This window comes from Sphingomonas dokdonensis (assembly GCF_002197685.1).
GTDB lineage: Bacteria > Pseudomonadota > Alphaproteobacteria > Sphingomonadales > Sphingomonadaceae > Sphingomonas > Sphingomonas dokdonensis.
Genome location: NZ_NBBI01000009.1, coordinates 1 through 52396, shown reverse-complemented (window position 1 = coordinate 52396; position 52396 = coordinate 1). Strand labels below are relative to the sequence as shown.

Genomic DNA, 52396 nt, shown 5'->3' with positions numbered 1-52396 from the left:
TCCCGCGCACGCCTGCTGGACGTTTCGCGGTGCGATGTCGTGGGGCAGCTTCGGCCGCTATCTGCTTGGCTCGCTGTCGGGCGTCGTGATCGCGAGCCTGATGGTGGCGCTGTTGTGCGGGCCGCTGGGGCTGGCAATGCCGATCGCCGCGCCGACCGCCACGGCGGCGATGCTGGTCTATAATTTCCTGATGACGCGCTGGGCAGTGCGCCGGCGGGTCGCCGCGGTTTAAAGTCTGATCCAGCAACGCTGGATCAGAGGCGGGCCGGCGCAGCTTCCACGTACGTGGATCAAACTAACGCGCCGGCGCACGCAGGCACGCGCGCCCGGCGATCGGGGCGGTGCGGCGGGCGAAGAGCGTCGCGTCGGCCGGCGTGCCGGGGGCAAAGCCGACATGTGGGAAATGCGCGCGGCCGAGCAGCGTCACCGTGCTGCGCGCGCATAGTGCCGCGACCTGTTCGGGCGACAGATGCACGCTGGAGACCACCAGCGGGCGGTTCGAAAGATCCGCGCGGTTGCGCACCTGGTCGATCGCGCTGAACGGCGCCTCGGTATCGAGGATCACCACGTCGCTGCGCTGCCGCTCGATCAGCTGGGTGAGCTGCGCATAGGGCATGACGAAACGGTGCGCGGTGACGACCTGCCAGACAAGGATCGGCAGCGTACCGAGCGCGAGCAGCAGGGCGAGCCCCTCCGCTTCGCGCGGCGCGCGGCGCGCGATCTCGCGATAGCCATAGCCCGCGAGCAGGATCGCATTGCCGAGCAGCCCGTGGAGGTAGCGATAGCCCCAGCCATGCCCCTGATACGGCAGCAGCACCGTCATCGCGAGCAGGGTCAGCAGCACGCCCGCCACCAATGGCCGCGCCAGCCCCTCGCCGCGCCGGATCGCGGGCAGCGCGAGGATCGCGAAGGGCACCACGAAGGCGGCGTTCCAGGTGGTGGCGCGCAGCAGATTGTAGAGCATCAGCGGGATCGTGCGCGGATCGCGATTGCGCAGCAGCGGCAGCACGCGATCGTGGAGGAAGCTCGCCCCGCCTGCGGTTCCGGCGCCGGCCGCAGGGTCGATCGCGATGCCGCTCGTCGCCACCACGATCTGCGGCCAGCCGATCCAGAACAGCAGCACCGCGGCATAGGCCAGCGCATAGACGCCGAACAGGCGCCAGCGGCGCTGAGGCAGCAGCGTCAGGATGAACGGCCCGGCGAACAGGGGATGGAACACCACCTGGTGCAGCCCGATCGCAGCCACGCCGACCAGCAGCGCCGCGCCATGCGACCACCAGCGATCGCGCAGGAACAGCGACAGCCAGAGGAGATTGAACGCGAGATGCGCGGTCATCGCGTAAGGCGTCATCGCGGTGACGAGGATCTGCGCCGACAGCAGATAGCCCGCCAGCACGACCCAGCGTGCGCCGGTACAATCGCGAAACAGCCGGCGCGCCTGGCCATGCAGCAGGACCAGCCCGCCCGCTGCGAGCAGCGGATTCAGCAGCGCCGGATCGGCCACCTGCGCGACGCCCGCGCGCAGTGCTGCGTTCACCGGCATATAGTTCGACACGAGCAAGGCGTGGCCCGGCACGTCGAGCAGGAAATCGGGCACCAGCGCCAGCGCATAGCCGCTCCACAGCGCCGGCAGCGGCAGTGCCAGCGCGCCGGCAGCGAAGATCGCGCCGTCGAACCCGACCATCAGCTCGTCGCGCGTGAGCGGATAATCGCGCATGACCGCATAGGTGCCCCACCACAGGGCGAGCGCGAGCAGCAGCGCGATCGCCAGCACGAGGCGCATGGAAGGTGCTGCGGTCGGCAAGCGCCACCCCGGTGTCCAGCGCATCGCCAGCACGAACAGGCCGATCATCGCGATGGCGGCCGGCGCGTCCTGATGGAGGAAATACCAGCGCGTGACGATCATCGCCTTGGGCACCGCCAGCGCCACCAGCGCGGCCGCCAGGTACAGCACCATCCGACCCAGCGTGCCGGACGGCGAGATCATGCGGGCATCATCCATGCCGGCGTTCTAGAAGCGCGATACGGAAAACTGGTTAATGGCGCGGGCGTGCAGGCAACGCCGCAGATGCGATTAACAGAGATTGATAAAGGACATTATCATAGATGTGATAGTTTGTTGACGGCCTGATTGGAACAGCTTCTACACTAGCTTTGCGTCAGCGCTGCGGGCGGCCCAAGGTGCGAGTTTCCTCATCGGCAACAGCGAATGGCGACAACGTGGTGGCACGCGGATTTTGGTTTCGATCAATCCGGCTTTGAATACGGGTCTGAATGCGATTTTGCAGACGGTTGGAGATGCGGCGCATCGGTTCAATGCTGGGCGCGGCCTGATCGCGTGTTTGCCGCTGCCCGATTTGGCCAACGGACGATTGCGCGGTCTGCCCGACAGGCGCCTCTTGCGCCATTGCAGCGCTGCTTGGGAGGTACAGTGGCACCACAAGCAACGTCACATATACTGCCGGGCCAAAAAGAAATGCCAGCTTGTTCATCTTATTGCCCAGCCTGCTTGCTGGATCGAGCGACTGGACGCAATTCAACCCGCTCAATCCGGCCGCTAACTCCAGATACGGCATCCGACGGCCGAACGATCAATTCAAGCATCTGCACAGGGCAATCGCGCGGAACTGCAAGGATGCCTGAAAAGGCACCTCTCTTCTGCGACGAAGGCGGCAGCGTCACGCGGCCGAGTTCGCGCCCGTCACTGCAACTAAGAGCCCAATAAGGGCGACTATTTTCTGGCTGGTCGATGTCGCTGCTATGCCCGGCTAGCGAATAGGATCCCGATGGCAGTAACTGCTGCTGGCGCAGCACCGTACCGCCGACGCTTGATGGTGCCGCGAACTCAAAAACGCCGCCCCTTTCGCCTCGCTGCATCGACGCGCTGACACCATTGTCATTGATCGGCATCCAATCAAAGGGTGTGGCCTCGGCAAACATCGCGCGGAACGCCGGATCGCGCGATGAACGGCGATCCGCACCTTGGCGAACCGAAGCATAATAGCGCCAAGCGTCCTCGAACGCGCCGTCTCGGATCAACTTCGTCGTTACCGCCGCCGTTGCCTCGTCGGACAATTGATGTCCGCGCTGATGCAGCATCTGAAAAAGCAGCGCGGTTGCCCGGGGAATGGGGCCATTTACCGAGACATAGCTGATGAAACTGTCCTGCCACGCCGGCTTACGCGCTAGTGTCCGCACCAATGCGGTTCGCACCACGGGATCGCTGATTGCGGTGCCCAACACGGGGTACAGAAGATCGGTCGCTCGCCGCGTGGTTCGAAGTGCGATATCATAATGCCGCAGCGCTCCCGCAACGTCATCGCGACTAACCGCATCTTCAATAGCCCATAATTGCGTCTGTATGTCCCGTCGCGACAGGCGCTCAGCATAAGCGAAGATGGTACGCGCCGCAGCGGAATCGCCGTTTACCTGCGCAACAAGGCCCAGTGTCGCCGCAGCGGCAACGCTGGTCGGATCCTGTCGCAATGCCGCCTGCGCCATCCGGCGCGCTTTTAGCCGTTCCGATGGCGTGGTTGCCGTACTAAGCAGCTTTCGCCCCAACAGGGCCGACGCCCGACCATCGTAGGGCGCAAGTCGATGCGCGCGTTCGGGATGGCTCGCTCTCAGCGATGCCGCCAGGGTTTGGCACACCCCTAAATAGCCGGCCACCAGCACCATCAACGCCAGCAATCCACGAATTGCCCATTCGCGTCGTGACCAGCGCGCACCGGCACGCTCGCCCATCAGCTACGCGCCGCCTTGTCGTCTCGGCCATAGCCATAGCCATATTCATAGCCATAGCCGTGATGCGCCTTGCCAGTCTCGAATTTGGTCAGGACGCCGCCGATAACCCGTGCATTGGCGCTGGCGAGCCGGCTTAGAGCGGTTTTAACCATGGTCGAACGAATGCCGTGCGATTCCACAGCATAAATTACCCCTTCCACACGGCTGGCAATAAGCGGCGCATCGGCCAGGCCCATGACCGGCGGGGAGTCGATCACAACATGATCATAGCTCTGCAACAAACGTTCGATCAATGTTTGCAAGCGCGTGCCCGTCAGCAGTTCCGCGGCATTTGGCGGGATCGGGCCCGCCGACATGGCGGTGAAGCCAAGATCGCTCATTGGGAAGGTCAGCGACGTGATGTCATCCTGGCCGGCCAGGAAATTGCTCAAGCCGCGATCGTGGTCGACCCCGCCGAGATGATGCACTGATGGTGAGCGCATGTCGCCATCCACGAGAATGACCTTCCGCTGCGCTCGGGCAAGCATCGTCGCGAGTGCAAGCGCTGTGGTCGATTTGCCTTCAGCCGGACGGGTCGACGTGACGGCAAAGGAACGCGGCACACCGTGCTCGGTGGAAAAGGTGAGGTTCGTCTGCACTGCCAAATAGGCATCCACAAGAGTCGACTTGCGGTCGAGCAACGCCTCCTTGGGCGTTCCTTCCGTGAGCTTGGGCACCGAACCGAGGAGCGGCAGACCAAGCCGCCGTTCCACCTCTTCAGGATCAGCAAAGGATTCGTCGATCTGCTCGAGCGCGAAAGCCGCCAGCACACCAAGACCAAGACCGGCGATCACCGCCAGGGCCAAGTTGAGCAAAAGCCGGGGGCTGGAGGGACGTTGCGGGATATCGGCCGGATCAACAACTGTCACATTGTTAACGCCCACGCCGCCAGCAACGCCGATTTCCTTGAAGCGCTGAAGCAGACCATCATACAGCGCACGGTTAGTATCTACTTCCTGCTGATATATGTTGTACTGGATGCTCCTGCGCCGCAGATCGAGGTAGCTCGCCTTGAGCTGCTCCACCTTGCTATTCAAGGCGCGCTCACGCTCCACTGCTTCGCGATAATCAGCCTGCAGCGAGCCAGACACTCGCCCTTCCTCACGACCGATCGAGCGATCGAGCTGATCGATCTGGGATTGAATCGCTTTTGCCGCAGGATATTCCGGTTCGAACTGCGTCATCAGCTTTTGATAATCCGCTGCCAGTTCGGCGCGGCGCTGACGCAGCGAGTTGATCGCCTGGTTCCGCAAAGCCTCTGTTGATGCCCCGGCCCGACCAGCCTGTTCGTAGCGTGCCTCCGCCTGAATACGGTCTGCCGTCGCCTGCGCCAGCGAAGCATTAAGCGCGGCAAGATCATCAGCAATAATTGAGCGTTCGCTGGTCAGTCTTCCGTCGCCGCCCGATTGCGCCGGAAGGTTTATGATTCGCTGTGCGGAGGCATAAGCCACCAATTGCCGCTGGGACTCGTTCAAACGCTCCTTCAGTTGACCCAGTTGCCGCTGCAGTAGGTTGCGCCCGTAGGATGTTGCCTGAATTTTACGCTCCAGATTGGTCTGGATGAAGTTCTCAGCCCACGCGTTGGCGACTTTCGCTGAGAACGCTGGGTCGGGACTGGTGAATGATACATCAACAAGGCGGGACAGACGTACTGGCGTAACATTCAGATTATCTAGCAGCACTTCACCTGCGATCCGCTGACGAACCGCCCGGCCGGATGCTGGATAACGCCCATTGACCTCTTGAAAAGCCGGATCGCTATCCGACACCCCGAAACGCTCAAAGAACTTGCTGTCATCCACAAGCCGTAGCTGTGTTGCCACGCGTTCTGCCAACGATCGTGACTGCAGAAGCCCGTACTGTGTTTGATAGAATTCCTGATCGGCAACGCTGGCTTCGCGCTCCACGCCTTGGAAATCGGTTACTCTGTTTGACTCACGCGAAATTTCTACCGTCACCTCGGCAGTATATTTCGGCGTCATGAGTAGCGTTGCGACTAGCCCAAGTAAGATACAGGCCACAGTGATGCCGATGATGACATAGCGCCAGCGCAACGCGATATGCATGTACTGGCGAATAATCGGCAAGCGCTCTGGTTCGAGCCCACGCGCATTGGTGAGCAGGGGAGCCCCGGCGGCGCTCCGCGTATTAAAGGTAGACGGGTTCATAATCGACGCGCTTACCTCTGCAGGATCGCCAGTAATGGCGCCGCAAGCAGCGGCGACAGCGAAATAAAGTCACGGAACAGACGACGCTGCGGAGAATCCCCCACAACAATTACATCATTGGCATAGATCGGAGGATCATCATACATTCCACGCCGAATAGCGGAAACATTGTAGAGCCCGGCCATTTTCTGACCATTCACCGTTCTTAGAATAACGATATCGTCTTCACGGGCATATTCCGCCAATCCCTTGGCGGAGGCAACGGCGCGCAACAACGTCATCTGATTTGTGACAGGATATAGCCCAGGTTCAACCACCTGGCCATCGATCGTCACGACCTGACTTACCGAGCTCTTGATGTTGACCGTGACTTCCGGATTGCGGACGTAGCGTCCTCGCAATGCGGCCTCAACTGCATTAGCTAACTCGGCGGAAGTCTTGCCGCGAGCGTCAATCGTTCCGGCCAGCGGCATTGAAATACGGCCGCTGGCATCGACCTGCAGTTCGCGGCTGAGGTCCGGCACATTGAATACATCGACCTGGATCGTATCGAGCGGTCCGATCAGCGAGGGACGATCTGCGGCGGTCAGATCGTTTCGATCCGGCGCCGGTAGACCACGACTATCCTCGACAACCGTTAGCCGCGATGTCGATTCCAGCCGCGGCGTTCCACCACAGGCCGTCAAGGCGATCGCCAATAATACAGGACAAATCTTACGCATGCGCTTGGCATAATCCAGACGGGATGGAAGCTGGCAGGCTATAGATGCCGCCTTGACGCGGGTAAAGCAGCGCCGCGCGCACTTCCCCACGCTAGCCAAGCCGCCGCGAGAATGATCGTTGACATCATCATCGGCGTGCGGGCGGGATAGTCGAACAGGCTTGCGATCATCACCAACAGCAGCATGGCCGATCCAAGCCGACCAAGTGTCGTGCCATCATGCCGCCACGCACGAACGCTGGCCCATGCCCACCAGCCCACGGCTACCAGCAACAGCAATACCCCGGCCACACCGGTATCCAGCACTATTTCAAGCCAATCATTATGGGCATGGTTGAAGTAGGTCACCTTCAGCAGGGAGAACGGTTCGTGCAGCCGAAACAGCGGATCAAATCCGCCCAAGCCCGCACCAGCCGGAAAATAGGTTCCAATCATGCCAAACACCGTCGGCAAGGCGCGGCTGCGCATGTCCTGACCTGCATCTACCGCCAATACACGATTGATGGATACGGCTCGGTCAGCGGCGACACTTGCCAAGACGAGAATAACAACGATCGCCACGACCCCGGCGACGATCGCCGGAAGCACCCAGCGCGGATAACGACGCAGCGCCCGCGCAATCTGACTACGCACCATGGCAGGCCCGATCACCAGCGCCACGGCACCCAGCACCAGCCCGGCGCGTGATCCGGTGGCAAGAATGGTAAGCGCAAACAGCAGCACGAGGGACAGCGCAACAGGCGCGCGCCACCCCGGCTTATGCCCTTCGCGAAATGCCCACACTGGCGCCACCAAACAACCTAGAGACAGGAAAAGCGCCAGATGATTGCGGTTGGCAAATGTCCCACTTACCTGCCCGACACTATCGTTGATCAAAGGGTTGTTTGATCCCATTCCGGAAAATTGCAGCAGGCCGGCGATGGTAGATCCGGTAATCACCGCCAGCAGGACCGCGGGCAGCCAAGCGCGCTCGTCCTCTCTCAGCTGCGCGATCAACAGCAAGGCAGCGGTGGGCACTAGCAGCGATGCGGCGGAGTTGATCGCCCCACCCGGCACAATCGCCAGCGGGCGCCATGGCTGCGGCTCGCCACTGATCTTTGCCGCTTCAATAAAAATCTCACGGCCCGGCAATGCCTGCCACAATCCCGGCGGCAACGGGATTAGTTGAACCAGAGCCAGCATAGCCGTGGCGGCCAGCAGACCAGCCACCGGCATTAGCGCATCACGTTGGGGGCGCTGCCCAAGTAAGAGCGCCGCAGCGATCACCAGCGTTGCCACAATCCTGACAATCACCTGCCCCGACACGTCGCCGCGCGACGCACCGCCAGCAATCCACAGGGTGCCTAGTAGCCCCAGCAGGAGGATGGAAGAAATGCTGGGCAGGGCAATCCGGCGTGATCGGAGCGATATGGACATTGGCGGTTTCTCTATATTCCGAAAACGATCACAACAAGGATCGTGATCGTCGCCGCGCTCAGAAGCGGTCGAGCAAGGGAATGTCCCATTGCATAATTTCTTCGCGATCGAACCGGCCCGGCCGCCACATAGCGATAGCCGTCTCCCGCATTGCCACACCGACACCTGCGGCCTGCAATTGGTCGATGGCAGGAACATGCCGCGGTAGGTTCAGCACCGCGCGCGCAACCTTCAAAGCGGCAAGCTCTCTCGCCACCGCTTCACCGCACAGCCCCATCTCCAATACAATGGGCGCTTTGTCTCCCGGCGAAAGAACAAGAAACTCGGCAGGATCATCGATCAACGACCATCGCTCGACACTGGTCACAAAAGTGGGCACGCCGCGCTGCCCCCCAAAGCAAGGGGACACACGATCCCGCGCCGTCCAATCGTAGCGCTGCCAGCATGTGCCATGACGGTCTACGGCTATCTCTGGTGGGAAGACACAGGCTGCCACAAGCGTCGGATCAATGAGTTCAAAGCCAAGCCGCGCATAGAAAGCGTGCTGCGATGTCCAGAGGAGAACAGGCGCGTCCTCGCCGATTGCGTCCAGCGCCGTTTTGAGCAAGCGGGTCGCAAAGCCCCGACGCTCGAAATCCGGTGCGGTACATACCAGGCCGATTGCGCTGAAATGAACATCGGCGACTATGCCACGACGCACACACAACATCGCGGCCGGGCGCCCATCGACTTCCATCAGCCAGCTGCGATCGTCACGCCCGCCACCCCCGATCCATGGAAAATGCGCGTCCAGTGACACGCCCCGCCCGCGGCTTGCGAAAAAGACTTGCCAGGCAAGATCGCGAAACGGGCCGGGCGTGTCCTCGACCCGACAAGTACGGACAACGGTTGACACGATGTGTGTTCAGGTTTCGATTGGCTCGTGCCGTCCTTCTGCGGCAGCGCGCATGAACGACAGCTTCATCAGCAGTTTCTTGGTGCCCTCAACATCGAGCCGAGTGGTATTGTGGGAGTGATACTCCTCGTCCCGCTCGATCACCGCGCCTTCCTCGAAGTATTTACGATAGTTTAGATCGCGCATGTCGGCCGGAATGCGGTAATAACGATCCATGTCCTGCGCAACGCGCATTTCCTCGCGCGTCAGGAGCGATTCATAGAGCTTCTCGCCATGGCGGGCACCGATGGTACGGATCGGATGGTCGGGAACACCCATCATTTCACTGATCGCCCGCGCAAGGTCGGTCAGCGTGGCAGCCGGCGCCTTTTGCACGAAGATGTCGCCAGGGCGACCATGGGAAAAGGCGTGGATCACCAGATCCACCGCATCTTCCAGAGTCATCATGAACCGTGTCATGTTGCCGTCAGTGACAGTGATCGGATTGCCGTTTCTGATTTGCTCCACAAACAGCGGAATAACAGAGCCACGCGACGCCATCACATTGCCGTAGCGCGTGCCGCAGATCATTGTTTTGTCACCAGACACAATGCGCGACTTCGCAACCATGGTCTTTTCCATCAATGCCTTGGACATGCCCATGGCATTGATCGGGTACACGGCCTTGTCCGTGCTGAGACAGATCGCCTTGCTGACCCCGTATTCGATTGCCGCATCCAGCAGGTTGCCAGTACCGATGACATTGGTCTGCGTGGCTTCCAGCGGGTGGAATTCACAACTAGGCACCTGCTTCAGCGCCGCGGCATGAAAGATGAAATCAGCACCGCGCACAGCAGCATTCACGCTTTTCTGATCGCGCACGTCGCCGATGAAGAATTTCAGTTTGTCACTATTGTAACGCTGCCGCATGTCGTCTTGCTTCTTCTCGTCGCGGCTGAAGATGCGAATTTCGCGAAGGTCAGAATCGAGAAAGCGACGTAGCACGGCATTACCGAAGGAGCCCGTACCCCCAGTAATCAGCAAAACCCGGTCTTCAAACATAAACGCTTTATTCCTCGCTACGCACGCGGCAGGTGCGCCGCCTCCCTAAAGGGCGGCCATCCGCGAAGCAAATGGCGGCCTTACGTCACGCCACCCAAGCGCCCCTCCGCCGTCGCGGTAGGGCGACTGTCCATCCGATGCACGGCAACAAGAATCGCGAAATAGGCAAGTCCCTGTAACGTCAACTTCAAGGCCGGGATCACACCATCGCGGAAGTGCGGGATGAAAACGGAAACGCTGATCAGATAAAGCCCGAAGCGCGCGGGAAAGCAGCCGGTCGCAACCGCCTCGTCCCATCCTTCCTGAAAACGCTCAACGCGCTCAAAGAACAGGCCCAGCAGCGTGTAGAATATCGCAACCGCAACGACGCCGCCCTGAAGAACAATTTCAGTGAGCATCGTAGTTGCGCCAAGTGGTGAGATACCTTCAAAGATAAGGTCGGGACCATAGACCACTTCCGTTTTTCCCGGCCAAAGAAAGCTGGGAACAAAGGCAAGGACAGAATTGAGAAACCGCATGCCGTATTCGTAACCGGTCATGTTGATATCGAGACGGTTGACGATCCCGGGAAGCGAGTGCCCCGCGTACAATCCCTCGGAAAGAAAGTAGAAAATGATGGTCTGCAGGTCGAGCCGCTCGGACACCCGTGTTGCCGACACAACCGCTAGCGCTAGCAGCAGCCCAGCACCAAGCAGCACACGCCAAACTGTTGCCTTGACCCGTGAGCGGCTGGCGAAGAGGATAATAGCGAGCGGCACCAACGCCGACACAACCTCAAGACGCTTTACACGAATAACAAATATCACTGCAATGCTGGCGAGAGACAATAAGAATAGCGGTTTTATTGGCAGACGACCCAAAGATAGGCGCATGATCATGATAAATGCCAACGTGATACCTAGCGCTTCGATCGCCGAATAGATCAGCGCTGTGCCAGTATCCCCTCCCGCCGCTAAGGACTCTGTAGCATACCCCTGAAGAAAGGATTGGACACCAAACAATGCGACTCCAGCTGGGAATAGCAACAGCACTGCACATGTTAGCACTGCAGTGCGATATGCTGACGCTTCGTTGACGGAAAACACGTAGGTAAATCGTGCTGCTCCCATCATACGGCCAAGGTAGCGGCCTAATTCGATCCCAACCATTGCAACGCAAACATAGCGAAGAGATATGATTGCCAACTCAGCATTGGCAGCAATCTCGTTCAGAAATGCCATTTGTCGCAGATTTATCGACAAAAAAGCCAAGATTGATAGCGGCACAGAATAATAAAAGGTCGACAACTGCGCGAGGTCTGCACCGCTAGGAAACTTGCTAGTCACAAGTCGTATCACCGCCAAGACCACCAGCCCTCCAGTGATGCCAAGCAATACCAGAAATTCGAACACCTGATGATCGTCCTTACTGAAGGCGGCCGCCCTGAGGCGGCCGATAACTCCTCTATCGAGGCCGGGCGATCAGCTGCAACGCCTTGAAAGGATAACGGGCATAGAGTGCCAGCGCCGTCAGTGACAGCCCCTTGGCCCGCAAAGAGTGCAGGATTTCGCGATTCATACGCACCTTGGCCGACAGATTGCGCGTGCTGGCTCCGCCATTTCGGAACGCCACCAACGTATGGGGGACGCGGCGCCATCGGGTCGCGCGACGCTGCAACAACAAGCGCACGGTGAAATCAAAGTCGCCTGCGATCCGGTAACTGGCGTCAAATCCGCCAAGCTCGTCGAAAACCTCGCGTCGTACATACAAGGTGGGATGGGGTGGCATGTGCCCCATTCTCAGCATCCAGGGGCGGAAACCGCGCGAGGAATAGAAACGTCGCACGCGCTTGGTATTATCGGTGTCCACAATCACCAGATCGCCCACCACCGCCTCGGCATCGGCCAGATGCGTCGCCACAAGTTGCAAAGCATCGTCACGGCAGAACCAGTCATCGGCGTTGAGGAAGCCGATAACATCGCCCGTGGCACGCGCCAGCCCCTTGTTCATCGCATCGTAGATGCCCTTGTCAGGCTCGCTGACCACGGTTGCGACATGAGGAAAACGGGAAACGATCGCGAGGGTGTCGTCAGTCGACCCGCCGTCGATCACGACATGCTCCACCTCCACCCCGCGTTGCGCCGCAACAGACTGCAGCGTATCGGCGATCGTCTGCGCGGCATTATAGCAGACCGTAACAACGGTGATCTTCATCGAAAAACGCCTAGGCGCAAAGCAGTCTGAACGGCAAGCGCACCCTGCTTGCCATCGATCTTGCCTTGTTGACCAACGGCAGGGGGATTCGTACAGCGCCGCAGCTTGCATCGCGGCGGAGCGGCAAAATTCTGTTATTTTCCCATGATATTTTTTCCGCCCAGGCAACGGGCGGAATTTCGCGATGCATGATCGAACTGATGCACGCCCTTGATTCGACGCGATCCGCACCGTGGCAATTGTATGTAGGCCACAACAACAATGCATTGCTAGCCGAAGCGAGCGGATCAACATGGTATGCGAAACACGCGATCGGCGCATCGTCGGCTACCGGGCGCCGGTCGCCATTGTCAGCACTTCGCAACGAACGCGGTTTGCGGTCATTGGTCGGTCCGGGCACCATTGTTCACCGCACCTATCATCCCGTGGTTGACCTGCTGCCGCGTTCCGCCCTGGTGATCGAAACCGTACACGACATGTGGGATTTCGTCGCGGCGGACGAGCGCGGCCCACGCGCAATGCTTCGTCGCCACCTGAAACGACGCGCGCTTGAACGAGCGGATCGGATTGTCTGCGTATCGCAATCGACGCGCGATTACCTCGGCAATTTGTCACCGCGTCTCGCCGATCGAGCGATCGTTATCCCACATGGCACAAGCCGCCTTTCCGACCGACCGGCCCCGGTTGATCGCGAACGCCCCTTTTTCCTCTTTGTTGGGCGGCGCGACCGTTACAAGAATTTCGCGGTCCTGCTCCATGCCTTGGCGCTGTTGCATCGCGACGCCGAACTCGTCTGTTTCGGTGGTGGCCCGCTCACAACCAATGAAAAGGAGATCATCGCCCAGTTCGATCTGACAGAACGCATTCACCAGACGGGCGGCGACGATCATCTGCTTGCGGGGCATTACCGCGCGGCTTGCGCACTCCTCTACCCGTCCCGGCACGAAGGATTTGGCCTGCCGCTGCTGGAAGCCATGTCGCTCGGCTGCCCAGTGATTGCCGCCCCGCTCACGTCGCTGCCGGAAGTGGGTGGAGATGCAGCTTTATATGCCGATGCCGACGATCCGCAGGCATGGCGAGATACCATGGCCCTGTTGATCGACAGCGAAGACGTACGAAACAAAGCCGTGAACGCCGGCCACGCTCGCGCAGGCACCTTTTCCTGGCAAGCGACCGCACAACGTCATGCCGCGCTTTACAAGGAAATGGAGGCTTGATGATTGATCGGCGCGCCTTGCTTGGTACCGTTGGCCTAAGTGGCGCCGGCGTCGTTGCGGCAAGCGCGATCCAGAAAACCGCAAACGGCCCTGGCACACCCGTACGCACCGTGAACGTGCGTGATTTCGGCGCGGTTGGTGACGGACGTACCGACGATACAGCTGCGTTCAATCGCGCATGTCAGGCCGAAGCCGAATGGTCCGAGGGCTTATGCCATGCGATCCACGTACCAACGGGACGCTATCGGCTGGACGGCACGGTGTTCGTGCGCAAGGGCCAGACGTTGTTCGGCGATGGCCATGCCACCTATATAGACGCACGAAAGGCCCGTGCATCCACGTTCATCCTGGGCCGGCGCGGCCCTGGCGGACGCGGTACGCCCGATCCCGGCGGAGCGCCTGTCCGCCTGTGCGGCCTTCATGCCATGGGCGGTTCGCCGTCGCATGGCTTTGTCACCACGGACGCGCAAGGCTTCTCCATTGCCGATCTGTTTTTAACCGCAGTTGGTATCGGGATCGAGCTTGCCGGCAGCACGGATACCATCGCCTCCGACGGCATCGTAAGCGACATCTTCATTGATCAATGCCTTCAAGGCATCTTGATTGGCAAGGCGCAGAACATCACGGTCAACGCTGTCAACATCTACCGTCCAAGATTTGCCATCACGATCGGCGACGGCGCACATGACGTAATCCTGTCATCGCTGTCGATTGCCTATACTGAGAAGGCTGCATTGACCTTGTCAGGCAGCATCGCCAACGTTCTGATTACTAATTCAACATTTGTGTCGAACGGGCAACACGAAGATTTCATTGCCAACGTCCTATTGCGGGTGCCGACGGGCGATGTGCTGTTCAGTGGCTGCACCTTTCGCAACTGGCCAGGCACCGCCATCGTGCAGGATTCACCCGGCAATCTGGCCGCAGACTTTCACGGCTGCGTGTTTGACGGCAGCCAATCATCCAAGGATTATGACTGGAGCAAGGCGTCGGAGGTGCTCTCGACATCGTCCGCGGGCCGTTTTTCCTTTCAGGGTTGCGCCTTCCGCAACATTCGTGGCGCCATCGCTCGCCTGCCAGCCGGTCGCGCGCGACTGACCCTAACCGGGGGCACGATGGAGGAAAGCGATGAGCGCCGATTGGCAGTTGATCCGCGCTTTACTGGAACAATCGCCATTGGCGATGTGGCGGGGTTTGCACCGCTACGGGTTGGATCGGGACAAGTCAGCACCCTTCTTCCCGTATGGCCGGGTACAGGGCCATGGAGGATCACGGTACGGCTGCCGCGTGACGACGTGGCAGAAGAGGCGATCGTTCACGTGAGCGATACCACGGCAACGCGGGTGAGTGGCTGGCGTACCACGCCCGACCGCGGGCTGCGCTTTGCCGTCGTGAACACTCCGTTTGGACCGCACCTGCAGGCAATGATCGCAACCAGCCGTCCCGAAGGCGCCGTGTTCACCGCGGAAACCCTCGGCTGATCGCGATACGGCTTCCGGTTCGCCGGACGATCCCCTACTAGGCCGTGCCTTCGCCGGAAACGGCATTGTCGACAGGAACTATCGCGTCGCCATGAACCAGCGCACTATCCCCCTCGTCAAGGTCGGCATGCCGCCATCCGACGTGCTGATGCCAGCGCTGAAAGCCACGCTTTATGGTGGCATGATCGCCGAGGGCGAGCAGGTTTATGAGTTTGAACGGCGCTGCGCCGTCGCATTTGGCTTACCGCATGTGCTCGCCATGAGCAGCGGCACTGGCGCCCTGCATGCATCGCTGCATTTCGCCGGCGTATGCCCCGGTGACGAGGTGATCAGCACGCCGATCACGGCAGAACCCACCAACGTGGCAGTGCTTCAGGTGGGTGGCACCGTCGTATGGAGCGACGTCGACCCGCGTTCCGGCAATGCCGATCCGTCCGCTATCGAACGGGCCATCACACCGCGCACCAAGGCGATCCTGATCGTTCATTATGCGGGTTATCCGGTTGATATGGTGGGCGTGATGGAGGTCGCACGTCGCCACAACATCCCAGTAATCGAGGATTGCGCGCATGCCGTGGGCGCACGCAGCGCCAGCAAGCCAGTCGGATCCTACGGGGATTTCGCCATTTTTTCATTTCAGGCGATCAAGCACATGACCACCGTCGATGGCGGTCTGCTGGCCTTTCGCGATGAAGCGCTGGAGGGCGAAATCAAGCGTTTCCGCTGGTTCGGGATGGACAAGGGCGTGGCGCGCACCAGCCTCGACGTGTCCAGCGTCGGTTGGAAATACAACATGAGCAACGTCGCAGCGACGATCGGCCTGTGCCAGCTGGACGAGATCGAAAGCCGCATCGCCGCGCATGTCGATAACGGCCGCTATTTCGACCATGCCTTTGCTGGCATGCGCCATGTCGCACCGGCCCATTTCCTTGCCGATGACCAGCCGAGCTACTGGCTTTACACTTTGCTGTGCGACAACAGCGATGCTGTAGAAAAGGCGTTGCAAGAACAAGGGATTGCCGCCTCCAAGCTGCACCGCCGCAACGACCTGCATTCGCTGTTCGCCCGCTCCCAGCGTCCGCTACCCGGCGCAGACGAATTTGCCCGCCGCTATCTCCATATTCCGGCGGGATGGTGGGTAACGGCGGAAGATCGCGATCGCATTATCTCCATTGTGGAGCGAGCCGTATGAGCGCCGCTCAAGCCGCAATCCCGCTGTACTCAACCGGACCAATGCCCGAAGCGGACGAGGCTGCAATCGTTACGTTGCGGTCGGGCCAGATCGCTTCGGGTGCCAATGTAGAAGCGTTTCGGTCCGCGCTGGCCGACACAATCGATAACCCTGCGGTGGTCACAACAAGCGACATGAGCATGGCAATCACCATTGCGCTTCGTCTAGCGGGTGTCGGGCCGGGCCATGAAGTGATCGCATCTCCCTTTGCCTGCCTGTCGACGAATGCCCCGATTGCCCTTTCAGGCGCGCGCCTTCGCTGGGCAGATGTTGACCCCGCAACAGGCGCAATCGACGTGGGAGATGTTCGTCGCCTGATCGGTCCGGCAACCAAGGCTGTGGTAGTCTATCATCTTGCAGGCTACCCCGGTCCGGCTCGCGAGTTGGCCGCCCTGTGCCAAGAGGCAGGCATTGCGCTGATTGAAGATTGCGACAACGCGTTGGGCGCCACCCGTGACGGGCGACCAGTTGGTTCTGACGGCGATCACGCGATCTATTCCTTTTACCCCAATCGCCAGGTCAACGGGATAGAAGGTGGCGCGATCGCCTCGCGCAATCCCGCCGACACGGCGCGAGCGGCACGTCTGCGGCGCTTCGGGATCGATCCCGTCCGTTTCCGCGCAGCAAACGGTGAGATCGCTGATGATGCGGACGTGACGGAGATCGGCTGGTCGGGCTCGATGAGCAACCTCAATGCGGCGGTTGCAAAGGCTCAGATTGCGGCGCTTCCCAATCGTCTCGCGGGTACGCGCGCCAATGCCCGTCAGCTGGAGCAAAGGCTGGCCGACATTCCAGGGATCACGCCGTTTGCCGCACTTCCCGGCGCGGATCCGGTCTACTGGGGATTGATGGTGCGCGCCGCACAGCGCGACACTTTGCTGATGCGCTTGAAAGAAGCCGGGGTGCTCGCCTCGCTGCTTCATCAGCGTAACGATCGTTATTCGGGCATGCCGGCCGAGCGGCGGACATTACCCGGCGTGGACGAGATCGAGCGCGATGTTCTGGCCATCCCGTGCGGGTGGTGGCTGAAGCCAGCCGACCTCGACCGTATCGAAGAGGCCGTGGCAACCGCGCTACGATGATGCCGCATCTAGCTGGACGGTTTGGAGCGGCATTCGACATGGCGTCGGTGTTCGCCAGCCGAATGGGTGGCATCCTTGTCAGCTTGATCTTTATTCCAATCTACACGCGGCTGCTGTCCCCTGCTGAATTTGGCGCAGTGGCGCTGCTCCTGTCGCTACAGGCGTTTTTCCTCGTGTCCGACCTTGGGTTGGCAACAATCCTCGCACGCGACACGGCAATCGCGCGCGGCGATCAGGTGGCGCTTGCCGCGGCCACACAAGATCGGCGTCGCGGCGAAATGATGGTGGCCGTGCTGGTGATGCTGGTCGCGCTGGTTGCGCTGGTCGTGATCGCGCTAGGCGGTGGGCCGGATATCTTGCGCGACGGTATTAGAACCATCGTCAGCACCGCGCTGGTCGCCTTGCTGGTGTTGCTCAACATCTCGCAACTGTGCCTCAATGCTTTGGGTCATTATCGCCTGACCGGATTGCTGACAACATCAGGGACACTCGCGCGAGCGGCAGTTTCCGCGATCGTTCTTGCACGCGTCGAGGCAAGTGTAGATGCGTTTTTGTGGTCGCAGTTTTTTGTCGCTGCGCTTCATTACGCAACAACGCGGGCCGCGCTCGACCAACGGTCCGGCGCCGTTCCGCACAACCTCGCCCAATTATTGGATCGCGCCGCGCTGATACGACTTCTGGTGCGCTGCAAACCTGTGATGGTCTACACGCTAGGCGGTGCTGCGGCGTTGAATCTGGACAAAACCATCCTCGCCACACTATTGCCGATCCGGCTAACTGGCTGGTACTTCCTTGCTGCCACGTACGCGATGGTACCGATCGGTATTCTATCCGGTCCCCTTAACCAATATTTTGCACCGCGCGTTGCGCATGCCGAGGCAAGTGGCGACACGGCGGCACGCTGGCGGCTAGCAGCGGCGTTTCAACTGTTGTTACTGCCTGCGGTTGTGCTGCCGGCCTTTATCCTCATCCGCGAGGCACCGCTGCTGATCCCATTGTGGCTTCATGGCACACCAAACGCACCGCAAATCGCGTCGCTTGCCACCATTCTGCTTGCCGGCACCGCTGTTGGGGCAACAGGCTATTATCCGACCACGTTCCTGATCGCGGTTGCTGACAACCGCTTTTTAGCACGACTTTCAGCCATATCCGCAGTGATTGTGCTGGGTGTGGCGGCAGCATGGGCTGCAGCAGGGTCGCTGATCGGCGTTGCGGCATCCTATGCCATATTCCATGCGTGCGGCTGCATCGTTCAATGGTGGCGGCTGCGACAACACTGGAGCCGCATCCAATATCGCACCTTTTTGCTGACCTGCTACCTGATGCCCGCCGCTGCGATGCTGTTGGTGTGTCTGATTGGCTGGGCATTGGCGGGGATGTTTGCAACGGGCTGGGCTCGCGCTGCGATTGAAGCAACGGTGCAGCTGCTGCTGGGCGGTGGTGCGATGGCAATCCTGTCACGTTGGTGTTACCGGCGCAGCGCATCGCTGCATCGTCCAATCCTTGCGTAGAGTAAGCACCCCGTGCCTTTGTTGTCGATCGTCATTCCCACTCATAATCGCCAGCATTATGCGGCCATTACTGCCCGCAAAATCGTAGCGGAGTGCCCCAACGCCGAAGTGATTGTCAGTGATACAAGCGACGAGGAAACGCTTCCTGGGCTGTTAGGTGACCTCATGACGCACCCCCGGCTGACCTATGTGCGCCAGCCGTTAGGAATTGACGTAGTAAGCCACTTCGAGGCTGCCCTGCATAAAACGCAAGGCGATTATGTCTTCTTTATTGGCGATGATGATTGCGTCGGCCCGCATATCGAGGCGGTCGCTCAATGGGCCCGCGAACAATCGATCGACGCAGTTATCAGCTATCGCAACAGTTTCATTGCCAACTATTATTGGCCGGGCATTCGATCAAAATATTATGGTGACCAATATGCCGGAAAGCTGTTCTTAAATCGGTTTTCGTCACGTGCCTGGCGCCTTGATGCCGGAAAGACTGTCAATGCAGCTTTGCGTGATCTCGGCCGCGGCTTGGGATCAATGCCGCGCGCCTATCACGGTCTTGTTGCGCGAGCATTGATTAACCAAGTAGTTTCCAAATATGGCACATTGTTCGGAGGCGTAAGCCCGGATATCTATAGTGCCATTCTGATTTCAAGCGAAGCCAAGAATCCTTGGTGCGTTGACTTTCCTTTTTGCCTGCCCGGCGGGTCGGCTCCCAGCACGTCAGGTAGTGGTGCTGCGCGATCTGATACGCCGCGCTTACGCGAACACCCTCATATTCGACCGTTCCGGAACTTAACTTGGGATCCGCTGATCCCGGAGTTTTACTCGCCTTACAATGTTTGGGCTTATTCGGCGAAGAAGGCTGTAGATCGCTTGGGCGACACACGTTTACGACCTAATTTTCCTCGGCTTTATGCGTGCTGCCTTCTGTATGGGCGCAACTACGGAGATGCGGTCGCAAAGGCGATTTCCAACCATGCCGAGATGTTCGGGGGTTTGCGTACCTATCCGGCGATAGCGCACGAGATTGCTAGGGAAGTGGCATTTCAGGCGCAACGGCTAGGCCGCAGGGTCTTGAATCCAAAGGCTGGGGGATCAGCGAAAAGTACCGCCGAACTGGAGACGATCGCTGACGCTTATGATGCGCTGCGCGATCAGTGCCTTGCCGTTAAGGCCGCTCCTATCCTCCACCAACCATGATGACATTAACTGACATGGTTGCAATCAACTACTTCTCTCGCTGGCTCATCAACGGTTAATCGCGGTATTCGCCGGCACTTTACTGGAAACAGGATATCATGGCTCAAAAAGTTGCGCTGATTACGGGTATTACAGGTCAGGACGGCGCCTATCTCGCCGAACTCCTGCTTGCCAAGGGCTATGAGGTTCATGGCGTGAAGCGGCGCTCGTCGTCATTCAACACGGGGCGCATCGAGCATATCTATCAAGATCCGCATGAGCAGAATGCACGCTTCCACCTGCATTACGGCGATCTGACAGACTCGACCAACCTCATCCGACTGGTGCAGCAGACCAAGCCTGACGAGGTCTACAATCTTGCCGCGCAGAGCCATGTCGCAGTGAGCTTCGAAACGCCCGAGTATACCGCCAACGCCGACGGGATCGGCACGCTTCGCCTCCTGGAGGCGATCCGTATCTTGGGCATGGAGAAAACCTGCCGCTTCTACCAGGCGTCGACCTCGGAGTTGTATGGCCTGGTGCAGGAAGTGCCGCAGCGAGAGACCACGCCCTTCTACCCGCGCTCACCTTATGCCGCGGCGAAACTCTACGCTTACTGGATCGTCGTGAACTACCGCGAAGCGTACGGTATGCATGCGTCGAACGGCATCCTGTTCAACCATGAAAGCCCGCTGCGCGGTGAGACTTTTGTCACACGCAAGATCACGCGGGCGGCCGCGGCGATCAAGCTGGAGCGGCAGGAAAAGCTGTTCCTTGGCAACCTCGATGCCAAGCGCGACTGGGGCCATGCGCGCGAATATGTCCGTGGCATGTGGCTGATGCTGCAGCAGGACGAGGCGGACGATTACGTGCTGGCGACGGGCGAGACGACGCCGGTTCGCACCTTCGTCGAATGGGCCTTTGCCGATGTCGGTATCACCCTGCGCTGGGAAGGCGAAGGTGTGGACGAGAAGGGCTATTGCACCGAGACGGGCAAGTGCCTGGTCGAGGTCGATCCGCGCTATTTCCGCCCCACGGAGGTTGATCTGCTGATCGGCGATCCGACCAAGGCCAAGGAAAAGCTCGGCTGGGTGCACGAAACAAGCCCGCGGGATCTAGCACGCGAAATGGTGATGGCCGACCTTGACGTGATGAAGACCGCACCGATCGGCAAGGGCGCCTGAGATGATCGGCCAGCCCTATGATCTTGCCGGCAAACGCGTGTTCGTTGCCGGGCATCGCGGCATGGTGGGCTCGGCCATCGTGCGCCGGCTAGCCAGCGAGGGGTGCACGATCCTCACTGCCGGCCGCGCCGAGCTCGACCTCAAGGACCAGGCCGCGGTGCGCGCCTGGTTTGCGGCGAACAAGCCCGACGCGGTGTTCCTGGCCGCGGCAAAGGTGGGCGGCATTCTGGCAAACGACAGCTACCCGGCGGACTTCCTTTACGACAACCTCATGATCGAGGCGAATATCATCGAGGCGGCGCACGTTCATGGCGTGGAGAAGCTGCTGTTTCTCGGCTCGTCGTGCATCTACCCCAAGTTCGCGCCCCAGCCGATCACCGAGGATGCGCTGCTCACGGGCCAGCTGGAGTCGACCAACGAATGGTATGCGATCGCGAAGATCGCCGGGATCAAGCTGGCGCAGGCCTATCGCCGCCAGCACGGGCGCGACTTCATCTCCGCCATGCCGACCAACCTGTACGGGCCGGGCGACAATTTCGACCTGCAGTCGAGCCACGTCCTACCTGCGTTGATGCGAAAGGCGCATGAGGCCAAGCTTGCGGGCGCAGCGACAATGGAAATCTGGGGTTCGGGCAGCCCACGCCGCGAGTTCCTCCACGTCGACGATCTTGCCGACGCCTGCGTTTTCCTGATGCGTACCTACTCGGGCGAGAGCCACGTCAACGTCGGGTTTGGCGACGACGTCACAATTCTGGAGCTGGTGCAGATGGTGACTGAGGCAGTAGGATTCACTGGAGAGATCGTGCGCGATCTTAGCAAACCAGATGGAACCCCGCGAAAGCTGATGAGCGCGGACAAATTGCGCGCAATGGGCTGGTCTCCTGCCAAAAGTCTCAGAGACGGAGTGGCAGAAACATATCAGTGGTTTTTGAAACAAGAAGGTCGAGAACGTCGACTGGAGCTGTAGTGAGCAATACGAGGGAATCACTGATTATTGTCAGAATAAGATGCGAGTGCCGCATATTTTTAGATTTCACTAACGCCATCCGACAATAAGAACGCACATCCCTCGGGTTTGCTGATAGAGATTAAAGAGTATTATGTAGCATGGTCACGCAAAAGTTTGGCTCTCGGGAGTTGCAGTCTGCTATCCTGTACATTGTTGGGTATGCCGTTCTGTTTTCGGCATCCTACATTATGCTCTTTAACTTTTCTGAAGGCGCACAGCAGAGTGGTGATCTTTTACGTTTTACGGCGCTTTGCGGGCTAATTGCCACAATCGCGGGAAAAGCCCTACTAGGGAGCATTACCCGCTATCCAGGCGTCGAAACTAACTCCTACGTACTTCCGACTTTTTCCGCAACATTTGGCATATTGTTGCTGTTCCTTATTTTGGGACGAATGGAATATAGTCGCGCGCTTCTCCTCAGCAGCTACGCATGCGCGATTATCTGGTCGTACATTTGGAACATTTTGCCAGGACGCCGCAGAACCCTACGCATTGGAATTGTGCCACATGGCAACTACCCTCTCCTTCAGCAGTTAGATGGCGTAACTTGGGTTTTGCTGGAGCATCCCGACCAAGATGTCACCACGTTGAATGCTGTTGCATTGGATTTGCGCAGCGATCCTGGTGACATCTGGGAACGCCGACTGGCAGACTACGCCCTTTCGGGACTTCCAGTTTATCATAGCAAGCACCTAATAGAGTCTATGACTGGCCGTGTTGAGCTGGAAACTCTTTCTGAGAACAGTTTTGGCACTCTGAGTCCTATGTCTGCCTATATGACTATCAAGTATGCGATAGATTGGGTCATGGCGCTTTTTTCCATATTCATACTAGCGCCTCTTCTAGTTCTGATTGCCGTGTTAATCCGCTTAGATTCAGCTGGACCATCGATCTTTCGCCAAACTCGTATTGGTTATCGCGGTGTACCATTCACCGTTTATAAATTTCGAACGATGACGACCAAACCACTGGCCGGCACCGACGACAGATCACAGGCCATGACACAGACGGGCGATAAGCGGATTACACGACTTGGCGCTGTGTTGCGCAAGTCCCGCCTGGATGAACTGCCCCAGCTGTTCAACGTGCTGAAGGGCGAGATGAGCTGGATTGGCCCTCGACCTGAAGCTGACGTCCTTTCGCGATGGTATGAAACGGAAATCGCATTCTATCGCTATAGGCATACTGTTCGGCCGGGAATCACTGGGTGGGCACAAGTAAATCAGGGGCATGTTTCCGAAATAGAAGACGTTCTTAGCAAGCTTCATTACGATTTTTATTATATCAAAAACTACTCGCCATGGCTAGACATTCTAATTGTAGTAAGAACTGTTGGGACAATGATAAGCGGATTCGGCTCTAAGTAGCCATTATTATCACTATATAATCTATTGCGTTGTTTTGGAGATAAAAAAGACATCTTTGTGCCTCGTGATGTATGTTCACTTTATGAACCCCGTCCAACTCATCCGCCCCCGCCGTTTCGGCGACAGCCGTGGCTGGTTCACCGAGGTGTATTCGGAGCCTGCCTTCGCCGCGCTCGGCATCACCTGCCAGTTCGTGCAGGACAATCACTCGCTGTCCGTCCCCCCGTTCACCTTGCGCGGGCTGCACTTCCAGACCCCGCCGCGCGGGCAGGACAAGCTGGTGCGCTGCATCCGTGGGCGTATCTGGGACGTGGCGGTCGATGTACGCAAAGGCTCGCCGACCTACGGCCAGTGGGTCGGCGCGGAGCTTTCCGCCGAGAACGGGCATCAGCTTTTCATCCCGATCGGCTTTGCGCATGCCTTCGTCACGCTCGAGCCCGATTGCGAAGTGACCTACAAATGCTCGGATACCTATGCGCCCGAGACCGATGGCGGGATCCGCTGGGACAGCGTCGGGATCGACTGGCCGATCCCCGCCGGCACCATGCCCGAATTGTCGGAAAAGGATCGGAAACTGCCGGGCCTCGCTGATTTCGACAGCCCCTTCCCCTACGACGGCAATCCGCTCGCCCCGCTCGCCTGAAGGACCAAATACCCCATGCGTATCTTCGTCACCGGCGGGGCCGGCTTCATCGGCTCGGCGCTCGTCCGGCACCTGATCGAGAACACCGAGTACGAGGTGCTCAATTTCGACAAGCTGACCTATGCCGGCGCCCTGTCGACGGTCGAGCGCGTCGCGCAGTCGAACCGCTACCGCTTCGTCCAGGGCGACATCTGCGATGCCGATGCCGTCCGCGCCGCGATCGCAGAGTTCCAGCCCGACGTGATCACGCACCTCGCCGCGGAAAGCCATGTCGACCGTTCGATCGACGGCCCGGGCGCGTTCATCCAGACCAATGTGGTCGGCACCTACACGATGCTCGCCGAGGCGCGCGGCTATTGGCAGGGCCTCGAGGGCGAGGCGAAGGCGCAGTTCCGCTTCCACCATATCTCGACCGACGAAGTGTATGGCTCGCTGGGTGAGGATGGCCTGTTCACCGAGGACACGCCCTACGATCCGCGCTCGCCCTATTCGGCGTCCAAGGCGGGTAGCGACCATCTCGTCAGCGCCTGGGGCCACACCTTCGGGCTGCCGGTGCTGATCACCAATTGCTCGAACAATTACGGGCCGTATCACTTCCCCGAAAAGCTGGTGCCGCTGATGATCGCCAAGGCTTTGGACGGCGAGCCGCTGCCGGTCTACGGCAAGGGCGATCAGGTGCGCGACTGGCTGTTCGTCGAGGATCACGTCCGCGCGCTGCAGGCGGTGTTCGAGCGCGGTGAGCTCGGCCGGACGTACAATGTCGGCGGGTTCAACGAGAAGCAGAACATCGAGGTCGTCCACACGATCTGCGGCATCCTCGACCGGCTGCGCCCGCGCGCCGACGGCAAGCCCTATGCGACACAGATCACCTCGGTCGCCGACCGGCCGGGACACGACAAGCGCTATGCGATCGACGCCACCCGCATCGAGCAGGAGCTCGGCTGGCGGCCTGAGGAGACGTTCGAGACCGGGATCGAGAAGACGGTGCGCTGGTATCTCGACAACGAGGCCTGGTGGCGCCCGATCGTCAAGCGCGGCGCGGCGCAGCGCCGGGGTGTCGCGGCGTGATGGCCTCGCTCCCCCCGTCATGCCGGCCCTGTGCCGGCATCCAGGGTGCCGCAAACCCAGCGGCCGGTGATTGTGCGGCCCGCTGGATGCCGGGACCAGCCCGGCATGACGAAGGATCTTCCGCATGACCCGCGCCATCCTCGTCACCGGCGGGAACGGCCAGCTCGGCACCGAGCTTCAGCGTTGCGCCTGGCCTGACGGCTATGAGGTCGTCGCGATCGACGTCGCCGATCTCGACCTCACCGATACCGGCGCGATCGCCGCCAAGGTCGCGGAGCGCGAGTGGGCCGCGGTGATCAACGGGGCGGCGTACACGGCGGTCGACAAGGCGGAAAGCGACGTCGTCACCGCCTGGGCGGTCAACGCCATGGCCCCGGCCGCCTTCGGCGAGGCCTGCGCCAAGGCCGGCATCCCGATGGTCCAGGTCTCGACCGACTATGTCTTTGCCGGCGACAAGGCTGGCGCGTGGGAGGTCGACGATCCCGTCGCGCCGCTCGGCGTATACGGCGCGTCGAAGCTGGGTGGCGAGCTGGCGGTACGCACCTCGGGCGCGCGGCATGTCATTGTGCGGACAGCGTGGGTCGTCTCGGCGCACGGCAACAATTTCGTGAAGACGATGCTGCGCGTCGGTGCGGAGCGCGACACGCTGATGGTGGTCGAGGACCAGCATGGCACGCCGACCAGCGCGGCGGATCTGGCAAGCGCACTGATGGCGATCACGCTGCGGCTGGTCGAGGACGACAGCGCGCCGACCGGCACGTTCCACTTCTCCAATGCCGGCCCGACCACCTGGGCAGGCTTCGCGCGCGAGATCTTTGCGCAGAGCGCCAGCCGCGGCGGGGCATCGGCCGCGGTGAAGGGCATCCCCACCAGCGACTATCCGACGCCGGCCAAGCGCCCGGCCAATTCGCTGCTCAGCCACGACGCGATCGGCGCGGCGTACGGCATCGCGCCGCGTTCCTGGCAGGACGCGCTCAGTGACATTCTCGACGAACTGATCGGAGCCAACAAGTGAAGGGCATCATTCTCGCGGGCGGCTCGGGCACGCGGCTTCACCCGGCGACGCTGGCGGTGAACAAGCAGCTGCTGCCGGTCTATGACAAGCCGATGATCTATTACCCGCTGTCGGTGCTGATGCTTGCCGGCATTCGCGAGGTGCTGATCATCTCCAGCCCGGAATATCTGGACAATTACAAGCGCTTGTTCGGCGACGGCAGCGCACTGGGTCTCCAGATCAGCTATGCCGAGCAGCCCAAGCCCGAGGGGCTGGCGCAGGCGTTCACGATCGGCGCGGACTTCATCGGCGATGACAATGTCGCGCTGGTGCTGGGCGACAATATCTTCTTCGGCGCGCATCTGACCGACCTGCTCGCGAGCGCGGTGAACCGCACCGAGGGCGCGACGGTGTTCAGCTACCGCGTCGAGGATCCCGAGCGCTATGGCGTGGTCGAGCTCGCCGAGGATGGCCGCGCCGTCAGCCTGGAGGAAAAGCCGAAGAACCCCAAGTCGAACCATGCGGTTACGGGCTTGTATTTCTACGACAATCGCGTCGTGGAGTTCGCCCGCAACCTCAAGCCGAGCGCGCGCGGCGAGCTGGAAATCACCGACCTCAATCGCCTCTACATGGAGGCTGGCGACCTCTTCGTCGAGCAGATGGGGCGCGGCTATGCCTGGCTCGATACCGGCACGCACGACAGCCTGCTCGAGGCGTCGGAGTTCGTTCGCACGCTGCAGCATCGCCAAGGCATCCAGATCGCGTGCCTGGAGGAAATCGCCTATCTGCAAGGCTTTATCGGCAAGGACGAGGCGATCGCGGCCGGCGAGCGGTTCAAGAAGACCGCTTATGGTCGCGCGATCCTGAATGCGGTGAACGACGGGTAAGCAACGCAACTACGTTGTAGTACGGGCGTTGAATAAACCGGCCCTTAAGCAGCGCGGTGACAGTGTTGCGAAGGGCGGTGTTGGCGTCGCACGTCAGGTGAGGAGACACGGCCCGGAGGTCAGCAGGAGTTCGACCAATGGACGATGTTGCACGCACCCCGCCGCTAACCGGACTTGTTGTCGCCACGCCGCTGTCGCTGGCATTATGGGCGATGATCGTTTTGCCGTTGCTTGGCTGAACCGGCCGGGAATCAATGATGCGCGCCCGGTGGCTGATCCGGGCGCCCGCTTGCCGCGATCAATGACCGTAGCGTTTGATCCCCTGCCGGCGCAGCTTCATGCGGCGGCGCTTTTCCCATGACCAGCCGGCGAGCGGCAGGCCGATGATCGCCAGCAATGCAATAAGCCCGTAGGCAATGAATTCACGTTCCATCCGTTAACTGTACCTTTTAATCTATCCGCGCGGCCATTGCATTGGTCCGTCGTGGATCACTCTCCAATCGGGCTTTCGCCATACTTACGTAGCACATCGTTGAATGCTTCGGCCATTAACGCCTGCAGGCTTTTATCCTGCCGGCGTGCGAGCATATGCATGGCAAAGCTCATCTCCGGCGTAAAGAAGCCGGCGATCTGCTTGCGCCCGATCCGGCTTTCGGGGCGGCCTTCCGAGCGCTCGGCCCGGCCCTCTTTCGGGGTTATCTCGGCCGCCTTCCGGATATGTTCGGCCTCGGATGCGGGGGCTGCGGCCTCCGCCGTTTTGGCGGTGCGCAGATTGGCGAAACTGGGCTTGCGGCTCATGAGCGGCCTTTCGGAAAACGCGGTGTCGGCAAGTCTAGCTGTCGACATGTCCACTTGTACAGCGCGCGCATCTCGTCCGCGGCGCGGCCCGCGGGCTCGGCCTCGGTGACGGTGCGCCCCTCGGCCGAGGCGTGGCGATAGGCCGCGCGATCGGGCAGGATCACCGGCGCTGGCGGCGTGCCGTAGCTGTCGACCAGCTCGCCCGCCTCGGCATAGACGCGCGGGGCGTTGGGCGGCCCGGCGGTGAAGACGACGAAGGCGGGCTTGCGCAAGAGCTGCACCAGCTTTGCGGTCGTCTGGATCGCGGCGAGATCGAACGCGCTCGGGCGGCACGGGATGAGCACGAGATCGGCGACCTCCACCGCGGCGCGCGCGGCGCTGTCGGCGTGGGGCGGCGTGTCGATCACAATCAGCTCGGCCCCCTGCCCCGTCGCCGCGGCGACCTTCGCGGCGAGCCGCGGCGGGGGGCTGTCGATCACCTCGGGCGGCTGATCCTGGCGCCACGCGGCCCATTGGCTCGCCGTCGCCTGCGGATCGGTATCGATGATGAGCGACACCCGCCCCGCCTCCTGCGCGACGGCGGCAAGGTGGAGCGCGAGCGTCGTCTTCCCCGCCCCGCCCTTCTGGCTGATGATCGCGATTGTCGGCATGGCGACGGCGGTACATGTCGACATGTTGGCTTGTCGAGATGTTTTGGCGGGAAGTGCTGGGCATCAGCGCATCATGCTATAGTGCACCGATAGTATGATTTGAGAGGCGCGCCATGGCCGTCGTTCGCAAGACCATCACGCTGACCGAACAGCAGAATGCCTGGATCGCGGCGCAGATCGATGCCGGTCGTTATACCAACGACAGTGAGGCGATCCGCGACCTGATCCGACGCGCGCAGGAGCGCAGCGCCGCCATCGAGCAACTGCGCGACGCGCTGATCGAGGGCGAGGAAAGCGGCGAGCCGGCGCCGTTCGATGTTGCTGCATTCAAACGCGCAAAAATCGCGCAGCATGGCTGAATACCGGCTGTCCCCACCCGCGCAGCGCGATCTGCACGCGCGCAGCGCGATCTGGACGCCTTGTTCGATCACACCGTCATCCGCTGGGGGCTGGCCCAGGCGCTGGATTATGCCGATCTGATCGCGGCGGCTTGCGCGGCGCTTGCCGCGGCACCGCTGCGCGCGCCGGGCTGCGACCATATCCGGCCGGGCTATCGACGCCGCAGCGCCGGGCAGCATGTTATTTACTTTCGGCCAACCGATTACGGGATCGCGGTGATCCGGATCCTGCACCAGCGCATGGACGCCGGGCGGCATCTATGAGGCGAGCGCGGGTATAAGGTGAGCGCGGGCGGCCGGATTACACCCTATCGACTGCCAACCGCGACTGCCGGCAAGCTAACGCTCCGCCGGGTTTGATCCCGGCGTCCAGCAGCCCCCCGCCCCCGACCCGCACAGGGCGGCGTCCGGGGTAGGCGAGCGCGGGCGGCAAACGGCGAGTGTGCCAAGGGCGTTTCGCGACTGGGCTCCGCCGCGCCGGAGCGGTTGGGTGGGCGGGATGTCTCACGCGGCGCGGCGATCTGTCGACCTGTCGACACGTCGGCCTGTCGATCAATCTGGCTCCATCAGTTCGAGGCGATTGCCAAAGGGGTCGGTGACGTAGCGGCGGGTGTAGCCCTCGAGCGGGGCGTCCTGGGTCACGCGAAAGCCCGCGGCTTCGATCCGGGCGAGGAGCATGGGGAGGTCGGTGACGAGAAACGCCGGGTGTGCCTTGGTCGCGGCGCGGAAATCCTGCTCGACCCCGAGGTGCACCCGGAGCGGCCCGCGCTCGAACCAGCATCCGCCGCGCGCGGCGAGATGCGGGGGCTTGGCGACCTCTGGGATGCCGAGGACGTCGGCATAGAAACGCCGCGCCGCCCCCTCCCCGCCGGCCGGCATGGCCAGTTGAACGTGATGAAGCGCCTCGATCCGCATGGTGGTTCTCGCCCGTGCTTGCTGCCGTTGGTGGCTTTACCCCCGTTCGTCAGCCTTTGCCGAAGAAAGAGCGCAGCGCGGCGCTAATTGGCGTGAAAGAAGGGGCCGGTGCAGGCGGGCGGCAGCGGGGTGGCGAGTCGGTCTGGCGGGGTGTCGCTGCCCCCTCCCCCCAGCGTCACGCGCGATCCCGGCGCGTAGCGGCGACCGTCGGGGGTGACGACGACCTGGCGGCGCCCCTCGCTGACCAGGCGGGTGCCGCGCGGCCAGACGACCAGGGCATCGCCGAGGCGGATGCAGCCGTCGCGCCGCGTCAGCGTGCCCGTGGCCAGCGCGGTGAGCAGGATTGTCGGATCGAACGCGCGGGTCGCCAGATATGGGGCAGCGGGCGCGCCGGCGTGAGGGGCGGCGCAGCCGGTCTGAAGGGCGGCGCAGGCGAGCAGCGCGGCGAGTGGGCGAAGCGCGGTCATGGTGGTTCCTGACTATCGCACCGCCAACCCTGGCGCGACTGTTCGCGCCATAGCGCGAGCCACCCGGCGACGAACACGCCAAATCCCATCGCCACAAATGCCAGCCGCTCCGGTGCGGTGCTGAGAAAGCGTTCGATCGGGCAAAGCACTCGGTCGGATCGCCCGCCTTCTCGCCCTTCCCCGTCGCGCTGCTTGACGAGGCCGGCCGCGATCCGCACCCTCGCGCTGTCGACGCATGGTCTTGATCCGGCGGTATAAAGGGGGATGCAGATGCGGGCGGTGATGACGATCGTGGCGCTTACCCTGGCAACGCCGCTGGCGGCGCGCGATCTGGCGGTGCCCGCCGACAAGGGCTGGCAACATGCCGCAACCGGGCTGATCCTGACGGCGCGGCTCAACGGCATGCCGCGCACGGCGCTGCATGACACGACGCAAAGCGAGCATGATGTGACGGCGCAGTTCGAAACGCCCGATCAGGGCATCATCGCGACGCTGTACCTCTTCAAGCCGGCGATCGCCGACACGGCGCTGTGGTTCGACCGGGCGCGCACCACGCTTGAGGCGAACGGCGCCTTTGGCCGGCTGACGCCGGCCAGCGCGACGCCGATCGGTTTCGCCGCGGGCGGCGCGGCGGGCAGCGCGCCGGTCGCCGCGTCGCTGCGCCAGACCTACGCCGCGACGGACGGCCCGTTTCGCAGCACCACGCTTGCCGTGATGCCGCTTGGCGACTGGATCGTGGCGGTCCGCATGAGCGCGAAGAGCCTGGACGCCGACCAGCTCGATGCGCAGCTCCTGCAGCTGATCGCCGGCATCCGCTGGCCCAAGGCGCGCCATGAAACACCCGAGACCTACCCCGGGGGCGGCACCGCTGCGATCACGGCGGTGCCGATCGCAGCCTGCCCCCGCCCCCTCACCTTTCGCAAGGCAAAGCAGGTGAAACCGGACGGCGCAGCGGTGCTGATGGAACTGGTCGGCAACATGGCTGCGCAGCAGCAGGTGGCCGAGGGCAAGAAAAAGCCCGAACCGCCGCGCCGCTGGTGCCGCGAAGGGGACGCCAGCGTCGCTTATGGCGTGTACCGCGCCGATGGGAATGAGGCACGCTATGTCATGGCGCTGGGCGATTCCGGGCGTGTGATCTCGGTTCACCCGTCGCTCATGGGCCAGGTCAACAACAGTGGCACCTATGCGGTGACGCTGACCGATGTGGACGGGCGGGTTCAATCCTTTCCTTCGTTCTCCGCGCTCCCAGCGCCCGCGCAGGTGTGGGCGATGCTGAACCGGGGCGCGCCCAGCATGTCGGCCAAGGGCAACAAGGTGCTGGTCGATCCGAAAGCGCTGTAAGCGGGCGAGGAAAGACTGTTGATCGACAACGCGACATGTATGGGTGTAGCGGTGTCGATGTGTAGACACAGCGCGCCGCCTGCTCACTTGCCCACCCACCTTGTCTCCTGGTCCTCGGAGCAGGTGCCGGCAAGCACAGGGGATGTAGTGCGCGTGGAACGGACCGGCCGGCGCATTGTTCGGCGGGGATGATCTTCTTTCCCTCCGCTTTCCGCTCTTGAGCAAGGTCGCCCCGGCGGAGCGCCACGCCGTTCTCGTCGCGCAGCGCGATCGCAAGATGGCGCGCTCGGCGCACGCCTATGTGCGGGGCAATACCGCGCAATTCTACGACTGGCTGGCCGCGGCGCCGGTGGCCATTCCCGACGGGCCCCCGGTGTGGATCTGCGGCGATTGCCACCTCGGCAACCTCGGCGCGATTTCCGACGGGGGCGATGGGCTGGCGGTGCAGATCCGCGATCTCGACCAGGCGGTGATCGGCAATCCGGCGTTTGATCTCATCCGGCTGGGGCTGTCGCTGGCGACCGCGGCGCGCGGCGCGGACCTGCCGGGGATCGCGACGGTGCAGATCCTCGATGCGATGCTGGAGGGCTATGCCGCAGGGATCGCCGATCCGGTGCATGGCGATCCGGGCGCCACGCCCGATGCGGTGAAAAGCGTGCGGCGCCGCGCGGCGGGGCGGCGCTGGAAGCACCTGGCCAAGGAACGGCTCGACGGCGACGAGCCCGAGCTGCCGCGCGGCAAGAAGTTCTGGGACCTGGAGGCGGCCGAGCGCGACGCGCTGGGCGAATTGTTCACCCGCCCCGACGTGTGCGACATGGTGCTCTCGCTCAATCCCGCCAATCGCAAGCGGCGCGTGCGGCTGGTCGATGCAGCCTATTGGATGAAGGGGTGCAGCTCGCTGGGGCTGCGGCGCTATGCCGTGCTGCTGGCGCTCGATCGCACCGACCGGCGCGCCGATTACGCGCTGGTCGACATCAAGGAAGCGGTCGCCTCGGTCGCGCCGGCGGACGATCCCGCGGCGATGCCCAACCAGCCGGCCGAGCGGGTGCGGCAGGCGGCGTGCGCGCTGTCGCCGTTCCTCGGTGGGCGATTGCTGCCGGTCGAGATGCTGGGCGGATCCTTCTTCATCCGCGAGCTGGCGCCGCAGGATCTGAAGATCGAGGTGGAGCAATTCTCGCGCGGCGAGGCGGTAAAGGCGGCGCGCTACCTCGCCTTCGTGGTGGGCGTGGCGCACAGCCGGCAGATGGACGCATCGACGCGTGAAGGCTGGGCGGCGCGGCTGGCGGCGGACACCCAGGCCGCGCGCGGCGACACGCCGACCTGGCTGTGGCGCAGCGTGGTGGTGCTCGCCGGGCAGCACGAGAGCGGCTACCTCGACCATTGCCGCAGGGTGGCGCTGGCGGGGTGAGGGGACGTGTGTCGGGGTGTCGGGGTGTCGGGGTGTCGACACGTAGATTTGTCTAACTGCCGACAGCTTGAGCGCTGATGACAAGGGAGTGCTGGCGGAGGTTGGAGGCATGTCGGGGTGTCGACATGTCTGAAAGCATGAGCCCCGAATGAGCGCGCTTGGGTGGAAGCAGAATGTCCGTTTTTCGGAAAGCCGCTAAGCACCGTCTGAACGACCGGTTCTGGCAAGGAAAGCAGAACGGCGGCCAGAACGAGGGTCCGATAGTGGATTAGCTATAGCCTTGCCGGTTCGCCCGCCGCTGGAACAGTTTATCAAGTTGCAGCAACGTTCTCCCGAACGGAAACCAGCTTTGCCCACTCGACAGATCGCGGAGCGTCGCACAAGAAGATGCTGATCTAGGGGGAATTTCATGGCTGGAATTATTGCGCCGCGTGGACGCCGGATGGGCCGCTATGGCCTGGGCGCGAGTGCCTTCACGCTGGCAGTCGTTCTGGCCGGCCCGGCGACTGCGGAATGCACCCCCGATCCGACCATCCCCGGCGGGACCATCAACTGCACCGGCACGGATGCCGACGGGCTGACCGTCGCGACCGGCGATACCACCGTCGTCGTCGCGCGCGGCGCGAGCGTGCAGCCGGGCGCGACCGCGGCGGCGATCACCATGCTGGGCCAGGGCAATGCGCTGCGCATCGCGGGGCTGGTCGATGGCGGTGCCGCCAAGCCCGGCGTGTTCGTGACGACGGGCGATCCGCGCACCGAAGTCTGCACCGATCCCTATGCCGGCGCGTCGGTCAATTATTGCGTCCCCGGAACGACGTACACGATTTACCCCTCGTCGAGTGCGGCGATCAACGTCACGGCGGGCGGCACCGTCTCGGGCGCGCAAGGCATCCTCGTGCGCCGCAGCCCCGCCAACACCACCGGCCTCGTCGGCGCGACGATCAACAACGCCGGGACGATCGCGGGCACCGCGGGCGAAGCGATCATCGCCGATCAGACCGGTTCCGGGAGTGTGTCGGTGAACAATCGCGCGGCCGGGCGGATCACCGGCGGGATCGCGGGAACCGTCTCCTACGTCGACAATGCCGGGACGATCGACGGCACGAGCCGGGCGGCGATCGCCTCGACCCAGGCGGGGCTCAACATCGTCAACACCGGATCGATCGTGTCGAGCGGCACGCCCGCGACGGTCAGCGGCGGCGGCTTCGTGACGATCAGCAACGCGGCGGGCGCGACGATCGGCGGCAGCGCGACCGCGATCCGCATCACCGGCACGCTCAACTTGACCAACGCCGGCACGATCAATGGATCGGTCGTGTCGACCGCGCCGTCGGGGCAGAGCAGCACGATCGACACGCGCACCGGCACGATCAACGGCAGCCTCACACTCGGCGCAGGCAACGACACGCTGCGCGCGCGCTTCGACGCGGCGAGCGGGCGCGTCTCATCGATCACCGGCACGATCGACGGCGGCGCAGGCACCGACACGCTGGCGATCGGGATCGACGCCGACACGACGATCACGCGCACCGTGCTGCCGACCAATTTCGAGCTGCTCGGGCTCGACCTGTCGAACAACGCGACCGCGACGCTCGCCACCGGCTTCACCACGGGCAACGGCGTCGCGCTGTCGGGCAGCGGCACCGTGGTCAACGAAACGGCGCTGGTGACGGGCGGCGCGGCGGTGATGACCAGCTTCGGTTCTGGCGGCTTCGGGCTCACCTTCGACAATCGCGGCACGATCACCGCGACCTTCGCCAACGCCGGCTCCGCGACGATCGGCGAATATGCGGTCGGATCGCCCGATACGGTGACGAACAGCGGCACGATCACGTCGCTCGGCGGCGCGGGTGTGCGCGCGTCGCGCCAGCTGACCAACAGCGGCAGCATCACCGCGAGCGGCACCGCCGCTTCGGTCAACGGCTTCGGCGCGCTCGTCAACAGCGGCACGATCCGCTCGACCGGCGGGATCGGCGCCAGCTTCTACGCCGGCGGCGCGACCGCCTCGACCAACAGCGGGACGATCGCGGGCGCGACCACCGGCGTCGCGCTGCTCGGCGGGCGGCTGACCAACAGCGGGACGATCACCGGCGGCACCACCGGCGTGACGCTGAACGGCGCGACGCTCAACAATGCGGCAGGCGGGCGGATCAGCGGCGGCACGCTGGCGATCGCCAGCAGCGGCAGCTCGGGCCGCATCGTCAACGCCGGCACGATCACCGGCACCGTCGATCTCACCTCGCCCTTCCTCTACGATTACGGCAGCGACCTGTTCGTCGACGATGGCGGCAGTGTTGCGGGTGCGATCCTGCTGGGCGGCGGCAACGACGAACTGGTGGTGACGCTGGGCGGCGATCCCGCGCGCCCGCTCGCCGGGGCGACCGGCGGGGTCGATGCGGGTGACGGCTACGACACGCTGCGCACGCGCGTCACGGCCGATGGCAGCGCGACGCTCGCGCTCACCAGCGGGTTCGAGGCGCTCGCCTTTGAACTGTCGAACAATGCCGCGGTGACGCTGACCGCGCCGCAGCCGATCGCGACCTCGATCGGCCTTGTCGGCAACGGCAGCGTGACGTTGAACGGCGCGATCTCGACCGCCGATCGCACGCTCCTCGACGCGACGATCCTGACCGTCGCGCAGCTGACCGAGGGGCTCGCCGGGCCGGCGCGCGACCTTGCGATCGTCAACAACGGCGATCTTGCGCTGACCGTCGGATCGCAGAGCTTCGCCTACGGCGTCGCCGCGATCCTTGGCGGCACCGCCGATCTCACCAACAACGGCACGATCAGCGTCATCAATGCGCCGGGCACCTATTACGCTGGCCGAGCGGTGTTCACCGGCGACAGTTTCGCCAACACCGGCACGATCACGCTGACGGGCGGCGGCACTGCGGTGGACAGCGTGCGCGAGATGACCAACAGCGGCACGATCACGGCATTTGGCGCCCGTGCGTCAACAGCGCTGGGCATCGCCAACGTCACCACGCTGACCAACAGCGGCACGATCCGCAGCGACGGCACCGCGGTGCAGGGCGGGTTCGGCACCAGCACGATCACCAACAGCGGCACGATCGAGAGCACGCGCGGCACCGCGATCGTCGGCGGCTATACCGGCACGATCGTCAACGAGGCGGGCGGCACGATCCGCGGCGCCACCGCGGTCGAGCTGGGTGGCGGCGCGCTGATCAACCGCGGCACGATCGCCGGCGACGTCACCGCGTCCAGCTATCTCTACGCCCCGGCGGTCTACATCGCCGATGGCGGCACGATCACCGGCAATCTCACCTTCGGAAGCGGCGAGGACACGTTCGTCGCGTTCGGCGAGACGACCGGCGTCAGCGGCACGATCGACGGCGGGGCGGGGATCGACACGCTGATCCAGGCGCGCCGGACGAGCGGCACCGTCACGCTCGGCGCGCTTTCCGCCACCAATTTCGAGCGCGAGGGCGTGCGCGCGCTCGGCAGCGACACGGTGGTGACGATCGCCGCGCCGGCGCCGTTCGCGCGCGACGTCGCGCTGTCGGGCGACGGCACGATCATCAACACCGCGGCGATCACCGGCGCGGTGCTCGCCTATCCGACCTATGGCAGCGACCCGACCGTCGTCGGCCTCACCATGCCGATCGCGTTCGAGAACCAAGGTACGATCGACGGCGGCGTCGGGGGCCGGGTGAGGAGCTTCACCAACACGGGCACGATCGGCAGCGCGAATCTCGCCGGCCGGGCGGTCCGCCTCGACACGATCGATACGCTCGCGTTCGACAATGGCGGCACGATCGCCAACGATCGCGAGGAGACCGCCGTCGTCCTGTCGGGAATTAACGCCAGTGCGATCATCGCCGGCAACAGCGGTGCGATCGACGGCGGCATTTCGATCGGGCTCGAGGAATATCAGAGCTTCCCGCCGGCCGAAACGTCGGCCTTGCTCACCGCCGCGCTCACCAACAGCGGCACGATCACCGACGGCGACAGAGCGGTGGCGATCACCATCGGCGCGTCGAACGGCGGCACGGGCAATATAACGCTCGCCAACAGCGGCACGATCATCGCGACCGACGAAGCGGCGCTCGCCGCCTTTATCGCTATCTCCGACTATTCGGGCTCAGCCGGCAGCGGCACGATCAGTGTCGCCAACACGGGCACGATCAGCGCCAACGGCGGCGGGACGGTCGACAGCTTCACCTTCCCCGACGGCGAGACGATCAGCTTCAGCGATCCCGCCTCGGCGCTGTGGCTGAGCGGGCGCAACGCCGTGGGCGTCACCGCGGGCGTCACCAACGACGGCACGATCGAGGCGACGGGCACGCGCTCGGTCGCGCTGATCGCGCTCGACGCCCCGCTCGACCTCGTCAACACGGGCACGATCCGCGGCGGCGCGGGCACTGCCCTGACGGCGGGCGATCAGATCGGCGCGATCGCCGGCGCGCCGTATCTCGCCGGTGCGGTCCAGACGACCGGAACGGGCAGCGATCGCATCGTCAACACCGGCACGATCATCGGCTCGATCGCGCTCGGCGCAGGCGACGACCGGATCGAGAACAGCGGCCGGATCGAAGGCGACGTGTTCCTCGGGCTGGGCGACGATACCTTTGTGCAGCGCGCCAGCGCAGGCCTGGTCGGCACGGTCGACGCCGGGCTCGGCACCGACAGCCTCGTCATCGACGCGACCGGCGGCGGCGCGGTCAACGGCGACCAGTTCGTCAATTTCGAACGCTTCGCGCAGATCGGTGAGGGCAACGTCGCCTATTCGGGCACTTTCCGCTTCGACACGATCGGCGTGATGGGCGGGACGATCAGCGTCGCCGCGGGGCAGACGCTGAGCAGCGCGGGGGCGATCACCGTCACCGGCAGCGACGCGGACGAGACGCTCGACAATCGCGGCACGATCACCGGCGGGGTCGATCTTGCGGGCGGCAACGACCGCGTCGACAATCGCGGGACGATCGGCGGCGCGGTGCTGCTGGGCAGCGGCAACGACGTATTCGTCGATTATGCCGGCAGCAGCGCAGGCGTCGTCGATGGCGGCACGGGGAGCGATCTCTACCGCGTGGTGCTGGCGGGCGACCGCAGCGGGATCGGCCAGCGCAGCGGATTCGAGCAGCTGGCGGTGGAGGGCAGCGGCACGCTGTCGCTCACGCTCGACCAGTCGTTCGAACAGATCGCGCTCGCCGGCAGCGGGCTCAGCCTCGCGCTCGGCGGGTTCACCGTCGGCGAGGTGACCGGCAGCGATGCGAACGAGACGCTGGCGGTCGACGGCGATCTCGCCGCGGTTTCGCTCGGCGGCGGTGACGACACGCTGGCGCTGGGCGTAACGCGTGCGGCCGGCAGCTACACCGGCGGCGCGGGCAGCGACACGCTGGCCTTCACCGCGAGCGGCCCGGTGCTGCTCGCCGGCACCGCGACCGGGTTCGAGCAGGTGGCGCTCGCGGGCGGCGCGCTGACGATCGCGGGCACGCTCGGCAGCAATGGCGCCGGCCTCGCCTTTGCTGACGGCGCGCAGGCGCTCGTTGTCGCGCCGGGCGGCACGCTTGCCGGTGCGATCGATCTCGGCGCGGGCGACGACAGCCTGCGGCTTGCGGCGGGCGGCATCCTTGCCGGCACCGTCGCGGGCGGCGCGGGTAATGACAGCGCGACGCTCGAACTCGCCGGCGATCGCACGCTCGCTGGCGGCACGCTGACCGGCTTCGAGCTGCTCACGACCGAGGGCAGCGGCACGCTGACGCTCGCCGGCACGCAGGGCTATCAGCGCATCGACGCGGGCACTGACCTTACCATCGGCACCGGCGCGTCGCTCACCGCGGGGCAGGTCCAGTTCGGTGCGCGCGACGATCGCTTTACGATCGCGGGCAACTTCGCCGGCAATGCCGATGGCGGCGCGGGCAGCGACACGATCGCCTTTGCCGATACCGCCCTCGTCACGATCGGCGGCGCGATCACCGGGTTCGAGCGGATCGCGCTCGCCGGCAACGCGCTGACGGTAACGGGCACGCTCGGCACCCCCGGCGCCACGCTCGCCTTTAGTGACGGCGAGCAGGCGCTGACGGTCGCATCGGGCGGCACGCTTGCCGGCACGATCGATCTCGGCACCGGCGACGACGCGCTGCGGCTCGCCGCGGGCAGCATCCTCAACGGCACCGTGCTTGGCGGCGCGGGCACCGACAGCGCGACGCTCGCGCTCGCCGGCAATCGGACGCTCGCGGGCGACCAGCTCGCCGGCTTCGAACTGCTGACGACCGAGGGTAGCGGCAGGCTGACGCTGACGGGGACGCAGACCTATCAGCGCGTCGTCGCGGGCACCGATCTCGCGATCGATACCGGCGCGTCGCTCACTGCAGGCCAGGTCCAGTTCGGTGCGCGCGACGATCGCTTCACCGTGGCGGGCCGCTTCACCGGGAATGTCGATGGTGGCGCGGGCAGCGACACGCTGGCGTTCACCGGCACCGATCCCGTCACACTCGCCGGCATCGTTACCGGGTTCGAGCAGGTGGCGCTCGCGGGCGGCGCGCTGACGATTACCGGCACGCTCGGCACGCCGGGCACCGCGCTCGGCTTCGGCGACGGCGCGCAGGCGCTGACGGTCGCCAATGGCGGCACGCTCGCCGGCGCGGTCGATCTCGGCGCGGGCGACGACAGCTTGCGGCTCGCGGCGGGCAGCACGCTCGCCGGCACCGTCGCTGGCGGCGCGGGCACCGACGCCGCGACGCTCGAACTCGCCGGCAACCGCACGCTCACGAGCGGCACGCTCACTGGCTTCGAGTTGCTTACGACCGAGGGCAGCGGCACGCTGACGCTCGCCGGCACGCAAGGCTATCAGCGCATCACTGCGGGCACCGACCTCGCGGTCGATACCGGCGCCGCGCTCACCGTGAAGCAGGTCCAGTTCGGCGCGCGCGACGATCGCTTCACGATCGCCGGCGGCTTCGCCGGCAGTGTCGACGGCGGCGCAGGGACCGACACGATCGCGGTGTCGGGCGGCAGCGCCACGGCGCCGGTTGCCTTCGCCGGCATCGCCAACGTCGAACGCTACGTGCAGAGCGGCGGGTTCGCGACGCTGTCGGGCACGGCAGCGCTCGGTGTGGTCGACATATCGGGCGGTCGCCTCGTCGGGCTTACGGGCTCGACGCTCACCGCCAGCCAGATCACCGTCGCCCAGGGTGCGACCTTCGGCTCGGCGGGCAGCGTCACCGGCAATCTCGCGGTCGCCGGCACGCTCAGTCCGGGTGCGACTGGCGTCGGTACGATGAGCGTCACCGGCAACGTCGCGCTCGGTGCGAGCTCGTTGTCGCTGTTCGAGGTCGCTTCGACGGGCGCGGACCGGCTGCAAGTGACGGGTGCGGTGACGATCGCGTCAGGTGCGACACTGCAGCTCGCCCCGCTCGGCACGATCCGCCCCGGCACGTCGTACGATCTGGTCGTGGCGAGCGGCGGGATCACCGGCAGCTATACGACGGTGGTGAAGCCCGACAGCCTGTTCGGCTTCGTCGTCCAGCGCGCCGATCGCATCCAGCTGCTCGGCCAGTTCCTCGGCGGTGCGGGCTTCACCCCGCAGGTCGCGCGCTCGATCGCCTATGCCAATACGACGCTGCAGGCGCAGCCGGCGACGAGCACCTTGTTCGCCGCGCTTCCCGCGCTGCTCAATGCCGACGGCACGTCGAACGCGCGCGCCTTCGCGCAGCTGACGCCCGAACCCTATGCCTCGGCGACGCAGGCGGGGGTCGACAATGCGCTGACGCTCGCCGGCGCGGCACGCGGCCCGGCCTTCGCCACGCTGCGCGAGGATCCGGGGCTGTTCACCTTCGGCCAGGGCGTCGGCCAGTGGCACACGCTCGGCGCCGACCAGGCGGAGGGCACGGCCAAGGCACGCACGCGCGGCTACGGCTTCCTCGGCGGGATCGGCTACGGCGACGCGAGCTTCGCGGTCGGCGCGTTCGGCGGCTATCTCGACACGCGCCAGACGATCGGCGCGCTGGGCGCGGAGACGAAGAGCGACGGCTTCGTCGCGGGCGTGCACGCACGCTACGCTGCGAACGGCGTCGGGCTCACCGCCTCGGTGCTGTACGACGGCGGCGAGGCCCGCACCACGCGCGCGCTGCCGGGCACCGCGCGCGCGACCGGCAGCTACGATCTCCACAGCTGGGTCGCCGATCTCTCGATCAGCTACGCGCTCGAAATGGGCACCGAATGGTCGCTGCGGCCGCGCGCCGGGGTCACCTATCTGCGCACCACGCGCGATGGCGTGACCGAGACCGGCGGGGCGTTCGCGCTCAATGTCGCGCGCGACCGCCACGTCGCGGGCTTCGTCGACGGCGGGGTGATGCTGGCGCGCAGCGACGTCTCGACCGCGCCGCTGCGGCCGTTCGTCGCGCTCGGCGCGCGCTACCAGATCGAGGGACGCCGGACCGATGCGCTGGCGAGCTACGCCGGCGGGCCGCTCGGGCTCGAAGCGATTGGGGCGGCGCGTGCGCGGCTTGTCGGCACCGCCTCGGCCGGGGTCAGCTATCGCCTGACCGGCGGGCTCGACCTGTTCAGCACCGCCTCCGCGCAGACCGGCCGCGACGACCACCAGGAGACGATCTCCACCGGCCTGCGACTGCGCTTTTGATCGGCCACCGTCACGCGCGATCAGACCGATCGCGCGTGACGGTCGTTCCATGTAGCGACACCAGCGCCTCGGCACTGCGCGCCGTCGGAAACTGCTCCGCGGAATGGTTAGACGCGCGCGAGAAACGACTTAGTTGCTGATCTGACCCAAGCCGATGATCGATCGCCCAAGGCGAACTGCGTCGGGTGATCGGAGCATCCGATCGCGGTGGACGAGAGGCTGTTATTGGCAAGCTCAGCTGGCTCTCTAGATGACCGCAACTGGGCCTTAGCCGTCGTGCGTCGTCCCCTTCATTTGCGCGCGCCCGCGGCCTTGTGCGACACCATGGGCACAAGGTCTGGGACAGGGGACAAGAAGGGGCAGGGGGTGGCGCTGTCGCTGGGGCAATATGTGCGGCGCCGGAACGGTGTGCCGATGGGGGCCAGCGGGTCGTTTCGCGGCATGATGGTGCGCGCGTTCGGGGCGGCCTCGTTTGCCGGATTCTGGCGCTACTGGAACCCGATCTTCGGCTATTATCTGGGCCGCTACATCTACACGCCGGCGCGCCGCGTCGTGCCGCGCCCGCTGGCGCTGGTCGTCACGTTTCTGGCGTGCGGCGCGATCCATGACGGGGTGACGGTGCTGGCGCGCGGCACGACGCAGTTCCTGTTCACCTGGTGGTTCCTGTTCTTTGCGCTGGGCGTCGTGCTGGGCGAGGCGGCGGGGCTGAACCTGGCGCGCCGCCCGTTCGCGGTGCGCGCAGGCGTGCATCTGGCCTATCTGTGCGCGTGCCTCGGCCTTGCCATGGCCGCGCAGCGGCTGGTGGCGGGGTGGTAGGCGGGCGGGCGGCGCCTGGCCGCTGTACCGACACCGTTTGTGCGCGACCGATGACCGGTAAGAGTTTTTAACCATATCCCGGTAGCCACCAGCGAGAGACCGAATGTGGAGCTGGCCGTGGCGGATCGTCGTAGCATTGCGGATCAAATCGTCAGCCGGCTAGAGACATGCCTGCCGGACATCACCGCTGCTTATCGCAACGAGCGGGACATTCCGTCCTGCCAGGTCTTCGATCTTCTCGACCCGGATCTCGCGCGACGGATTTACGATCGCTTTCCGCCGTCCGATCGCATGGTGCTCAAGCGATCGATCAAGGAAAACAAGCACGTTGCGGCGCAAATGGACGCTTATGACCCGATCCTGGAGGAAGCGGTTTACGCGTTTCAGGATCCGCGGGTGGTCGCGCTGGTCGCCGCTATCACGGGTCTGAGCGGCCTGGAACCCGATGTCGATCTTTACGCGGGTGGGATCAGCGCCATGGCGAAGGGCGCCTATTTGCGTCCTCACCTCGACAATTCGCACGACAAGAAGCGCGCGCGCTATCGTGTCCTCAACCTCCTTTATTATGTGACGCCGGGGTGGGAGGAGGATTTCGGGGGCTCGCTGCAGCTATGGGATGGCGGCCCACGTTCCAGCCCCAGAACGTTTCCGAGCCGGTTCAACAGCCTCGTCATCATGCTGACCAACAAGCGCTCGTGGCATTCGGTGAACGAAGTGCGGCACGATGGCCGGCGCTGCTGCGTTTCCAACTATTATTTCTCGCCGACCTCGCCAGACGAGAGCGATTATTTCCACGCCACGTCCTTTCGCAGCGAGCCGGGACAGCAACGGTCGGCCGATCTGGTGATGCGGGCCGACAATGCCTTGCGGACCGCGGCGCTCAAGCTGACGGGCGACAGGATCTGGACGAACCCACATGTCTACAAACGCGATCGCTAGGTCCGACATGGCGCGCCACACGACGCCCACCTATGTCACGCTCGAGCGCCTGCGCGTTCCCCGGCCGGTCGACCGCGTTTCGTTCATTGCCGGGCTTTGCGCCAACAAGCGCGTGCTCGATATCGGCTGCTTGGACGAGACGACCATTGCCAAATGATGCGCGGCGGCAGTGGGCGTGACGCTGGCGCTCATGGACGTGAACATCGGGATCGCCTGCCTCGTGATCGGCGGGACGACCAGCTTTGTCGCGACGGGCGGGGTGATGCTGGGCAAGCGCGTGGGCGCGTATATGGGCAATTACGCCACGGTGATCGGTGGCATGGTGCTGATCGTGGTCGGCAGCTCGATCCTGTTCCAGCACCTCAGCGCGTAGCACCCGCAGCCGGTTTCACGGCGCGGTGCAGCGGCTACCAGTCGCGCCGACATGTCGACAAGCCGACGCCTCGACATCGCCGCTGGGCGTCGGCGGGTGTGAGGCCACCTTCGGCAACCGCTTGATCCCACTAGGGAGCATGGCGACGGTGTAGCCGGCGCTTCCCGGTGTGTCTGCTTGGGCTGTGGATTGTGGGACGAGAGCGGGATCAGCAAATTTGGCCGTCAGGCCGGATTTGTCGGCCGACTAGGCCGACGCCGTTTTCCCTAGAATACATGGAATCGAATAGCGGTTGCGGCGCTTTTTGAGACTCGCACTTGGTGTCGTTGTCGCGCCGGTCGAGCTGCGCACCGAGGCGGGCGAGGATGCGGCCGAGCGAGCCGCCTACCAAGGTCTCGGCGAGCTCGCGGCAGGAGAGACTGTCGTGCATCGCGGCCACATCGGCAACACGCTCGGCTTCGTGCTGCTCGGTGTCGACCGGGAGCGGGGCGGGGGAGAGCCAGCGCGGGAGGTGGGGAAGGAGCCGCGCGGGGAGCAGCGGGCGATAGGCGTTGGACGTCTGGGCGTAGCGCGGGGTGTCGGCGCCCTCTTCACGCGCGACGCGCTTGAAGCGGCGCTGGCGGATGAGGAAGCCGGCGATCTCGAGCGCGCGCAGCCCACGCGCGACGGTGGCGCGGGCAAGGCCGGTGACCGCGGCGAGCCGATCGTAGCTGGGATAGACGCGGCCCTGGTTGAGGCGCGCGAGCGTGCATAGCTCCTCGTAGACGCGCACCGCGCCGGCGGTGAGACCGGCGAGCGCGGTTTCGGCCGGCGAGAGCACGCGCCCCTCGGCGCGGACCGCGCGCTTCAGGCGGCGCCCCGTGTCGAGCGCGGCGCGCGCCAGGCGCAGCAGGCGATCGGGCTCGCCCTTTGCGGGCACGGCGAAGAAATGCTCCTCGAACGTCCCCGCCTCCACGCTGTCGCGGCGGATCGGCGCGCCGGTCGGGTGGGGCGCGCCGCTGCGCGCGGGCGGGCGCCGGCGCACCGCCGCCATGCCGGGCACGCTGGCGCGCGGGCTCACGCGACCGCCAACACGGGCATCTTCGTTGGAACGGCCGCGAACGCGGCCAAGCGCCAGCGCCGTCGCTTCCCCCAGGGTAAACGCCGTCATCTTCCTTCCCCTTCGCGGGGCCGGGACACAGACAAAAAGAGGGCGTGGCGCGAAACGCGCATCCTTGAACCGAAGGGGGTTCGGGGGTATTTGGAAGGGGCAGCGGGTTTCAAATCACTGCCGGTTCGACGTTTGCCGACGTCGCTCCATCAAACTCCCTGGGATGCCCGGCCTCGTGCCGGGCTTTCCTTTATGTGGTCACGGGCACCTGCCTGGCTTCGCGCCGGCCCCATGCCGACGTTGCGCGATATTGTTGCAGGTTAATTCCAACATCGGAAGACGTTACGGTTCGTGCTTTCGAGTATGAAATGCCGAAAAAGTTCGTGCTTTCGAGTATGTATTAGCCCTTCCATTCGTGCTTTCGAGTAGGAATTGCCGCAATACTTCGTGCTTTCGAGTATTAATTAGGCCGCGCCGTCAGCTAGCCGGCGAATCGATAGCGGCGGGTGATTCGTGTGATTCGGGCCGGTCGTCGCTGCTGTTCGTGTCGGCATCCGGATCCGCCTCGGAAAGGCGCAGCGCGCGGCGGGTGATGACCACGCTGACCGGCGCCGCCTTGCGCCCGCGGCCGCGCGCCTCGCCGGCGTCGGCCGGTGCCTCGCCCTCGATCAGCGCGAGATCGTAATCGGGGATGATGTCGGTGCCGGCGATCTGCTTCAGCGCGGCGCGGAAATTGGCCAGCGGGTTCTGATAGCCGATCTGCAGCCGGAAGGTGGCAAGGTCGACCTCCAGCGGCTCGGCATCGGGGGTGTCAGGGCCGGTCGCGCGCGCGACCTCGTAGATGCGCCGCTCGATCGGGCCGAGCTGAAAGTACGCCGCGGCATAATCGAGCACCTGGCGATCGCGCAGGATCGCGCGGTAGAGCCAGTCGCACAGCCGGACCTTGACGGCCTTCAGCCGCTTTTCGCCGGTGCGCGTCTTGGAATAATGCAGCCTGGCCTCGGACAGCCACGAGAAGAAGCCCTCCTCGCCCTCGCCGCCCGCCTCGATATTGGTCTTGATCTGCGTGCCCTGCAGCCGCTCGAGCGCCTCCGACAGGCGCTGGTAGGAGCGCGCCGAATGGTTGGAGCCGGTGACCGAGAACAGATCGTGCGCGGTGAAGACGAAATCCTGCTCGACCTGCTCGCCCGCCTCGAGCTTCGCGGCCATGAGGCTGGCGATATAGAGCACGATTTCCTTGTCGTAGATCGTGGCGACGCCATTGGCGCTAGGGCGCACCTCGATCGAGATCGGCCCCTGGTGATAGGCGAGCGGCTTCATCCACGCGCTTTTGGCGAGCGCGAAGAAGGGAAAGGCCATCAGCGAGCGTTCGCCGCGGATCTCGCCGGTCAGCGGGCTGTCGAGCTGGAACAGGTCGCGCTGCCCGGGCTCGCGGCGACGGGCAGGGGACTTGGAGGCGGGGGATTTGGCGACGGGGCTCTTGGGCGTTGCCGCCTTGGCGCCGGCTGGCTTCGCTGCGGGCGCCTTGGCGGGTTTTTCGGGGGCTTTTTCCGGTGAACCGGCGGGCTTGGTGGGCATGTTGGATTTCCTACTCGAAAGCACGAACTTTGGGGAGAAAAAGCCGCCCGCCCGAGGGAAGGCGGCGACGGAGCGGTGTTGGATTCGTGCTTTCGAGTAGGAAATGGATGGGCGGGGAATGGCCGCGCGGTGCTTGCCTGGCCGGCGGGGGCGATCCTTCGTTTGGCGACGTGACCCGTTTCGAACGCTTCGTCGCGGCTGCGGCTCGGCTGGCGGATTGTCCTGCCGAACGGCAGGAACGCTTCACCCGATCGATCGTTGCCCCGCGCTGTGGCGGGAGGTGTTATGCGTATCGAACCCCAATTCGACCCGATTTTCGACCGCGGCGAGCAGCGTAGCGACGACCGCGCACGCCCCGAGCATGCGGCCTTTGCCTTTGATGGTTGGTCGATGTCGCCGCTGGAGCCATTGGTGCACGGCCGCAACAGTCGTTCAGCAGCAACCGTTCGCCATCACGCTGCTCTGGAACAATTGTTGGTTCGTCGTTAACATACGCAGGATGCGAACCGAGCGGCAGGAACTGGCCGATCGTGCGCTTCGGCTGCGATCACAAGGACTGACATTGAAACAGATCGGCACGCGTCTGGGGCGAAGCGAGAGCGAGATTTCGCGTCTTGTTCGCGCACCGGCGCCGGCACTGGCAGATGTCGAGGCCTGATATACGCAACGGCGCGGGAGCGCCGTGACGGGAGGTATAGATGAGCAACGATCCGGTCTTTGACCCGGTCTTCAACCTGACCCCGGCCGCGGGCGAGGGTGGCACAATGCGCGAGCGTGCCGGCTATCTGTTTGACGGCTGGTCGTATGAGCCCCTTACGATTGACCGGTCGCGCGCCGCGCGGGCGGGCGAGCCGCAGCGCAAGGTGCACGCGCGGCGATAGCGAAAAGCTTTAAATCAACAATCAGACACGTCGACAGCTCGACGTGTGCACATTGCGACAGGTCAAATCATGACGCGCTCGACCTCGTCGAGCGTCACCTCGTCCGAGCGGCGGTCATAGAGCTGGGTGGTGCGCGTCGAGGCGTGGTTGGCCATCGCTGCGGCGCGTTCCAGCGTGCCGCCATTCTTGAGATAGGCGGTGATCCCGGTCGCGCGGAACGAATGGTTGCCGATCGCGGTGGCGATGCCTGCCGCGGCCGCGCGCCGGCGCACCATCTGATACGCGCTGGCCTGGGGCAGGGGGGTCTGGCTGAGGCGCCCGGTGCCGCGCGCGATGGTGCGGAACAGGGGTGACTTGCGCTCCCCCGCGAGATCGCACCCGTCGATATAAGCGTGGAGATAGTCGTCGAGATTGTGGTGGCAGGGCATTTCGTGCCGCTTGCCGCCCTTTTCGTGCAGCCGCACCCACAAGCGCCGGTTCTGCACGAACACGTCGTCGACGCGCATCGCCAGCGCCGCCCCGACCCGCGCAAAGGAATAGACCATCAGCCCGATCAGCGCGCGATCGCGCAGCCCGATCGGCGTCGAGATGTCGATCGCGTCGATGAGCTGACGCGCCTCGGCCGGATCGAGCACCGGCGTCTTGCCGCGCCGCACGCTATAGGCGGGGCCGCGCACCGAGACGGCAGGGTTCTGCGCCACCACCTGCGCGCGCACCAGCCAGTCGAACAGGTGGCGGATCCCGGCGAGCCGCTGCTTCACCGTGGGCACCGAGACGGTGCGGCCGAGTTCCTCGATCCAGGCGGCGACGTGGAGCGGCTGGATCTGGGGCAGGGCGTGGACCCCGCGCGCGGCGCACCAGTGGAGAAAGTCCGCGACGCCGCGGGCATAGGCGCGCCGGGTGTGCGGATTGCGGATCGTCGCGGCGAAGAATTCGAGGAAGTGCCGCTGAGCGTCTTGCCCTGTTGCGACCACGATCGCGGGCAGCGCCAGGCCGGCGCCGCGCGGGGCGAGCGGATCACCGGCGCTGGCGGGCGGGGAGGGCAGAAGCGCGGACATGGCGGCGATCCTAGCAGCGAGCGGCGCGGTGTGAATCCCTTTCAAGGCCGTGTTGTCATGTTTTCCTGTCGATTTGTCGGCGTGTCGACATGGTCGATATCGTTGCGGGTCTAGACGTGATTTGGTTGTGCGCAAGATCACCAAAGGCGTGACAAAAAAGCAACGCTTCGAGCGCTGTGGCTCGCCCGAAGACGAATTGACATGGAGCCTGCAACCAAGTCAGGGGATAAGAGGTTTGGGCCGTGCGCGTTTCGCTTGGTGGCGAAGGATGTCGTGCGTCTAAGAGGAGAACCCATATGATCACCAAGTTCCTGACCGCCGCTGCCGCGACCGCCATGGTTGCCGCTCCCGTCGCCGCTTCGGCCGCTCCGGCTGCCAGCCTCTCGGTCGCCAAGTCGGCCCGCGCTTCGGCTCCGACCACCGGCGCCAACAAGGCCGTCCCGGGCGGCTCGGCCATCGCGATCGTGCTCGGCGCGCTGGTTGCCGGCGGCATCATCTATGCCGTCGTGGACGCAGCCGACGACAACGATTCCGACAGCAACTAAGCTGTTCGCCGGCGCCCCCCATCAGGGGCGCCGGTATTCGCGGCCATGATGGCCGCCACGTTACCCCGCAGAGCGCCCGCCGGCCGCCCCTTGGCCGCGCCCCCGCGTGCGCTGCGCCGCGCCGGCAACGTGCCGCGCCTTCCTCATCAGATGCCCTGCCCGCCAGCCCGCCTCCGTACGTCGTGGCGGCTGAACATTTGCGTTGCCCGCACCACGTCTGCTTGACCGGTTCTTAACCGTCTTTCGGCACAGCGATCCCGCGGTACACGCGAGGGGATCCGGCTTTGGACGTGCAGCATCGGCAATTCGTACGGGCAGACGCGGGCGCGTGGCACGATGCCGCGGCGTCGGCGATCGACGTGACCATCGTCATGCCGTGCCTCAACGAGATCCAGTCGCTGCCGCATTGCATCGGCAATGCGCTCGATGCGCTTGCGCGGCTGCGCGCCGACCATGGCCTCCATGGCGAGATCGTGGTGGCCGACAATGGCTCGACCGACGGCAGCCAGGCGCTGGCAACCGCGCTGGGCGCGCGCGTCGTGCCGATCGCGCAGCGCGGCTATGGCGCGGCGCTGATCGGCGGGTGCCATGCCGCGGCCGGGCGCCACATCCTGATGGGCGATTGCGACGGCAGCTATGATTTCACGCAGGGCGTGGCGATGGTCGCGCGGCTCGAACAGGGGTTCGACCTGTGCATGGGCAGCCGCTTCAAGGGCGGCATCGCCAAGGGCGCGATGCCGTGGAAGAACCGCCATATCGGCAATCCCGCGCTGACGGGCCTGCTCAACCTGTTCTTCCGATCGGGGATCAGCGACGCGCATTGCGGGCTGCGCGCGATCCGCCGCGATGCGTTCGTGCGGCTGGGGCTGACCGGCAGCGGCATGGAATTCGCCAGCGAGATGGTGATCAAGGCGGCGCTCCTGAAACTGCGCATCACCGAGCTGCCCGCGACGCTCTCCCCCGACCTGCGCCAGCGCGCGCCGCACCTGCGCCCGTGGCGCGACGGCTGGCGGCACCTGCGCTATCTGTTCATGCTGTCCCCGACCTGGGTGTTCGGCGTGCCGGGCGTGCTGGCGGTGGTGCTGGCGGCGATCCTGCTGGGCGCCGCGGCACTGGAAACCGCGCTGCCGGGCACGGCGCCCGCGATCGGCACCTATTGGACCGTGCTGGGCGGCGGGCTGCTGACGATCGGGCATCTGGCGCTGCTGATGGTGTGCGCGGGACATCTGTTCGCGATGCACCGCGGCTATCGCCTGGCGGGGCGCGGATCGGCGATCATCGCGCGCTTCGCCAATCTCGAAACGCTGCTGGCGGCGGGCGCCGTGGCGCTGCTCGCCGGCGCCGGATTGCTCGGGCTGGTGGCGTGGGAATGGGTGGCGCGTGACTTCGGCAAGGCGGCGTCGATCTTCCTGCCGGTCGCCGGCACCTCCTTGGTCATCGTCGGCTTGCAGACGATCATGAGCGCGTTCCTGATGGCGATGATCAGCGGCAACGAGGCGCAGTTCATTCCCGCCCGCCCCGTGCCCGCCCCGCAGCCGGCGATCGCCATCGTGCCCGAGCGGCTCGCGGCATGAGCGAGGCGCCGTGGCTGTCGGTGCTGATGCCGATCCACGAGGGCGAGGCGCATTTGCCCGCCACGCTGGACAGCATCGTCGCCGAACGCCCGGCGGGGATCGAGCTCATCGCGCTCGACAGCAGCCCGCACCAACGCTGCGCGGCGATCGTCGACCGTTATGCCGACCGGCTCCCCATCCGCTATCACCACATGCCAGAGTGCGGGCCGTGGACCGCGAAGACCAACCGCGCCGCGGCGATGGCACGCGCGCCGCATCTCAGCATGCTGCACCAGGACGATCTGTGGCGCCCCGGGCGGGTGGCGGATCTGCGCCAGGCGATTGCGGCCAATCCGGACGCGGCGCTGCTGCTCAACGCCTCGCACATCGTCGACGATCGCGGGCAGAGCCTGGGCCTGTGGCGCTGCCCGCTCGCGCCCGGGCGCGCGCTGGGTTGGGGCGAGGTGGCCGACCGGCTGCTGGTGCAGAATTTCATCGCCATCCCCGCGCCGGTGATCCGCCGGGCGGACTGGCTGGCGGTGGGCGGGATGGACGAGGCCCTGTGGTACACCGCCGATTGGGACCTATACCTGAAGCTCGCGCGGCGCGGCCCGGTGGCCTATCGCAACGCCGCCACCACCGCCTTTCGCATCCACGGCGGGTCGCAGACCGTGGCGGGCAGCGCGAACGGCGATGATTTCGCCGACCAGATGACGCGCGTGATCGATCGCCACGCCGGCTTCGTGCCCGCGCCGCTGCGCCGGGGCGCACGACGCCGCGCCGCCACCTCGACGCGGATCAACTGCGCGCTCGCCGCGACGCTGGCCGGGCGGCCGGGTGCGCTGCCTGGCGCGATCGCCTCCTTGCTGGCGCTGGGGCCGCGCGGCGCGTGGCGGTACCTGACGGATTCGCGCATCCTTGAACGCTCGCTGCCACGGCTGCGCGCACGCTTTGCCGGGAGTTTCTGAACCATGCCGATCGGCCCCACCGTCCGCGCCCTGTTCGGCCCCTATGAGCGGCAGGTCGCCGATCTGTATCGATCGGTGTTCATCGATCTCGACGATTTCCTGCGCCAGGTGCAGCATTGGGCGCCCGCCGCGACGCGCATCCTGGAGGCGGGCTGCGGCGAGGGCGCGGTGACCGAGCGGCTCGCCGCGGCCTTTCCCGACGCCGAGATCCTCGCGATCGACATCAGCCCGCGCACCGGCCGGCTGTATCGCGGGCGCACCAAGGGCGTGCGCTTTCGCCAGGCAAGCGTGGAGGACGTGGCAAGCCAGCAGCCGGCGCGGTTCGACCTCGTCGTGATGTCGGACGTGCTGCACCATGTGCCCGCGACGATGCGCCGCGACCTCCTGGCCGCGATCGGCCGGGCGATGGCGCCGGGCGGGCGCTTCATCGTCAAGGACTGGGAGCGCAGCGCGACGCCGATCCATTGGGCCTGCCATGCCGCTGACCGCTGGCTGACCGGCGACCATGTCGCGCATGTGACGCCGGCGACGGCCAAGGCGCTGGTGACGGGGGCGGTGCCCGCGATCCATCCGGTCGCCGAAGCGCGGGTGAAGCCGTGGCACAATAATTATGCCGTGATGTTCGCGTGATGCGCCGCGGCACGGGACGTCTGCCGTGGCGCGGCTGATCACCGGCGACACGCCGGCCGATGCCGGCCGCTACCTGCTGGTCGGCGTGACCTGCGCGGGAGCGAACAACCTGCTGCTGATCGGCGGGGCGGCCGCGGGGCTGCACTACACCGTCTGCATTGCGCTGACCGTTCTCATCGTCCTGCCGGCAAGCTATCCCGCGCACGCCTGCTGGACGTTTCGCGGTGCGATGTCGTGGGGCAGCTTCGGCCGCTATCTGCTTGGCTCGCTGTCGGGCGTCGTGATCGCGAGCCTGATGGTGGCGCTGTTGTGCGGGCCGCTG

The 52396-nt window shown here is 64.4% G+C and carries 48 protein-coding genes; 30 read left to right on the top strand and 18 right to left on the bottom strand.

Annotated features, from left to right (window positions below; all coding sequences use genetic code 11):
• Positions 1-232 (top strand): GtrA family protein (locus tag SPDO_RS15345; protein WP_143559676.1); only part of this gene is annotated, 232 nt, incomplete at its 5' end.
• A 63-nt stretch (positions 233-295) separates the two neighbouring features.
• Here SPDO_RS15345 and SPDO_RS15340 read toward each other — a convergent pair.
• The 10 genes from SPDO_RS15340 to SPDO_RS15295 form a co-directional block, all read right to left on the bottom strand.
• The gene (locus SPDO_RS15340; RefSeq protein WP_088368400.1) at positions 296-2002 is read right to left on the bottom strand and encodes a hypothetical protein; all 1707 of its coding nucleotides are present in this window, start codon (positions 2000-2002) and stop codon (positions 296-298) included.
• A 157-nt stretch (positions 2003-2159) separates the two neighbouring features.
• Positions 2160-2492, bottom strand: a complete 333-nt coding sequence (locus SPDO_RS15335) for a hypothetical protein (protein WP_088368399.1) — start codon at positions 2490-2492, stop codon at positions 2160-2162.
• Between the two features lies 1 nt (position 2493).
• Positions 2494-3744 (bottom strand): tetratricopeptide repeat protein, encoded by a 1251-nt coding sequence (locus SPDO_RS15330; RefSeq protein WP_143559675.1) that lies wholly within the window; start codon positions 3742-3744, stop codon positions 2494-2496.
• Positions 3744-5951 carry a GumC family protein gene (locus SPDO_RS15325; RefSeq protein ID WP_088368397.1) on the bottom strand — a complete coding sequence of 736 codons (2208 nt, stop codon included), beginning with the start codon at positions 5949-5951 and terminating at the stop codon, positions 3744-3746. The genes SPDO_RS15330 and SPDO_RS15325 overlap by 1 nt, the downstream gene beginning before the upstream one ends.
• Positions 5952-5962: 11 nt before the next feature.
• Positions 5963-6673 carry a polysaccharide biosynthesis/export family protein gene (locus SPDO_RS15320; protein WP_088368396.1) on the bottom strand — a complete coding sequence of 237 codons (711 nt, stop codon included), beginning with the start codon at positions 6671-6673 and terminating at the stop codon, positions 5963-5965.
• Positions 6674-6711: 38 nt separating this feature from the next.
• A complete protein-coding gene (locus SPDO_RS15315; RefSeq protein WP_158212220.1) occupies positions 6712-8088 on the bottom strand; it encodes an O-antigen ligase family protein in 1377 nt (458 codons plus the stop codon).
• A gap of 58 nt (positions 8089-8146) precedes the next feature.
• A complete protein-coding gene (locus tag SPDO_RS15310; RefSeq protein ID WP_143559674.1) occupies positions 8147-8983 on the bottom strand; it encodes a GNAT family N-acetyltransferase in 837 nt (278 codons plus the stop codon).
• A gap of 9 nt (positions 8984-8992) precedes the next feature.
• On the bottom strand, positions 8993-10024 hold the full coding sequence (locus SPDO_RS15305; RefSeq protein WP_088368393.1) for a polysaccharide biosynthesis protein: 1032 nt from the start codon (positions 10022-10024) through the stop codon (positions 8993-8995).
• 80 nt (positions 10025-10104) lie between these two features.
• On the bottom strand, positions 10105-11415 hold the full coding sequence (locus SPDO_RS15300) for an oligosaccharide repeat unit polymerase (RefSeq protein WP_088368392.1): 1311 nt from the start codon (positions 11413-11415) through the stop codon (positions 10105-10107).
• Positions 11416-11467: 52 nt separating this feature from the next.
• Positions 11468-12217 (bottom strand): glycosyltransferase family 2 protein, encoded by a 750-nt coding sequence (locus SPDO_RS15295; protein WP_088368391.1) that lies wholly within the window; start codon positions 12215-12217, stop codon positions 11468-11470.
• A gap of 68 nt (positions 12218-12285) precedes the next feature.
• On the opposite strand from SPDO_RS15295, the gene SPDO_RS15290 reads away from it, so the two are divergent.
• The 13 genes from SPDO_RS15290 (at position 12286) to rfbA (ending at position 27064) form a co-directional block, all read left to right on the top strand.
• Positions 12286-13434, top strand: a complete 1149-nt coding sequence (locus tag SPDO_RS15290; protein ID WP_143559673.1) for a glycosyltransferase family 4 protein — start codon at positions 12286-12288, stop codon at positions 13432-13434.
• A complete protein-coding gene (locus SPDO_RS15285; RefSeq protein ID WP_158212219.1) occupies positions 13434-14915 on the top strand; it encodes a right-handed parallel beta-helix repeat-containing protein in 1482 nt (493 codons plus the stop codon). Before SPDO_RS15290 ends, SPDO_RS15285 begins: the two co-directional genes overlap by 1 nt.
• Before the next feature lie 91 nt (positions 14916-15006).
• The gene (locus SPDO_RS15280; protein ID WP_088368388.1) at positions 15007-16107 is read left to right on the top strand and encodes a DegT/DnrJ/EryC1/StrS family aminotransferase; all 1101 of its coding nucleotides are present in this window, start codon (positions 15007-15009) and stop codon (positions 16105-16107) included.
• Positions 16104-17228, top strand: a complete 1125-nt coding sequence (locus SPDO_RS15275; RefSeq protein ID WP_158212218.1) for a DegT/DnrJ/EryC1/StrS family aminotransferase — start codon at positions 16104-16106, stop codon at positions 17226-17228. The genes SPDO_RS15280 and SPDO_RS15275 overlap by 4 nt, the downstream gene beginning before the upstream one ends.
• Before the next feature lie 38 nt (positions 17229-17266).
• Positions 17267-18739, top strand: coding sequence for a lipopolysaccharide biosynthesis protein (locus SPDO_RS15270; protein ID WP_158212217.1), 1473 nt, complete (start codon positions 17267-17269; stop codon positions 18737-18739).
• Between the two features lie 21 nt (positions 18740-18760).
• Complete coding sequence (locus tag SPDO_RS15265) at positions 18761-19933, top strand: glycosyltransferase family 2 protein (RefSeq protein WP_158212216.1); 1173 nt, start codon at positions 18761-18763, stop codon at positions 19931-19933.
• A 98-nt stretch (positions 19934-20031) separates the two neighbouring features.
• Positions 20032-21096: a GDP-mannose 4,6-dehydratase gene (gene gmd / locus SPDO_RS15260; protein ID WP_088368384.1), complete on the top strand. Its 1065-nt coding sequence runs from the start codon at positions 20032-20034 to the stop codon at positions 21094-21096.
• A gap of 1 nt (position 21097) precedes the next feature.
• Positions 21098-22063, top strand: a complete 966-nt coding sequence (fcl, locus tag SPDO_RS15255; protein WP_088368383.1) for a GDP-L-fucose synthase — start codon at positions 21098-21100, stop codon at positions 22061-22063.
• A 140-nt stretch (positions 22064-22203) separates the two neighbouring features.
• A complete protein-coding gene (locus SPDO_RS15250) occupies positions 22204-23472 on the top strand; it encodes a sugar transferase (protein WP_143559672.1) in 1269 nt (422 codons plus the stop codon).
• A gap of 82 nt (positions 23473-23554) precedes the next feature.
• The gene (rfbC, locus tag SPDO_RS15245) at positions 23555-24115 is read left to right on the top strand and encodes a dTDP-4-dehydrorhamnose 3,5-epimerase (RefSeq protein WP_088368382.1); all 561 of its coding nucleotides are present in this window, start codon (positions 23555-23557) and stop codon (positions 24113-24115) included.
• A gap of 15 nt (positions 24116-24130) precedes the next feature.
• Positions 24131-25183 (top strand): dTDP-glucose 4,6-dehydratase, encoded by a 1053-nt coding sequence (rfbB, locus tag SPDO_RS15240; protein WP_088368381.1) that lies wholly within the window; start codon positions 24131-24133, stop codon positions 25181-25183.
• A 124-nt stretch (positions 25184-25307) separates the two neighbouring features.
• Positions 25308-26198, top strand: coding sequence for a dTDP-4-dehydrorhamnose reductase (gene rfbD, locus SPDO_RS15235; protein ID WP_088368380.1), 891 nt, complete (start codon positions 25308-25310; stop codon positions 26196-26198).
• Positions 26195-27064 (top strand): glucose-1-phosphate thymidylyltransferase RfbA, encoded by an 870-nt coding sequence (gene rfbA / locus SPDO_RS15230; RefSeq protein WP_088368379.1) that lies wholly within the window; start codon positions 26195-26197, stop codon positions 27062-27064. Before rfbD ends, rfbA begins: the two co-directional genes overlap by 4 nt.
• Positions 27065-27362: 298 nt before the next feature.
• Here the strand turns inward: rfbA and SPDO_RS17280 are convergent, their stop codons facing one another.
• From SPDO_RS17280 to parA, 3 genes are read right to left on the bottom strand one after another with little or no spacing between them, the layout of a single operon-like run.
• Entirely contained in the window at positions 27363-27497 is a 135-nt protein-coding gene (locus SPDO_RS17280; RefSeq protein WP_281252607.1) for a hypothetical protein, read from the bottom strand.
• 56 nt (positions 27498-27553) lie between these two features.
• A complete protein-coding gene (locus SPDO_RS15225; protein ID WP_088368378.1) occupies positions 27554-27862 on the bottom strand; it encodes a ribbon-helix-helix domain-containing protein in 309 nt (102 codons plus the stop codon).
• Complete coding sequence (parA, locus tag SPDO_RS15220) at positions 27859-28512, bottom strand: ParA family partition ATPase (RefSeq protein WP_088368377.1); 654 nt, start codon at positions 28510-28512, stop codon at positions 27859-27861. Before parA ends, SPDO_RS15225 begins: the two co-directional genes overlap by 4 nt.
• Positions 28513-28625: 113 nt before the next feature.
• On the opposite strand from parA, the gene SPDO_RS15215 reads away from it, so the two are divergent.
• The gene (locus SPDO_RS15215) at positions 28626-28871 is read left to right on the top strand and encodes a type II toxin-antitoxin system ParD family antitoxin (protein ID WP_088368376.1); all 246 of its coding nucleotides are present in this window, start codon (positions 28626-28628) and stop codon (positions 28869-28871) included.
• Positions 28872-28931: 60 nt separating this feature from the next.
• Positions 28932-29174, top strand: a complete 243-nt coding sequence (locus SPDO_RS15210; RefSeq protein ID WP_211280106.1) for a type II toxin-antitoxin system RelE/ParE family toxin — start codon at positions 28932-28934, stop codon at positions 29172-29174.
• 288 nt (positions 29175-29462) lie between these two features.
• Here the strand turns inward: SPDO_RS15210 and SPDO_RS15205 are convergent, their stop codons facing one another.
• Positions 29463-29825, bottom strand: a complete 363-nt coding sequence (locus SPDO_RS15205; protein WP_088368375.1) for a VOC family protein — start codon at positions 29823-29825, stop codon at positions 29463-29465.
• Between the two features lie 83 nt (positions 29826-29908).
• Positions 29909-30292: a hypothetical protein gene (locus tag SPDO_RS15200; RefSeq protein ID WP_088368374.1), complete on the bottom strand. Its 384-nt coding sequence runs from the start codon at positions 30290-30292 to the stop codon at positions 29909-29911.
• 270 nt (positions 30293-30562) lie between these two features.
• On the opposite strand from SPDO_RS15200, the gene SPDO_RS15195 reads away from it, so the two are divergent.
• The 7 genes from SPDO_RS15195 to SPDO_RS15170 all read left to right on the top strand — a co-directional run bounded on the left by SPDO_RS15195 (position 30563) and on the right by SPDO_RS15170 (position 43771).
• Positions 30563-31633 carry a hypothetical protein gene (locus tag SPDO_RS15195; RefSeq protein WP_245829565.1) on the top strand — a complete coding sequence of 357 codons (1071 nt, stop codon included), beginning with the start codon at positions 30563-30565 and terminating at the stop codon, positions 31631-31633.
• A gap of 217 nt (positions 31634-31850) precedes the next feature.
• Positions 31851-33041, top strand: a complete 1191-nt coding sequence (locus SPDO_RS15190; protein ID WP_088368406.1) for a DUF2252 family protein — start codon at positions 31851-31853, stop codon at positions 33039-33041.
• Positions 33042-33450: 409 nt separating this feature from the next.
• The gene (locus SPDO_RS15185) at positions 33451-41643 is read left to right on the top strand and encodes a hypothetical protein (RefSeq protein WP_143559671.1); all 8193 of its coding nucleotides are present in this window, start codon (positions 33451-33453) and stop codon (positions 41641-41643) included.
• Positions 41644-41967: 324 nt separating this feature from the next.
• Positions 41968-42459: an MBOAT family O-acyltransferase gene (locus tag SPDO_RS15180; RefSeq protein WP_143559670.1), complete on the top strand. Its 492-nt coding sequence runs from the start codon at positions 41968-41970 to the stop codon at positions 42457-42459.
• A 117-nt stretch (positions 42460-42576) separates the two neighbouring features.
• Positions 42577-43398 carry a 2OG-Fe(II) oxygenase gene (locus tag SPDO_RS15175; protein ID WP_088368405.1) on the top strand — a complete coding sequence of 274 codons (822 nt, stop codon included), beginning with the start codon at positions 42577-42579 and terminating at the stop codon, positions 43396-43398.
• A gap of 7 nt (positions 43399-43405) precedes the next feature.
• Complete coding sequence (locus SPDO_RS16870) at positions 43406-43555, top strand: hypothetical protein (RefSeq protein ID WP_158212215.1); 150 nt, start codon at positions 43406-43408, stop codon at positions 43553-43555.
• 12 nt (positions 43556-43567) lie between these two features.
• The gene (locus tag SPDO_RS15170) at positions 43568-43771 is read left to right on the top strand and encodes a manganese efflux pump (protein ID WP_281252606.1); all 204 of its coding nucleotides are present in this window, start codon (positions 43568-43570) and stop codon (positions 43769-43771) included.
• 208 nt (positions 43772-43979) lie between these two features.
• Here SPDO_RS15170 and SPDO_RS15165 read toward each other — a convergent pair whose 3' ends face one another.
• Positions 43980-44921, bottom strand: a complete 942-nt coding sequence (locus SPDO_RS15165) for a helix-turn-helix domain-containing protein (protein ID WP_245829562.1) — start codon at positions 44919-44921, stop codon at positions 43980-43982.
• Between the two features lie 417 nt (positions 44922-45338).
• Positions 45339-46439 carry a replication initiator protein A gene (locus tag SPDO_RS15160; RefSeq protein ID WP_088368370.1) on the bottom strand — a complete coding sequence of 367 codons (1101 nt, stop codon included), beginning with the start codon at positions 46437-46439 and terminating at the stop codon, positions 45339-45341.
• A gap of 285 nt (positions 46440-46724) precedes the next feature.
• On the opposite strand from SPDO_RS15160, the gene SPDO_RS16745 reads away from it, so the two are divergent.
• On the top strand, positions 46725-46928 hold the full coding sequence (locus SPDO_RS16745; RefSeq protein WP_143559669.1) for a hypothetical protein: 204 nt from the start codon (positions 46725-46727) through the stop codon (positions 46926-46928).
• Positions 46929-47137: 209 nt separating this feature from the next.
• On the top strand, positions 47138-47320 hold the full coding sequence (locus SPDO_RS15155; protein WP_088368369.1) for a hypothetical protein: 183 nt from the start codon (positions 47138-47140) through the stop codon (positions 47318-47320).
• Between the two features lie 62 nt (positions 47321-47382).
• Here SPDO_RS15155 and SPDO_RS15150 read toward each other — a convergent pair whose 3' ends face one another.
• Positions 47383-48378, bottom strand: a complete 996-nt coding sequence (locus SPDO_RS15150; protein ID WP_088368368.1) for a tyrosine-type recombinase/integrase — start codon at positions 48376-48378, stop codon at positions 47383-47385.
• Between the two features lie 296 nt (positions 48379-48674).
• On the opposite strand from SPDO_RS15150, the gene SPDO_RS15145 reads away from it, so the two are divergent.
• The 5 genes from SPDO_RS15145 to SPDO_RS15125 all read left to right on the top strand — a co-directional run.
• A complete protein-coding gene (locus SPDO_RS15145; RefSeq protein ID WP_088368367.1) occupies positions 48675-48923 on the top strand; it encodes a hypothetical protein in 249 nt (82 codons plus the stop codon).
• A gap of 290 nt (positions 48924-49213) precedes the next feature.
• On the top strand, positions 49214-50497 hold the full coding sequence (locus SPDO_RS15140; protein WP_245829567.1) for a glycosyltransferase family 2 protein: 1284 nt from the start codon (positions 49214-49216) through the stop codon (positions 50495-50497).
• Positions 50494-51444 carry a glycosyltransferase family 2 protein gene (locus tag SPDO_RS15135; protein WP_088368366.1) on the top strand — a complete coding sequence of 317 codons (951 nt, stop codon included), beginning with the start codon at positions 50494-50496 and terminating at the stop codon, positions 51442-51444. The genes SPDO_RS15140 and SPDO_RS15135 overlap by 4 nt, the downstream gene beginning before the upstream one ends.
• Before the next feature lie 3 nt (positions 51445-51447).
• Complete coding sequence (locus tag SPDO_RS15130) at positions 51448-52074, top strand: class I SAM-dependent methyltransferase (RefSeq protein WP_088368365.1); 627 nt, start codon at positions 51448-51450, stop codon at positions 52072-52074.
• 25 nt (positions 52075-52099) lie between these two features.
• A partial coding sequence (locus SPDO_RS15125) for a GtrA family protein (protein WP_211280104.1) occupies positions 52100-52396 on the top strand: 297 nt, incomplete at its 3' end.

Coding starts and splice junctions, on each gene's coding strand:
- SPDO_RS15340 (WP_088368400.1), bottom strand. CDS start 2,002: ATGGATGATGCCCGCATGATCTCGCCGTCCGGCACGCTGGGTCGGATG.
- SPDO_RS15335 (WP_088368399.1), bottom strand. CDS start 2,492: ATGAACAAGCTGGCATTTCTTTTTGGCCCGGCAGTATATGTGACGTTG.
- SPDO_RS15330 (WP_143559675.1), bottom strand. CDS start 3,744: ATGGGCGAGCGTGCCGGTGCGCGCTGGTCACGACGCGAATGGGCAATT.
- SPDO_RS15325 (WP_088368397.1), bottom strand. CDS start 5,951: ATGAACCCGTCTACCTTTAATACGCGGAGCGCCGCCGGGGCTCCCCTG.
- SPDO_RS15320 (WP_088368396.1), bottom strand. CDS start 6,673: ATGCGTAAGATTTGTCCTGTATTATTGGCGATCGCCTTGACGGCCTGT.
- SPDO_RS15315 (WP_158212220.1), bottom strand. CDS start 8,088: ATGTCCATATCGCTCCGATCACGCCGGATTGCCCTGCCCAGCATTTCT.
- SPDO_RS15305 (WP_088368393.1), bottom strand. CDS start 10,024: ATGTTTGAAGACCGGGTTTTGCTGATTACTGGGGGTACGGGCTCCTTC.
- SPDO_RS15295 (WP_088368391.1), bottom strand. CDS start 12,217: ATGAAGATCACCGTTGTTACGGTCTGCTATAATGCCGCGCAGACGATC.
- SPDO_RS15285 (WP_158212219.1), top strand. CDS start 13,434: ATGATTGATCGGCGCGCCTTGCTTGGTACCGTTGGCCTAAGTGGCGCC.
- SPDO_RS15280 (WP_088368388.1), top strand. CDS start 15,007: ATGAACCAGCGCACTATCCCCCTCGTCAAGGTCGGCATGCCGCCATCC.
- SPDO_RS15275 (WP_158212218.1), top strand. CDS start 16,104: ATGAGCGCCGCTCAAGCCGCAATCCCGCTGTACTCAACCGGACCAATG.
- SPDO_RS15270 (WP_158212217.1), top strand. CDS start 17,267: ATGGCGTCGGTGTTCGCCAGCCGAATGGGTGGCATCCTTGTCAGCTTG.
- gmd (WP_088368384.1), top strand. CDS start 20,032: ATGGCTCAAAAAGTTGCGCTGATTACGGGTATTACAGGTCAGGACGGC.
- fcl (WP_088368383.1), top strand. CDS start 21,098: ATGATCGGCCAGCCCTATGATCTTGCCGGCAAACGCGTGTTCGTTGCC.
- SPDO_RS15250 (WP_143559672.1), top strand. CDS start 22,204: ATGGTCACGCAAAAGTTTGGCTCTCGGGAGTTGCAGTCTGCTATCCTG.
- rfbC (WP_088368382.1), top strand. CDS start 23,555: ATGAACCCCGTCCAACTCATCCGCCCCCGCCGTTTCGGCGACAGCCGT.
- rfbB (WP_088368381.1), top strand. CDS start 24,131: ATGCGTATCTTCGTCACCGGCGGGGCCGGCTTCATCGGCTCGGCGCTC.
- rfbD (WP_088368380.1), top strand. CDS start 25,308: ATGACCCGCGCCATCCTCGTCACCGGCGGGAACGGCCAGCTCGGCACC.
- SPDO_RS17280 (WP_281252607.1), bottom strand. CDS start 27,497: ATGGAACGTGAATTCATTGCCTACGGGCTTATTGCATTGCTGGCGATC.
- SPDO_RS15225 (WP_088368378.1), bottom strand. CDS start 27,862: ATGAGCCGCAAGCCCAGTTTCGCCAATCTGCGCACCGCCAAAACGGCG.
- parA (WP_088368377.1), bottom strand. CDS start 28,512: ATGCCGACAATCGCGATCATCAGCCAGAAGGGCGGGGCGGGGAAGACG.
- SPDO_RS15215 (WP_088368376.1), top strand. CDS start 28,626: ATGGCCGTCGTTCGCAAGACCATCACGCTGACCGAACAGCAGAATGCC.
- SPDO_RS15205 (WP_088368375.1), bottom strand. CDS start 29,825: ATGCGGATCGAGGCGCTTCATCACGTTCAACTGGCCATGCCGGCCGGC.
- SPDO_RS15200 (WP_088368374.1), bottom strand. CDS start 30,292: ATGACCGCGCTTCGCCCACTCGCCGCGCTGCTCGCCTGCGCCGCCCTT.
- SPDO_RS15195 (WP_245829565.1), top strand. CDS start 30,563: ATGCGGGCGGTGATGACGATCGTGGCGCTTACCCTGGCAACGCCGCTG.
- SPDO_RS15185 (WP_143559671.1), top strand. CDS start 33,451: ATGGCTGGAATTATTGCGCCGCGTGGACGCCGGATGGGCCGCTATGGC.
- SPDO_RS15180 (WP_143559670.1), top strand. CDS start 41,968: ATGGGCACAAGGTCTGGGACAGGGGACAAGAAGGGGCAGGGGGTGGCG.
- SPDO_RS16870 (WP_158212215.1), top strand. CDS start 43,406: ATGGCGCGCCACACGACGCCCACCTATGTCACGCTCGAGCGCCTGCGC.
- SPDO_RS15165 (WP_245829562.1), bottom strand. CDS start 44,921: ATGACGGCGTTTACCCTGGGGGAAGCGACGGCGCTGGCGCTTGGCCGC.
- SPDO_RS15160 (WP_088368370.1), bottom strand. CDS start 46,439: ATGCCCACCAAGCCCGCCGGTTCACCGGAAAAAGCCCCCGAAAAACCC.
- SPDO_RS16745 (WP_143559669.1), top strand. CDS start 46,725: ATGCGTATCGAACCCCAATTCGACCCGATTTTCGACCGCGGCGAGCAG.
- SPDO_RS15155 (WP_088368369.1), top strand. CDS start 47,138: ATGAGCAACGATCCGGTCTTTGACCCGGTCTTCAACCTGACCCCGGCC.
- SPDO_RS15150 (WP_088368368.1), bottom strand. CDS start 48,378: ATGTCCGCGCTTCTGCCCTCCCCGCCCGCCAGCGCCGGTGATCCGCTC.
- SPDO_RS15145 (WP_088368367.1), top strand. CDS start 48,675: ATGATCACCAAGTTCCTGACCGCCGCTGCCGCGACCGCCATGGTTGCC.
- SPDO_RS15135 (WP_088368366.1), top strand. CDS start 50,494: ATGAGCGAGGCGCCGTGGCTGTCGGTGCTGATGCCGATCCACGAGGGC.
- SPDO_RS15130 (WP_088368365.1), top strand. CDS start 51,448: ATGCCGATCGGCCCCACCGTCCGCGCCCTGTTCGGCCCCTATGAGCGG.